A 57,550-nucleotide genomic window follows, 5' to 3' on the forward strand; every position below is an offset into this window, starting at 1 on the left:
CTCGAATCCAGATACCCACTCGACGGTGGCCAGTGCGTTATCCAGCGCCACGCGCAACTGTTCGGCGATCGGCGCGAACTCCGACCGCGTTGGCACAGAATAGAACCCACCCAGGCGCACATTGATCGGGTGGATGGCCCGTCCGCCGACGAACTCCATCAGCTGATTTCCGGCCTTCTTCAACGCCAGACCACGCTCGACGACCGCGGCATGGTCGCGTGCCATACCCACGATGTCGGAGTAGCCAAGGAAGTCGGGCGCGTGCAGCAAGTAGATGTGCAGAGCGTGGCTGTTGATCCACTCGCCGCAATACAGCAGTCGCCGGAGCGCCACGATATCCTCGTCCACCTCAACGCCACATGCGTCTTCAATCGCGTTACATGCACTGACTTGATAGGCCACCGGGCAAATTCCACAGACCCGGGCAGTCAGGTCGGGCGGCTCGGTGTAGGCGCGCCCGCGCAGAAACGCCTCGAAAAAACGCGGCGGTTCGTAGATATTGAGCTGGACGCTCTCGAGCTCTCCGTTCTTGAGCGTGATGTCCAGTGCGCCTTCACCTTCCACCCGTGTCAGCGCGTCGACCCTGAGCTTGCGGGCAGATGGTGTCATTCCTTTGTCCGCTCGGCAGCGAATGTGGTGACGTTGAATGTGGAGAAAACCCGGTCGACGTCGCCGTCCGACATCCCGTCGCGGCGCAGCAACGGGATCAACGTCGCGGTCCTCGGCGCCGCGGACGGGCCGAAACAGCCGTAGCAGCCACGACGATGCTTGGGGCACAGCGCTCCGCAGCCGGCATGGGTGACTGGACCGAGACACGGGGTACCGTCAGCGACGATTACACATGTCACGCCGCGCAATTTGCACTCGGTACATACCGTCTTGGCCGGCAGCCGTGGCTTGCGTCCGATCAACAGCGCCGCGAGCGTATCGAGCAACTGTCCGCGGTCGATCGGGCAGCCCGGGAGCTGGTAGTCCACCTCGACGTGCGCCGACGCCGGAGTCGAGGTTGCCAGTGTGTCGATGTACTCGGGTTTGGCATACACGACCGAGGTGAACTCGGCGATGTCGCCAAAGTTACGCAGCGCCTGCACTCCCCCGGCGGTCGCGCACGCGCCGATGGTGACCAGTAGCTTCGATTGGTCCCGGATCTCGCGGATGCGTTGCTCATCGTGCCGGGTGGTGATCGAACCCTCAACGAGCGACAGGTCGTACGGGCCGCCGACCATCGCACTGGAAGCCTCGGCGAAGTGGGCGATCTCCACTTGGTCAGCGAGAGTGAGGAGCTCGTCTTCGCAGTCGAGCAGGGTTAGCTGACATCCATCGCAGGAGGCGAACTTCCATACGGCCAAACTGGTTCGGGTCATCTAGAGTTCCTTCACCGCCATCAGGGGGCCGGCTATGTCGTAGCCGACGACAGGGCCATCGCGGCACAGCAGTAGCGGACCGAGCTGACAATGGCCGCACCACCCGACGCCGCATTGCATGTTGCGCTCCAGGGAAACGCGAATATTCTGGGCCGCAAGGCCTTTCGCTACCAGGGCCTCAGCTCCGAAGCGGAGCATCGGCTCCGGCCCGCATAGAAATGCCGTGGTGCGATCGACATTTAGCTCCAACCGGCTCAGCGGCGCGGTAACCAATCCAACCTCGCCCTTCCAGCCGGCCGTCGGCGCATCAACGACGACATGCAATTCGATCTGCGGTTCTTTGGTCCATGTTTCGAGTTGAGCCGCGAAGACGAAGTCAGCTCGGGACCGTGCGCCCACGATCAGCGTCACGTTGCCGTAGCGCGAGCGCTCCGCCAGCGCCCCGAGCACGGCGGGACGCAGTGGGCACAACCCCACACCGCCGGCGACCATGACCAGATCTCGCCCAGCGGCCTCGGCCAATCCCCACGACGTGCCGAAGGGACCCCGTATCCCGATGACCGTGCCCGGCTGGGCATCGTGCAAGGCGCGACTGACCGCACCGACCGCGCGGATGGTGTGGGTGATCGACCCGTCGGTGACCGTGGGGTCGCCGCTGATCGAAATCGCGGCTTCACCTATACCGAACGCGTACAGCATCATGAATTCGCCCGGTTGCGGCGTGCGCAGGGTTTCGTCGAGTGGGTCCAGGCACAACGTCGCCGAGTCCGGGCTCTCCACAACCCGGCTACGCACTCGATACGGCACCGGCTCCATCGGCGAATGGGTCGACGGCACTGGCGCAGCACCGGTCATCCCGTCAATCATCGCCGTCCGTTCCGGCCATTTTGTTCATCTCTGCGGTGATGTCGATGCCAGTAGGACACCAGGCGATGCATCGCCCGCAGCCGACACAACCGGACGTGCCGAATTGGTCATGCCAGGTGCCCAATTTGTGAGTCAGCCAATGCCGGTAGCGCGACGCACCGGACTGACGAACGCTGCCCCCACCGTGGACGAAGGTGAAATCGAACTCGAAACACGACGCCCACTCCCGCCAGCGCTCCGCATGCTCACCGGTGAGATCGCTCACGTCCTCGGTGCTGGTGCAAAAGCATGTCGGACACACCATCGTGCAATTGCCGCAAGTCAAGCAGCGGCTTGCCACTTCGTCCCACTGTGGCGACTCGCGGGATTGAATCAGCAGGTTCCGCAGATCCGTGTCCGGCATCTGCCGGCCCATCCGACGGGATGCTGATTCGACATCAGCTCGCGCGCAATCGATTTCCGCTTTATCGGCTAGCCGATGTGGCACCTGCGCGAGCACGTCGGCACCCTTCTGGCTACCGATGTCGACAAGGTACGACGAAGTGGCGCCGTCCAGGCGCTCCGTGAGCGCGAGGTCATAGCCGGGCCCGACGGCGGGACCGGTGCCCATCGATGCGCAGAAGCACAGCCCGCCCGGTTCCGTGCAGTTCACCGCGACGACAAAGGTCTGGCGCAGACGCCCGACAAACGAGTTGTCCGGATGCTCGGCGCGGCCCAGCACCCCATCGAGGGTGCCAATCGCAGCCAGATCGCAGCCACGTACTCCGAGGAATGCGTATCGGGGAACCTCAGCATCGGGTTGGGCGTCGCTTGCCCTGTCCCGAGTGCCGGCCCACAGTCGTTGCCGTGGTGGGTGAAGGAACTGTTTCCAGGACTGCGGCCCGGCCGAATGCCCGAATGCCGCGTCGTCGTCGCGGCGGCGCACCCGATAGTGCCCCGGGCTCACGTCGACCCCCCAGCCGCGTGGCAGATCGTTCGCCGATTCCAGTTCTGCCAGGACGATCGCGTCGTCCCGCAACACCGGACCGATCACCCGGTAACCCTGTTCGATCAGCACCGCGACAAGACGCTGCAGTGCGGCCGCGTCGAATAGGGCAACCTGGGAGCCTTCGCCGGTCATCGACATATCATCCGTCCCGTCAGGTGCGCTGTATAGGGTCGTTTGTCGTCAGGGAATCGTCCGGCCGCCGTCTTCCCGCAAGCAACTGATCTCATGGTCCCACTGAGCGTTGCGGGCCCGATAGACCCGCGAGCGCACGCTCACCACGAGCGATGTCACCCCGATTCCCATGACAAGCAATGTCGCCATGGCAGCGGCAAACGCGTCTCCCACTGCTTGCCACGCCAGGGCGGGCCGGGCTACCGGATCACCATTCGCGTCGACCCAGATTTCCGTGCGATCACCCACCTTGATCGCGTGGACGAGTTCAAGTGCACCAGTGCGCCCGCCGTCTGCGACAGGCCACTTCGCTTGCACGACAGTGATACCCGAGTCGTCGGCGGCAGTTTCGGTAACCGTTGCCAGCACCGCGTGACGCTCGTGCGCCTCTTGGACGTAGAGCCGATCACGGATGCCATAGGTCACACCGCCGGCCACACCGGCGAACGGAATCGCCAGCAAAGACAGGGTGAATGCGACCAACATGACCAACGCTTCGATGCGATCGGCGGGCCGAAGCAAGGGATTGCGCCCGAAGATGCGTGCGATCCACCAGTAGCGCGGGTCCAGCGTGAAGGTCTCCATCACAGCGCCCCCGCGCCAGAGCATTTCGGTCCGCGACTATTCGCCGATGTTTTGTTCGGGGCCGGACATCCACTCGACGAAATCGGCAAGTTCGCGCCGGGGTGTCGACGGCAATGGGTCTGCGTTGACCGGCGCCCAACCCACGCGTAGCAGCATCTGCGGATAGTTAGTGCTGCCGAAGATTTCGGAGCGCACTGCGTCGCGTGTTTCAGGGATCTCGAGCGGTTCGGTGACCGGGCAACACGCTAAGCCCACCGACGTGGCTGTCAGAAGAACGGCGCTGGTGGCCTCGCCGGCGCGCAGCTGGGCCAGCCGGTCGTCGGCACGCGTCCCCAGCGCAAGAACCACAGCCTTATCTTCGGCAGGTGATGAACCGGGTGGCTCGGCAAGCACGGGACCGGCGAAGAACCGACCCGGTATCGTCGCCGCACGGTCGGATTTTGGTGTGTTGCGGGCCGGAACGCCGGCTACCGAGCCGTACCGGCCACTCCATTCGGTGAGCTCGGCAAGATAATCATGGTTCATGTGGTCCCATACGGATTGCGCCACAATCTTGTGCAGCTTGTCGGTGTCTTCGACTTGGCAAAGCGTCACGCCGAGGCGCGCCGACCGCGCCGCCATCAGCGCAATATCGCCCACCGGTACCGGCCAGGCGCTGTAGTGACGTCGGTCGGTTCGCCGCCGCGGTATCGCCGCGGCGAGTGCTACATCTGAGGTGTCAGCCGAGCATGGTGAAAGTTCCATTGCGGCAAGGTGGTTCGGATCTGCGGGGTTAGGCAGGCGGGACACTTTCGCGTGCCAGCCGACCGCCGCGAAAGCTGCGACACAGTGATTCAGCGCCGCGCCGCAACTCAAGATCAAATCGCGCCCATCCGGATCGGTATTGGGTAGTTGCCGGTCCGCGTCGCAGTAGAGATGCACGCTCTGATCGCCTACCAGCCATCGCCAGGGTTGGGAGTTGTGGACGGAGGGGGCTCGAGACGCCAGGGCCAGGACGGTGCGGATTGTGCCCGCATCGGGGAAGCGCGCGTTCATGGCAGTTCGTCCCTTCCTAGAAATTCTGATGTCAACGATCCCGGGTTTACCGCTGTCACACGAGGGGACGACGACCTCAGTCCCCAGGGACTTTGGGCCACGCCCCCGCGTGCAAGACACGCCGTACTCGCTGGAGCGCTAGGCGGCGGCCGCAAGGGTCACTTCGACGGACAACCGGTCGCCGACGGCGTAAGCCGCGGCCCAGTCGCCGACGCACGCCGCTCGTGCGAGGTCGTCAGCCAACGGACTGTAGGCGCCCAGCTCGCCGAGCCACGTCCTGACTAGGGATGCGATCTCGTTGCCATGCACGTGAACTGTGCGGCCACCGTGCAAACGATCGGTAACGCAGTACATGGCCTCGACCCGCGTCGCGTGCCTTGTGAACCTCATCGCAGCCTCCTCGAACGGCCTTGAGACCAATCCGACCATCTGACCGAATCGGCCAGTAGAGGCGAACGCAATCGGTCCGGCAGTGCTTCGGTCGCATTTCTGGCCACCCCGAAGTCCCGGCCCCAGAGGTCTTTCGTCACCGGACTGGTGAGGTACAAGGGCCTCAGATGACCGCAATCATCGGCTGCAGATCTCGGATCGCTTTACCGGACAACGTGTTTCGGGGCATCGGCCTCGTCTTCGGCTAGAACGAAGTAGTTCTCTTCTTCTTGCACGAAGTGCAGCCGCAGAAGGGCGTACAGGCCGTAGAGGCACGCCAGCAAGTCATCGACTTGATCCGGCTGAATCGCCCCTTCCGCTTGCGCCAGCGCGAGGTGCGTCGCAATGCGGTCCGAAAGCCTCCGGATCTCGGCATGCGTCCGGCTCATTGTCGCGGTGGCTTCGCTGCCTAACGGATGGGCCAGCGCCGGGTAAAGCTGAGTTTCCTCGGCCAGTTCATGGGGCAGAATCCGATCGACCAGTACGGCATGTGCCGCAGTCAGCGATTCCAACGCCTTCGCATCGGGCCCTGCAGCAAGCCGATCCGCGCTGTCGCGCAGCAGTCCGATGGTGTCGCGGAGTTCGTCGTGTTCGGCGGAGAAGCGTTGCAGCATCTGCTCGGTGCCGGCGGCCAACGGCACCTCCGTGGCCGCGTTGCCTCGCAAAGCGCGCAACGCATTGAGAATGACTGCGACGTCAATGCCTTCTTGCAGCAGAGCTCCCGCGGCCGGCGGCAACCAACCCAGTGCGGCAATTACCATCGCAATCACCGACAAGGTCATGCCGACGACAGCGCTTTGCACGGCGATGCGCCGAGACCACCGGGCAATGTCCATCGCATCGGCGAGTCGATCGATGCGATCGGTGGTCAACACCACATCGGCTGCTTCAGAAGAGGCAGTGGCGCCGCGGGCACCCATCGCTACACCGACGGTGGCCGCGGCTAACGCGGGGGCGTCATTGACTCCGTCGCCCACCATTATCGTGGGCGCCCGCTCACTTTCGGCGCGCACCGCGGCGTACTTGTCGGCCGGCGTCTGTTCGGCGAAAACCTCGTCCAGTCCTAAAACAGCGGCTATTTCGCGGGTGGGCTCGAATCGGTCGCCAGTAAGCATGATCAACCGATTCAGGCCCGCCTCGCGCAACCGCCGCACGGTGCGCGGCGCCTCTCGGCGCAGCGGATCTCGCAAAAACACGGCACCCACCGCCTGATTTTCGGTGCAGACCCACGCGATGGCTGACGTGTCGAGGCTTGCGCGATTGAGCACCTTTCGTGTCCAGGCGTCGGTCACCAAGTCGGTCGGCAATTTACCGACCGTAACCCGACGTCCGTCGACGGTGGCGGTGACGCCGCTGCCCGGCTCTTCGAGCACATCGGTGGGTAGCGACAGCTCCAGGCCACGGCGGAGCGCTTCGGTGACGATGGCCTCCGCCATGACGTGCGGAGAGAACTGGTCCACCGAAGCGGCCAGCCGCAGTATCGATGTCGTGTCGCAGCCAGGAGCAGCTACCACGTCTCCCACCGTCGGTTGTCCCACGGTCAGGGTTCCGGTCTTGTCCATCACCAAAGTTTCTGCGCGGCCGAGGTTTTCCAGGACCCCGCCGCCGCGGATGACCACGCCTGCACGAGACGCCCGCGACAAACCGGAGACGATCGCCACCGGTGCGGCCAGCAGCAACGGACATGGTGTCGCGACGACCAGCACCGCCACGGCGCGCACCGCTGACCCACTCGCTACCCATGCCGCCGCGCCGAGGAACAGCGCCAGCGGTAGAAACCATGTCGCGTAGCGGTCGGCCAACCGCACAATCGGCGCGTTTTCCGCGCCTGCCTGCTGTGCTAAACGAACAATGCCCGCGTAGGTGCTGTCGTCAGCCGTTGCGGTCGCACGCAGTTCGAAAGGGCTGCCTGCGTTGATCACACCGCTGCGGATGGGTTCGCCGAGGTGGCGTTCGACTTGCACCGATTCGCCGGTAAGGACCGACTCGTCGAGCACCGCCACCGCGTCGGCAACCCGACCGTCCACCGGCACCACCTCACCGGGACCGACCACCAGCACATCGCCGACAGCAACGTCATTCAATGCGATCACGCTGACCCGCGATCCGACCCGTCGCCGCGCGAATCGTGGGGCGCGCTCGAGCAGGGCACGCAAATCGTGTGCCGCGCGGCGTTCAGCTGCCGAGTCCAGCGCCCGGCCACTCGCCATCATCACCGCGATCAACGCACCGGCTAGGTACTCGCCGACCAGGAGGGTGCCAACCAGCGACAACACCGCAATGATGTCGACGCCGCCGCGCTTCCGGCGCAATGCCGACACCACCCAAACCAATGCCGGCGCAATGGCAATTGCCGTACCGGCGATCCAGCAGCCGTCGGCTACGTCCCGCCAACTTGCCAGCCAGGCAATCCCCCCGGCCGCCAAGGCGCCCAGCGTGAGTACCGCCAAGACTGGTTCGACCAACGAGCGCGCCCGAGAGAACAGCCGGCCACGCGTAGCGCCAACCATGACAAATCCCTTCGGCCGCGCACACTTTCGGGCTCAAGTCGATCAGTCACGAATCTTGCTGGCAAGTGCCGTAATGCCCGTCAACCGCGGGCCTTTGGACCCGTCGCAGCGTGCTACTCGCGCTTGCTCATTTCTGCTGGCTCATCCGGGCTCGCGGCCGCCGGGCCGCGCGCCGCCAACACGCCGGCGATCGAGGTGGACGCGATGGTCAGCAAAGCGCCGAACATCAGCGCCGACGCTTCGCCCGCGGCGAGCAGGTGTTCCGCGGTCCCGATCGTGGCCGCGGCCACGGGGACACCGAGCTGCCCGGCCGAGAACACCGCAAAGGTCAGCGGCTGGCCTAGCAGCCTGCCCACACAATGCGCCAGCACGGCGCCCAGCCCCAGGCCCGCACCCAACAGGATCAATTTCGGGTGCGCACCCAGTTCGCGTACGCGCAGCGAAGCGCCCAGCCAGATGAAGAACAACGGACCGAAGAATCCCTCGGTGATGCCGAAAAGCTGCCTTGCCAGCCGTCGCGGTTCTCCGACCGCCGCGATGACCAAACCCAACGCAAAGCCGGCCAGCATGATCGACACGTGGGTGCGCAGCGCCACCGCCGCCAGCACGAACAGGATGAACAGGTTGGTCCGCAGTTCCAGCGCGAATTTGTGTTTCTCGGAATAGTCGTGCATACGTTGGCGCCAGCCCCGGCGATCGGCCGCCAGCAGAACCCCAAACAGCACCACGGCACATGCCGCGATCGCCAGGACGCCCAGCGCTGCCATCGGCGCCCTGCGGAGGTCGATTACCAAGGGCAACAGCACGATACATGCGGTATCAGCGATCGCGATCTGCGCAGTAAGCGAGAGCACCGGCGGCCCCTGCAGGCGCAGCGAATCGATCACCGGCAATGCCAATGCCGCTGAGGAAGACGTCATCAGCACCGCGTACAGCGCCGCGTGACCGGTGCCGAACTGCCATGCCAACGCGACACCGAGAGCGACCGCGACGAATCCGCAGAGCACGGCTCGCGCCAGCGCCCGCGGCACCGCCGAGCGCACCTCACGACTGCGCACCGGAACATGCGTACCGACAACGAACATCACCAGCGCGAAGCCGATGTTCGCGAACAGCTGGAACGTCGAGTTCGACTCGTCGAGGACCCCGAAACCGGTCTTGCCCAAAACCAATCCCGCGGCCAGCTCGCCGATGATCAGCGGAATCCGCAGGTGCGGCAGTGACGCCAGCACCGGGCCGGCGAAGCCCACCGCGGCCAGCAGCGCCAGCGTGTCGAAGCCGAACCCCGACATCTCAGTAGCCCCTCGGTGGCGGAATCAGCCGACCACCTCGAAGATCGCCGCGGCAGAGGTGACGGCCTTGTCCGCATTTCCTTCGTCGTGCAGCAGCATGCGCACCCCGATACGACCGGGGCCACCGGCGTGCGCGGTGCCCTCCACCCGGAACGGCCCGACCTTCCCACGGGACATGAACATGACGTGCCAGCTAACGACCTGTACCTTCGGAGTTCCGGCAAGATCGGCCGCAAGGTCGGTCGCCGCGGTCTCCAGCACGACGTGCTGGGGTCCGATGTGCAACGCTGCGTCCGGCGAAGCGAGTTCGGCACTGAGCGCGGGCAGCACCCAGTAACCGTCGTCGCGCTTGGCAGCGCCGAAGGCAGCCCACAGCGGCGGCAGGTCGGGCGAATCCTCGATCACCAGCTCCGTGCCCGAAACATTCATCCTGTCAAGGCCTTCCGGCGGAATACCGATGATCGCACCCTGCCCCTCGTTGAAGGCGATCACCCGGTCCGGGTTGTCGGCGTCGACGATCTTGCACCGCCCGTAACCCATGGTCCGGCCCTGATGAACGATGCCGGACCCGATGATCTCGACCCGGGCGACGTCGTAGCCGGGGTCGATGATCTGCACAGAGGCGATGACCGGGTTGGGCACCGCGACCATGTCGGTCTGGCACCCCTCGGGCGACGAAATCGCCAGCGGCGCAACCATGATTCCCCCTGCCGCGTTGCGCATGTCCCGGCGGATCACGACGGTGTCGTCGACGTCGCCGATGTCCATGGACGAGTGCCTGCGTCCGATGTAGCGGTAACTGAGCAGACCTGTCCAGCGGCGGTACAGCTCATCTCGATACGCGTCGGCGTCGTCGGCCAACTCTCTGATGTCTCGCAGTTGGTCACTCAATTTCGGCCACCTTTCTCCGACGGGCGTTTCAGGACAGTCTGTTTCGCCGCACTTGGTTGAACGGCACGCCGCGGTCGGCGGCGTACTCACGGGGGAAGTTCAACACCCGCTCGCCGATCACGTTGCGCGCCATTTCGGTGGTACCGCCGCCGATGCTGGCGATCTGACGGCCCAGGTATCGGATGCCGATATCAAGCAGGTGTGCCTCGTCGTCGACGACGGCCGACGTACCCGCGACGGCAATCGCGGTGTCGGTTTCGACGTCGTGGGTCGCAGCCATCGATAATCGGATGATCGATCCCGCGGTCGGCGGCAGGGCCCCACTGGCCACCGCGTGGAAGACGTGCTCGCTGAGCTGACGCGCAACCGTGCGGTGGACCAGGGCTCGCCCGACCATCTCCCCGACGCGTTCGCTGTCCTGCTGGTTCGTCTTCTCGACCAGTGACAGCAGGTCGATCGAAACATCTTCGGCCTCAGAGATTCCGGGCCCGCTGGTGTACTCCGAGCCGTCGCCCATGCTGCGACGCTCATGGTAGAGCTGGCGCGAGGCGACCTCCCATCCTTTGCCCGGTTCGCCGACGACGGCGTCATCTCCCACCTCGACGTCGTCGAAGAACTCTTCGCAGAACTCGATGGAACCGTTGATCTGCTGGATGCGGTTGATCGTTATTCCGGGGTGCCGCAGCGGCACCAGGAACATCGTCAACCCCTCGTGTTTCGGTGCGTCCCAATCGGTCCGAGCCAGGCACAGTCCGTAGTCCGCCGCGAACGCCCAGGTGCTCCACGTCTTGGCGCCGTTGATGATCCACCGCCCGTCCCGGCGGTCGGCGCGGGTGATGACGCCCGCGAGGTCCGAACCCCCACTTGGTTCGGACAGCAGCTGTACCAGCACTTCATCGCCGCGCAGCGCCGCCTGGATGTGGGTACGTTTCTGCTCCTCGCTACCCATGTCGAGGATGGTTGCGCAGCAGATGGCGAAGGATGGCACGTTGAGGAGCAACGGCGTTTCATAGTTGAGCGCCTCGGCATCGAAGGCCTTTTTGTACTCGTAGCCCAGTCCGAGCCCGCCGTACTCCCGCGGAAAACAGATCCCGGCGAATCCCCCGTCATACAGCGTCTTTTGCAGTTCCCGGGCCCGCCTCCAGGACACCAACTCATCGCGCTCAAGCAGCGCGGCCTTGTCGCGATCGAACGGTGGCATGTTGGCGGCCAACCAGGCCCTGGCGCGGCTGCGAAACTCCGCTACGGTTTCAGCGGTCTCGGCAGTCACCAGCGGTGCCGAATTAGTCTGTGCGTCATCGCCGATGACCTCCCGACGCCATTGTCATATCCGAACGTTGAGCTTGTGCTGGGCGACTGTACAGCTCCGGCTAATGACTGTACACATCGACGGATCAGCTCCGTCACACAGGATCGAGTGTGCGTTGACGGCTTCGAGTGTGCGACCACGGCGGGAAATCGCCGAAATTTGCGCCCTATGCGCACACTCGAAGGGTTCTCCGTGTTACGAACTATCCCGGGAGCGAACCACAAGGGCTGCTATGTTTAGGGAATCCGCGTTATTTTAACCGGCAATCGGAGGATCGGCGCATGAGTGCTGCCGCAACGGGTTTCGACGTCACGCGGTTTCGCGATTGGTTAGCCGAAGCGACGGGCGAGGCCGCCGAGGTGTCGGTGAGCCCCATTCGAGGGGGCGGCAGCTGCGAGATGTTCCGCGTCGACCGGCTGGGGCAGGCCTGGGTGGTGCGCCGCGCCCCACTGGCGGCCGTTTCCGACACCGCTCATCAAGTCATCCGCGAGGCGCGGATCATGGAGACGCTGGGCTCGGCCGGAATACCGGTGCCCACCGTACTGGCTCGCAGCGACGACCCCGCCATCCTGGGCGCCCCGTTCTTCGTGATGTCGTACGTCGACGGCGGCGTGATCCGTCGCGACGGACTCCCCGAAGCGCTACTTGGGGATCCGTCGTCACACGGTGTGATCGGCGAGCAGCTGATCGACACCCTGGTTGCGCTGCACTCGATCGACTGGACGGGCACCGCGCTGGCCGAACTGTCGCACCCGCAGGGCTTCCTGCCACGTCAGGTCGATCGATGGCTGACTCAACTGGCGAGCTACCGGGCCCGCGATCTAGATGGCGTGGACGAGCTCGCCGGCTGGCTACGCCACAATCTGCCCGCCGACGGCGATCTCACCGTCATGCACGGGGATTACAAGCTGGACAACGTCATCTGGTCACCGGCGCCGCCGCCCCGGATCGCCTGCGTCGTCGATTTCGAGATGACGACGGTGGGCGATCCCCTGATCGACCTGGCATGGGCGATGATCTTCTGGCCCGAGCCCGGAAACCCCATCGCGCTCGGGTCGCCTGACGCACCGCACGGCATCGACCGCGATCACTGCCAGGCACCGGGTCAACTGATCGCGCGCTACGCCAAGGCCACCGGCCGCGATCTGTCACAATTCGACTGGTATCAGGTGTTCAGCGCGTGGAAGCTGGCGATCGTCTTGGAGGCGTCCTACGCCAAGTTTCTGCGCGGCGAGTCCCGCAACCCGATCCACGAGTTCTTCGGACCGGTCATCGACGAACTACTCGCCCGCGCAAGGAGGTTCGCGCAATGATCGATCAACTGTTCGACGTGGCGGGTCGGGTTGTTCTCGTCACCGGCGGCAGCCGCGGACTGGGCGCAGCAATGAGCATCGGGCTTGCCGAGCGCGGCGCACGAGTGGTGATCGCGAGCCGAAAGCTTGCCTCATGCGAGGCACTGGCCGCCGAGATCACCGAATCGGGCGGGCAGGCCCATCCGCTGGCCTGCCATGTCGGCGATTGGGAATCGTTGCCCGGCGTCGTCGAGGCCGCCGTCTCCCGATGGGGCCGGCTGGACGGGCTGGTCAACAACGCCGGGATGAGCCCGCTTGCCACCTCACTGCTGGACACCTCAGAGGTGTTGTTCGACAAGGTGATCGGCGTCAACCTGAAAGGCCCGACCCGATTGACGGCGCTGGCGGCCACGGCGATGGCCCCGACCGGCGGTGGGTCGATCATCAACATCAGTTCGCTGGCTTCGGTGAAACCCACGCCCGTCACCACGGTCTACGCGGCGGCCAAAGCCGGCCTGAACGCGTTGACCACCGCCTCGGCCATCGAATACGCCGGGGCCGGCGTGCGTGTCAACGGGATCATCTGCGGCACCTTCGATACCGACGCGGCGTCGGGCTTCGTCCGCAACCCCGACCTGCTGCCGGAGCTGGTGCGCCGCATCGCGCTCGGACGGGTTGGCCGACCCGACGAGATCGTCGGAGCCATCGTCTATCTGCTCTCCGACGCGTCGAGTTACACCACCGGGTCACTCATGACCATTGACGGCGGCGTCTCCGGCTGATCAGCGGGCCCGCCGCCGTCGGGTCGGTTTGGCATCGACGCCGCCCGCCTCGGCCCGCACCCCGGAGATCACCCATTCGACCAACCGAGGGAAATTCTGCTCGATCTTGGCCGTCTCCGATTCGGACCGGCCCGGTTCACGCAGCCCGCGCACCTCGACAATGGTGTGGTTGATCGTCATGTGCGCCAGCCCGCGGCAGCACTCGGTGGCCAGCGGTCGTGGAATCCCTTCCTGCAGAGTGGCTTTGAGCAGAGCGTTGACATAATCGGTGACGGCGCTACGGTCATCGATGGTCATCAGCTCGGTCAGAAACGGGTGGGCGCGAAGGGCATTATTCAACGCCTGGCACCAGTGCAGCGCCGTCGACTCCCAGGTGTCGTATTCCTTGAAGTCGAGTTTCAGCTGCGCAAAGTGGCGGGCCACCAGCGCCCTGATCAATGCTTCCCGATTGCCGACCTGTTGATACAGCGTCCGCGGTGAGATCTTCAGTGCGGCCGATAGTCGACGGACGCTCAGAGCCTCAATACCTTCGGAATCCAGCAGGTCCAGAGCGTGCGTGAGGATATCGTCGGCCGGGATCAGCGGCTTGGCCATCGCTGCATCCTACTAGCCCGAGGTTGCCAATCCCCCTGGCAAAGCGCCGTCGCGGCGGATACCTTCGATTAGGTAGTCGATGTGTATGGCAAACAGCTCGTCGACTTCCCCGGGAGTCACGCCGGCCGGGTCGCTGCCGGCCAGTCGGCCTCGCCGGCGCGTCGAGTTCGCGCTCGGCGGATGATCCATTGCTACGAAACCCACGGTCGCATAGGTCAACAGCCGACAAGCACGCACCGACATATCGGTCGACATGCCGTCACGGCGCATGCTTTTCAGCAGTGGTCGTGAGGCTTTGAGATACGCCGAACGCTTGACCTGCAAGAAAAGCCGGCTGTCGGCGGCATCGGTCAATCGCGCGCGAAGTTGGCGGGTCCAGCGGCGCGCATAGTCCGGCCAGGTTTCGTCGCGTTCCAATGCGGGCGCGAGATCGTCGAGCACGTGCTCGGCGACCGCGTCGATCAGCGCGTCCTTGTTACCGATTCGGGAGTAGACGGGTGGCGGCGTCACGCCCAGGCGGCTGGCCACGCTGCGCATGCTGATCGCGTCCAGGCCGCCTTCACGCATGATTTCCACTGCGGCAGCGACGATCTGGTCCGCATCGAGTTCCAGCTCGCTGGGCATTGCTCCCCTCCTCACGACGTCACGGGATGATCAGGGCGATTTTGCCGACGTGCTCGCCGGCCCGCATCACTGCGAGCGCCTCATCGAGCTGCTCCCAGTCGAGGACGTGGCTGATTTGCGGCTTGATACCGGCCTTGGACACCACGTCGCACATCTCACGGTGCGCGCGCACACTGCCCACCGTGATTCCGATGACGCGCAGGTTGTTCAGCATCACCTCGGCCACCGCGATGGAGGTCATGTCGAATCCGCTGAGCACACCGATCACCGCGATCGTGCCGCCCATGGCCGCCGCATGCAGCGAATGCGGCAGTGTCGCGGGCCCACCGAGATCGACGACCAGCTTGGCACCACGCCCGTCGGTCAGTCGCTTGACCTCGGTCTCCCAATCCGCAGTGGTTCGGTAGTTGACGAGATGCGTTGCCCCCAAATCCGATCCGACCTTGAGTTTATCGTCGGAAGAAGAGGTCAAGATCACGGTCGCGCCCCGCGTCCGGGCGAGTTGCACGGCGAACAGCGACACCCCGCCGGTTCCCTGGGTGACCACGACGTCGCCCTCGCCGATGTTGGCTTCCACCAACGCACTCCACGCCGTCACGCCCGCGCAGGGGATCGTCGCGGCTTCGACATCGCTGAGGTGCGCAGGCGTGCGGACCAGCCCGGCGACACCGGCGACGCGGTATTGCTGCAGCCACCCGTCACAGGTGTCGCCGGGCACCTCACGCTTGGCTTCCGGGTTGGGCGGCCCGTCGAGCCACCCTGGGTGAAACGCCCCCATGACGCGATCGCCCAACCGCAGCTCGTCGACGCCCGGGCCAATCGCCACCACTTCCCCGGCGCCATCGGTCATCGGCACCCGCGGCCACGGCCCCGGCAACAGGCCCATCAGGTTGACGTTGTCGTGGAAGTTCAGACTCGAGGCGTTGACCTTGACCAGTACCTGCCCAGGGCCGGGCTCGTCCACCGGCCTTTCGATGGTCTGGACGGGCTCGCCGGGCCCGGTCATGACGATGGCCCGCTGACGGTCCGGAATGCTCATGCGATACCTGCCTCTTGACGGAGGGCCTGCCATTTGTGTTCCGCCGCCGGGCGCCGCGACGGAAGGTGATCGGTCGGCCAACCCTGCACCGGCCGGTACTTCTTGAGCACATGCCGGGCCAGCACCGACTTGTGCAGTTCATCGGGCCCGTCGCCGATCGATCCGAATCGCGTCATCCGATACCAGGATTCGACGGGCAGGTCCCCGGAGTAGCCCAATGCACCACACACCTGGATGGTGCGGTCGAGCACGGCCAGCACCACCTTCGATACGTGCGCCTTGATCATCCCCAGTTCGGCGCGGACCTCTCCCGCACCCAAGCGGTCCATTTTCCAGGCGGTTTGGAACGTCAGCAACCGAGCTGCCTGAATCTCTGTGTGCGACAGCGCGATATAGTCCTGCACCATCTGATGCTCGCCCAGCAGCCGACCGTGTGAACGGCGCGAGACCGCGCGCTCACCCATGATGTCCAGGGCCCGCTGCGCCTGCCCCAGCCAGCGCATCGAGTGATGGATGCGTCCCCCGCCGAGACGCTGTTGCGCCAGCACGAAACCGCCGCCGCGCGGGCCGACCAGGTGGTCCGCGGGCACGCGACAGTCAGTGAACACGACCTCCGCGTGGTTGCCCCGCCGGCCGAACTCCGGGTCGGGATGGGCCATGGTCGGGATGTCGCGGACGATGTTCAACCCCGGAGTTCCGGCCGGAACGACGAATATCGAAGCGTGCCGATGCGGCCGACCGGCCGGGTCGGTCTCAGCGACCACCAAGATGATGTCGGCGCAGGACGCGTTGGTGGTAAACCACTTGTGGCCGTTGATGATCCAGTCCTCGCCATCGAGCACTGCGGTGGTGTCGATGACCGTCGGATCGGCGCCGGCCAGGAATGGTTCGGTCAGCGCGAACGCGCTGGATATCTCCCCGTTGAGGTTGGGATATAGCCAGCGCTGCTTCTGTGCGTCGGTCGCGCCGTGCGCGAGCAGCTCCATATTGCCGCTGTCGGGCGCCTGGACCCCGAAGAGCTCCATCGACACCATGCACCGGCCGATGATCTCCGACATCAGCGCAAGCTTGAGCTGGCCCAGTCCCGCGCCGCCGAGGCTGGGATCGAGAAACAGGCCCCATAAACCCTGCGCCTTGACCTTGGCCTGCAAATGGCGCTTGACCAGCTGCCACTCGTCGGCCGGGATCTCGGAAAGGATGGGTTCTAGCGGAATGACCTCGGAGTCGATGAAATCGCGCATCCACGAAAGCTTTTCAGCGAAATCCGGATCCGTCTCGAAATCCCAGGCCATCGCTTTCCTCACCGTCGCGCGGCATCGCGCGACATCGGCACTTCCTTACACTGAAATTACAGTGTAATCATGATGTTATGCGTCAGCGCAACACTCCGGCCCCGACGAATGCTCAGGAGCTGAATTGCCCTGTCGCATGGGCAACGTCGAGATACTCCCACACCCGAACGATCACGCCGTCCTGCGCCTGTACCCACACGCTGTATTCGTTCTGGTACGGCTGCCCGCCGGCGAACAATGCTGTTGCCGACATCGTGAAGCGCGCGGCACCCATGTCGTTGTCACAGAGCATGTGATGCACCGTCGTCCGCACGTCGGCGTACAGCTGGCCGAAAATGATGCGCATGCCGGCACGGATCGCGTCGCGTCCCACGGTCGGGCTGCCGAGCACGCCGACAGTCGGGGTGATCCACCACTGCGCCTTGGGCGCTAGCAATTCGGTGACACGCTCGGCATCACCGAATGCGGCCACTAGCGCCGTAAGCAACTCACGCGTCGACGCCTCTGTCATACCGGCCCTCCCAGGCACCGCAACGGGGTCTTAAAATAACACCGATTTCACCAGGGCCAGCGGCGTCGGGCAACTGTGATGACCCCGTGTCCGGTGTTCGGTCGGCGGGAAGTAATCTGCCGTGAGCATGACGCCCACCCACCCTTTCGACAGGGCCCTCCAGCTCGATGCCCTCGATGCCTGCACCAGGCGCGGCCGGACTCATCCGGAGTGGGCCAACATGATCGGCCCGTTCGGCGGCATCACCACCGCCGTCCTGCTGCGTGCCATCGAGACTCACCCCGACCGCATCGGTGAGCCGCTGGCACTGACCATCAACTTCGCCGGCCCCGTCGCCGACGGAGGATTCGACATCTCCCTTCGGGCCGCGCGCACCAACCGCAGCACTCAGCATTGGGTCCTCGAACTCAGTCAGGACGGTGACGTCAAAACCACCGCGACCTCGGTGTTCGGCGCCCGCCGCGACAGCTGGGCCGACACCGAAGCCCGTCTGCCGAGCGCGCCTCCCCCCGAACAACTCACCTCTGGCGGTCCGGAAGGCGTCGTCACTTGGGCCCGTCTCTACGACATGCGCTTCGCCGACGGGGCGTTTCCCGGCCCCGACGCCCAGCCCAGCTCGACATCGGAGACCATGCTGTGGGTGCGCGACTGCGAACAGCGACCAGTCGACTACCCGGCGCTGGCCGCCCTGTGTGACGTGTTCTACCCGCGGGTGTTTCAGCGCCTCGGCGGTGTCGTGCCGGTCGGGACGATCTCGATGACGACCTACTTCCATGCCGATCAAAGGCAGCTTGACGCCCTCGGCGGCGACTACGTCCTGGCGTGCGCCCACGCCAACCGCTTCTCCGACGGCTACTTCGACCAGAGCGCACAGGTGTGGAGCCGCGACGGCATCCTGCTGGCCACCACGCATCAGATCGTCTACTTCAAGGCCTGATCGGCCCCGCCGGTGTCAGGCTTGCGCGTGAATGTCAGGCTGAGCGTGTCTTTTCCGAAACTCCGGTGCACCAGAATCGAGCCGCAATGACCGAGCGCGCGAGCGACGTGATCGCTGACGACAACGCCGCCACGCTGCTGGCGATCGAGTCCATCAAGCAGCTCAAGGCCCGCTACTGCCGCTACCTGGACACCAAGGACTGGGCCGCGTGGCGCTCGATCTTCACCGACGACTTCGTCAGCGATACCTCGGAGGCCGGCGGCAAGGTCATCGTCGGCGCTGACGGCTTCGTGGCGTTCACCCGCAAGGGCATCGGACGTCCGGCGCAGGCCACCGCACATCAAGTGCATGCGCCCGAGATCGAGCTGACGTCGGCGACCACGGCGCGCGGCATCTGGGCGCTGCAAGATGTCGTGCGGTTCGGCCCCGGGCTGAGCCTGGTGGGCTACGGCCACTACCAAGAGACCTACGAAAACATGGCCGGGCAATGGCTTATCAAGAGCTCCAAGCTGACTCGACTGCGCGAAGACCTTGTTACGCCCTTCTTCTCGCTTTACATCTCCAACCGGATCCGCAATGTGGCCGCCAAGCTCGCGGCTCGGCACCTGACGCAATAGGAGACCCCATGACTGTCGACACCATTCTGGTCACCGGCGCGTTCGGACAGATCGGCAAGCGCTGCGCCCAGATCCTGCTCGAGCGAGGCCGAACCGTCATCGCCACCGATCTGCGCAATGAGAAAACCGTTGCGGCAGAACAGGAATTGTCGGCCGGCGCCCCGCCTGAGGCACTGATTCCCGCCTATGTCGATCTCACGGATGCCGATGCGGTGCGCGAGCTGATCGCGACACACCAGCCAGGAGCAATCGTTCACCTGGCGGCACTCCTCTCACCACTGTCGTACCGAAACCCCACATTGGCCAGAAAGGTCAATGTCGGCGGTACCGAAAATCTCCTGGCGGGAGCAGCGGGACTACCTCGCCCACCGCTGTTCCTGATGGCATCCAGCGCCGCCGTTTACGGATCGCGTAACCCCTACCGCTTACCGGAGCGGATCACCCCGGAGACTCCCGTGAATCCCATCGACCAATACGGCCAGGATAAAGTGCTGGCGGAGGCCGCAATCCGTGCCAGCGGTCTGCCGTACGCGTTCCTCCGACTCGGCGGGGTCATGTCGCCGGACGCCCACTCGAGCATCAATGGTGACTACCTGCTGATCATGCGCTCACTACCAAACGACAACCGCATGCATGCGGTGGACGCGCGCGATGTGGCGCTGGCATTTGCCAACGGTGTCGATCGCGAAGCCACCATTGCCGGCAAGGCGCTGCTCATCGGCGGAAACGAATCGTACGTGGCACTGCAGAGCGACTTCGAGGGCGACCTGATGACCGCCGTCGGCCTGGGTCGCCTCGGCCCGTCGACGGGCCTGCCCGGTGACCCCGACGACGACCGCGGTTGGAGTTTCACCGGCTGGTACGACACCACCGAATCGCAAGCTCTGCTTGACTTCCAAGAGCACGACTGGTCCGAAACCATGGCCTGGATTGCCGAGACTCAGGGGAATCTGCGCCTGGTGTTGCGCGTGCTCGGTCCGTTACTGCGGCCGCTCTTACTAACCGCGCTGAAGCTACAGCGCCGCGCGGAGGGACGAGGACCCTACGCCGACCCATGGACGCTGGTCGAAAAGAAATACGGCCCCGCAGCGCTAGCGCACGCCGATCAGGAAGCGGACTAGCGCTCGACATCTAGGTCGTCGATGCCCTTGGTGGAACTGTTGCGGCACAACATGACTCGTACGTCGGAACCCGAGGCGACAAGGCCCGCCCCGCTTGGACACTGGCCGGGCCGGTCCCCGCTCGTCTCAGCGGGCGTTTGCCTGGACCTGCTGGATGCGTTCCTCACACGGGAGGACCGGACCGTCGTCGAGGGGCTCGTCGATGCCCAGCTCGGACAGCCCGACCTGGGTCAACATCGAGGTGCCGTACGCGGCGAGCATGAGTTTTTGATCGTCGCTGTGACCAGCGTCGACCAGCATCGCGCCGATCAGGCAGATGACCGCCATCTTGTAGGCGTTGAACGCCCGGTACCAGGAGCGGTTGTGCAGCGCGATCCCGCTGGCCTCTTGGTAGTGCTCGAGGAGGGCCTCGATGTCCAGCGCGCCAGGGTGACTGGCAATGCCGACGGGCTGCATCCAGAGGAGCTCAAGCCAGCCGATGTCGGTGAGCGGGTCCCCGACCGTGGTCATCTCCCAGTCGAAGACCGCGCTGACCTCACCGCCGGTGAACGCGAAGTTGCCTGGCTTCGCATCCCCGTGCACCAGAGTGATTTTTGGGCACGGCGCAGGTGCGCTGTCGCGTAGCGCCGCGAGGAGTCGCTCCAGCGCGGGTAGTGAATCCCGCTTGACCCGGTCCATTTCGGTCGCCCAATGGTCGAGTTCGCGGTGCAGGTGGTTGCTGCCGTCGTCGAGCCCGCCGAGCCCGGTCTGCTGCACGTCGACGGAATGAATTGCCGCGAGTTGTTCGGCCAGGCTTTGACACATCCGCACCACAGTCTCGCCTGCCACGGCAGGCGCTTCCATTTCATAGACGTCACCGCCGACCCGCTCCATCACGAAGAACGGCCGTCCCAGGACATCGCCGCTGTCCTCAAGCCAGAGCGCCTCCGGAACGCGGACCGCGCTGTCCTGCAACGCCCGCAGGATCGTGAACTGGCGCGCGAGGTCGTAGGGTTCCAGCAATGCGGGTGATTTGGGACGCAGCCGCAGCACGACATCGCGACGGGTGTCTCCGGTTACGACCGTGAGCACCATCATCTCGGCGGAATGTCCGAAATTCACCCGGTCAAGACCCTCGACCCGGACATCGTCGGCATCGGGCAATCGGGTGCGCAGCCAGGCGGTCAAGCGCTCGGTCACCTCGGTGTTCAGCGTCATTGGCGTACTCCATCGTCGGGCAGCCGTTCGACCGGGGTCTTGTCCTGGGTGAAGGCCGACATGTCCATGGCTGCCCAGTTCGGGTAGCGGGCGTAGCCCTGGCCGCCCATCAGCAACTCGAAGATGCCCCAACCGGTGTCGCCGTCGAGTTCAAAGCGCATCAACTGATCCAGCGCCATCGATTTATCCTCTGCCTCGGCCAGTTGCGCGGAATCATTGCTGTCCCAGCCGAAGTGGATGAAGTACGCGCCTTCGCCCAGATCCTGATACTGGCAGTGCCCCATCGGCAGTCCGTAGTAGGCGTTGACGTCCTGGTGAACAGTGTCGGCGGTGACCCGGTAGGTCTTGCCGTCCTCGTCGGTGAACACAAGCACCGCGCGGGCGGGCCGTTTGTTGTCGCCGTCGAATTCGACATCATGGTCGATTTTCACGAAACGCTTCGACAGCGTGCCGTCACTGTGGGTGATCCCGCCGTCTACGTAATTGACCGTGCCGTCCGACGATTCGATGACCCACGCTTCGATCGCGCGGTCTTCGAAACCGGCGTCGAGCCATAACCAGAAATCGATCTTGTCGGAGACGCGCACACCGAAGGTGCGATCCCGGCCACCGTGGAATCCGTCGACGCTGATTCGCTCGCCATCGATCTGTACCCAACCGGTCCACCGGCCCGGCTCTTTCATGTGATACATGTCGGCCAGCATTCGACCGTCCTTGTCGCGCACCTTCATGGGTAACAGCTCCCACATCGGGGCGGTCGGCTCGTAATAGAGCTCCCACGCGATGCCGGAATCGTTGGGCTCCACGTCAAGACGCCACTTCTTCAGGGGTTCGACGCAAGTCCAGCTCATCGGCCCGGCGGTCAGTTCGCCGCGATCGGAACCGTTGATCGGGCGGCCCGAGAGCAGGTCCCAATGCCGCCCGTCGGCTCTGCTGACCTTGACGTATCCCAACCCGGTGCCGGTGTTCGGGTTGTTGCCGTAGCCGCTGGCCAGCAGCAGGGTGCCGTCCGGCGAGGCGGCGAAAAAGTAGCAGCGGTCCGACCATGTCGGATCAGGATCGTGCACTTGATCGAATGTCGTTGGCAGCTGATGGGTGAATGACTCGTCGGCGGCGCTGTAACCCATGAATGCCTTTCTTCCGAGATAGCGAAATCTATTGCCATCAAATGCTTTCGGAGGTCACACAACATTGATGAAAAAATTTCTTGCCAAAGCTGGCTCATCAGATACTCAATGGCACAACGCATCCCCTAATATCGCTGCATGGAGCCGAGCCGGTGGTGGGGCGACGACCGCGCGATCCTCGACGACGAGGAGGCGCGCAGGCGTCTCCTGGATGCCGCGGGCCGCTGCATCGTTCGTCGAGGCAACGCCCAGATCCGGATGGCCGAAGTGGCCGACGAGGCCGGGGTATCCCGCTCGACGGTGTACCGGTACTTCCCCAATCGCGACGAGGTGCTGCTGGGCCTGATGCTGGCGCGGGTCGACTCGGCGCTGGGTGAGCTGGTCGGCGCGCTGGGTCACCCCGACGACCCGGCGCGCTCGTTGCCCGAGATGGTCCTGGCGCGGGTGGAGTCGGTGGCGGGCAACGCATTGAACGAGGCGTTGTTCGCCGCCGAGAGCACCGCGGTGCCCGCGGCTCTGCAACTCGGGTCGGAGCCGATGGTCGAACTGCTGTTGGTGCACTACGGGCCACTGCTGCAACGCTGGAAAGAGGCGGGCAAGCTCTACGCCGATCTCGATCCTCGCTCGATCGTCCAGTGGCTGAACACCACGACGTTGTTCCTGCTGGCGCCGGCGTGGCGGCACCGGCACGTGGCTGACAAACGCGAATTCGTCGATCAGTTCTTGGTGCGGGCCCTGGTGCCACAGGTCAGACATTAGTCTCGCTTTGTCTGATGTCCAGACATTGAGCTATTTTTGTCTTGGCGACTCATTTCGCGCCCGCCTTCTTCGTGGGTCCGCTACCGGCGCGCCAGGATGGATAGTGATGACTAACCCCGTTGAACAGGCCCTTTCCGTGGTCGGGCTGGCGGCTCATCTCGGCAGGGGAATCGGCCGGGTGACCACCGACGCCATCGTCGGAAGCCGGGCGGGGCTACCCCGCACAGTCGGCGATCTCAACACCAGGGCGCTCTCGAGCGTCATGGGTCGCGACGTCAGGTCGATCCGCGTCCTTGCCAGCGATGCGGGAACCTCGTCGCGGGCACGGCTGGTGCTGACCGGGGACGACGTGCCGGAGTCGGTATTCGTCAAGATCGCGGCGCAGACCGCAGCCACCCGGTTGATGGGTGAGCTGGGCCGGCTGGGCAATACCGAGGTGCGCTTCTACAGCCACCTCGCTCACGAACTGCCGGGAGTCCCGCTCGCCTACGGGGCCGCGTTCGACACATGGACCGGTCGGTACCTGCTGGTCCTGGAAGACCTTCCCGAGTCGTGCGTATTTCCCGACACCTTGCACCCGCTCTCCACCGACCAGGCCGGTCTCATCGTCGAGCTACTGGCGACCGTGCACGGAACCTTCTGGGACCGCATGCGCCAAACCGGACGCGGCCAGCTGGACTGGCTCTACACGCCGTCGGGTGACGTCACTTCCCTGCTGACCGGCTCGCTGATGGCGACCTCGATGAAGCGCCTGGCCGAGCGGACCTCGATACCGGTGGAGAACGGCCGATTCATCGCCGAGAACTACCGCGCCGTCGCCGCGGTGATCGACACTCCCCCGCATACGGTCATGCACGGCGATGCCCACCCGGGCAACATGTACTTCCGCGATGGCGAGGCAGGACTGCTGGATTGGCAGGCCGTGCGACGCGGACATCCTTCCCGCGAACTGGCCTACACCCTGATCACCAGCTTGACACCGGAAGACCGCCGGACCGCACAGCGCGAGCTGCTCGACGTCTATCGCCAGGCGCTTGCCGCGGCCGGTGGACCCGACCTGGACCGCGAAGACCTGTGGCTGCGCTACCGGCAAGGCGCGCTCTACGCGTACGTCGCGCCGCTGATCACCGCGGGAATGGGCGGAATGCAGGTCGAAGGCATCGCCATGGAAGGCTTGCGACGCGGTGTCGCCGCCCTTGATGACCTGGAAACCGTTGCTGCGCTGAAGGGTTCGTTGTAAGCAACGGTCAACGGTCGATCCATCCCATTTGCGCTTCGGCGTGATGACCCCCGACGGCCGGGGTGAGTGCGTCGAGCCGGGCCAGCTGCTCGGGCGTGAGCTCGACGCCGTCGGCACCGACGTTTTCCTCAAGGCGCGCAACCTTTTTGGTCCCCGGTATGGGCACGATGTCGGGCCCCTTGGCCAGCAGCCAGGCCAGTGCGACCTGAGCCGGGGTGGCACCAGCGTCGGCGCTGATCTCACGCAGCTCGTCCGCGCTGTTGAGGTTGTGCTGGAAGTTCTCGTCGAAGAAGCGCGGATTGGTCTTGCGATAGTCGCTGTCGGGAAGCTCGGTGGTGGATCGGATTGCGCCGGTGAGGAACCCACGGCCCAGCGGCGAATACGGCACGAACCCGATTCCCAGTTCGCGCAGGACCGCCAATATCCCGTCCTCAGGGTCGCGGGTCCACAGCGAGTATTCCGATTGCACGGCGGCGATGGGATGTACCGCCTGAGCGCGGCGAATGGTGTTCACGCCGACTTCGGAAAGACCGATATGCCGAATCTTGCCGGCAGCGATCAGCTCTGCCAACGCTCCGATTGTGTCCTCGATCGGGGTGCCCCGATCGAGGCGGTGTTGGTAGTAGAGGTCAATGTGGTCGGTTGCCAGCCTCTTCAGCGAGCCGTCGACCGCGACGCGGATGCTGGCGGGGCTGCTGTCGAGGCCATCACGTCCGGTATGCGAGATCAGGCCGAACTTGGTGGCCAGCACCACCTGATCTCGCCGGCCCCGCAGGGCTCGGGCGAGGAGTTCTTCGTTGACGTAGGGGCCATACACCTCGGCGGTGTCGATCAGCGTGACGCCGAGATCGATGGCTCGGTGAACGGTGCGGATGGACTCGGCGTCGTCGAAGCCGCCAATGGAGTAGGCGGCGGACATGCCCATCGCACCCAAGCCGATACGGCCGACCTGCAGGTCGGCGAGGCGAGCCTGTTTCATGGCAGATCTCCTGTTCTCACATGCGTTTTGCGATTGTCCGGTCAGCAGACTTCAAGAATCGAGAGCACTTGGACTAGAGGACCAACGACCCTGGTGGCATCCTGCGCTCGTGTTCCACGATTTGACCTTAGATTGGAGGTTGATCATGCCGGACGCGTTGGTAGACACCGACGTACTCAGGGACGCGGTGCAGTTGGCATGCCGGGCCCCGTCGCTGCACAACAGCCAGCCCTGGCAATGGGTCGCCACCGGCTCGCGGTTGTCCCTCTACATCGATGACAGCCGGACTCTGCCCTCTACCGACAAGTCGGGGCGCGAGGCCCTCATCAGTTGCGGTGCCGTGCTCGACCATCTGCGTGTCGCGTTGGAAGCGGTTGGGTGGGCAAGCCACGTCGACCGATTTCCCAACCCGAAAGATTCCGATCATCTCGCATCACTCGATCTCAGCCCGCTGAGCGTTGTGACCGATGACCATCGCCGACGGGCCGACGCGATCCTGGACCGCCGCACCGATCGGCTCCCCTTCGCCCCACCGAGAAACTGGGAATCCTTCGAACCGGTGCTGCGCAACGCCGCCGGTGCCGCGACAATTCACCTCGATGTGATACCCGACGAGCTGCGCCCACAACTGGCGAGGGCATCGCGCCTCACCGAGTCGCTGCGGCTCTACGATACTTCGTATCATACCGAATTAGACTGGTGGACTGGTCATTTCGAGAGCTCCGATGGAATTCCGCGCAGTTCACTGTTGTCGGCAGCCGAGAGTGATCGGGTCGACATCGGACGAAGCTTTCCGGTGAGCCGGCACGACGAGCGGCCCACCAGCTTTGGAAGAGACCAATCGACGGTGCTGGTTCTGTCGACCGACGGTGATACCCCCGATGACGCCTTGCGGTGTGGCGAAGCCTTGTCCTCGGTGCTGTTGGAGTGCACGGTGGCCGGGATGGCGACGTGCACACTGACCCAACTCACCGAACTATGGTCCAGCCGCGATCTCATCGGCACTCTGACCGGACGGGCGGCCATGCCGCAACTTCTGATCCGCGTCGGCGAGTCCCTGGTACCGGACGAGGTGCCCGCCATGACACCGCGGCGGCCACTCAGCGAAGTTCTCACATTTAACCCCGCTACACCTGGTTGAGCGATAAGCCTCAGAGGGTGGATGCCACCAGGCCCGTCAGATCGGCGAGGCGGTTCGAGTAACCCCACTCGTTGTCGTACCAGCCGACGATCTTCACCAGGTTGCCAGTCACTTTGGTGAGCCCGGCGTCAAAGATGCACGACGATGGGTCGGTCACGATGTCGGAGGAGACGATCGGATCCTCGGTGTAAGTGAGGAAGCCCTTCAGCTCACCACCGGCGGCTGCTGCGAACGCGGCGTTGACCGCCTCGGCGGTGCACGGCTCGCGGACGATGGCGGTGAGATCAGTCGCTGAACCGGTGGGCACCGGCACCCGCAGTGCGTACCCGTCGAGCCGGCCCTCGAGCTGGGGCAGCACCACGCTGATCGCGCGGGCGGCCCCGGTGGACGTCGGCACGACGTTGATCGCCGCGGCGCGGGCCCGGCGAAGGTCCCGATGCGGCCCGTCCTGGAGATTTTGGTCCGGCGTGTACGCGTGAACGGTGGTCATGAGTCCGCGCTCGATTCCGAACACCTCGTCGAGCACCTTCGCCATCGGCGCCAGGCAGTTCGTAGTACACGAGGCGTTGGAGACCACGGTCTGCGTCCCGTCGTAGTCGCGGTGGTTGACACCCATCACGACGGTGAGGTCTGCACCCTTCGACGTCGCCGACACCACCACCTTCTTCGCGCCGCCGTGCAGGTGGCCGCGGGCCTGCTCTGCCGCGGTGAACCGACCGGTCGACTCGATCACGACATCCACGCCGAGATCTCCCCACGGCAGCGCCGCCGGCCCGTCGGCGATGGACCACGCCTTGATTCGCCGCTCTCCGACCACAAGCTCGTCGCCGTCGACCGACACGTCGTGCGGTAAGCGTCCGAGCACGGAGTCGTATTTGAGCAGATGCGCCAGAGTCTTGTTGTCCGTGAGGTCGTTCAACGCGACGATCTCGATGTCGCTGGTGCCCGCGGCGCGTTGTATATCCACCGCGCGGAAGAAGTTTCGGCCGACTCGCCCAAAGCCATTCACACCCACCCGGATCGCCATGGTGATCTCCTTTTGGTTCTTTGGTCTGCGGCGCAGCATCTGTTGCACGCCACCACAAGTCTGACCGCACGTAGGGCTGAGCAGCAGAGGCCAAAGTCCCCGCATTCGCGGAGTTCAGGTCAGCGAAAGCTTGCGGCCAAACGGGCGACACCCTGCGTTTCCCCAAGCGTCGGCTGAACCAACGGGCTTGGGGACCAATGCCCCTAGGGCCCTCGTCGGGATCTCCGTAACCTCAGGCTGGACAACGGAGTCGACGCAGCCTCCGACTGGCGAGTACCACGCGCAGCACCGTCGCGACCGCTGGGAAGTTCACGGTATTCCGCCCTCAATCGCTACCGTCGCCGGACATCAGAGCACTCGAATACATTTGGAGCGCAGGTGCCAGATACGCAGACCGACGTTACAACCGCGAGCCGGCTTTTGAGCCAGTTGCGCGACGACGTGGACGATCTCTTGGCGCGATTAGCCGCTGCTGAATCACTGTGGTCCCGTTGGCTGGCGGGCGTAGCGTCCCAGAATCAATCGAGCGCTCGAAACATGCTGCACTATTGGGCTATTCGCCAATGTGACCTCCGCGACCTGCAGACCCGGCTCGCTGCCTTCGGGCTGTCCTCGCTAGGTCGAAGCGAGCCTCATGTCGAGGCCACCCTATGCCTCGTGAGGTCGGCGATCTGTGCCATGCTCGGTGACGCCTGGGAACAGCCCGCTGTGACCGGCGCCAACGTCGAGTACGGTCCCGAACTGCTCCGCCACCGAACGAAGCAGCTGCTTGGCCCTGAGCCTGTCGATCGCGCGACCCGCATCATGGTCACACTCCCCTCCTCCGCTGCAACCGATCCGCACTTGGTTCGCGGGTTGATTGAACGCGGCGTCAACGTTGCGCGCATCAACTGCGCGCACGACGATCCTCAGGCGTGGCGCTCCATGGCACGAAACGTCCGGCAAGCGGCCGAAGCGACCGGCCGAGCTTGCTCGATCGCGATGGACCTTGCCGGCCCAAAGCTACGGACTGGACCGCTTGAACCCGGGCCGCGCTGCGTAAAACTCCAGCCACGCAGGAACGCGCTTGGGCAGGAGACCGCCCCGGCGCGGGCATGGTTGACGGCGGCGGAAGATCCGATCGACCCACCTGAAGCCGGCATGGTGTCGCTGCCCGTGGCCAAGCAATGGCTCAGCCGCCGCCACGACGACGACGTTCTGCTCCTGCACGACACCCGGGGCGCAAAGCGCCGGCTGGCGCTGAAAGCCGTTGCTCAGAAATCAGGTGCCCCAGGCGGATTCGTCGTCGTTGCCGACAAGACCACCTATCTCGCCACTGGAACGGAGCTGCGCGTCCACGGCGTCAAGGATGCGACATACCTCGGAGAACTTCCGCAAACCGAACAGAGCCTTGTACTGCATCGCGGAGACATCCTCGATTTGACCAGCGATTGTTCGCCTGCACCCCTGGCCGCCGATTTTGTTCCGCGCATTGGTTGCACGTTGCCCGAGATCTTCGACCATGCACACATTGGGGACAAGGTGCATTTTGATGACGGCCGGATCGGCGGCGAGATAGTCAGCGTGGGTCCCGGCGTCCTGAGGTTACGGATCGACCACGCGGCAGACGCGGGGTCGCGCCTCCGCGCCGGCAAGGGAGTGAACGTACCCGACACCAACCTCCCGATCGCCGCCCTGACCGAGAAGGACTTGTCTGATCTGTCGACGGTGGTCGAGGTGGCCGATCTCGTCGAGATGTCGTTCGTGAGAGATTCTTCCGATGTCGAACGGTTGCTCGACGCGTTGAGCCGCCTCGGCGGCGACTCATTGGGAATCGTGCTCAAGATCGAGACCCGGCAAGCATTCGAACATCTCCCCCAACTGCTGCTTACCGCGATGCGGCATCCGCGCGTTGGGGTGATGATCGCGCGGGGGGATCTTGCCGTCGAGTGCGGATATGAGCGCCTGGCCGAGTTGCAGGAAGAGATTCTTTGGCTGTGCGAGGCCGCGCACCTGCCCGTGATCTGGGCAACCCAAGTGCTCGAACAACTAACCAAGACAGGGAATCCCGCGCGCGCAGAGATTAGCGATGCGGCAATGAGCGAACGGGCCGAATGCGCGATGCTCAACAAGGGGCCGTATATCAACGACGCGGTCGTCGTCCTCGACAGCATCCTTCGTCGAATGACCGACCACCACTACAAGAAAAACGCACTGCTGGGATCCCTGCACTCCTGGCAACCCGGCTCACATCGCGACTAGCGGTGACGAACGGCGGCCGCGCCGCGCCGAACGACACGCTGTTTGCAAAGCGACTTACGACCTCGCTTGAGGGGCCGTAATGCCCTGGTCGGGGCGCTATCAGGAGAGTACTGTCCGGCAGATTGGGAGTATTTGAGCGCCCGGATCAGACGGAGACAATATCGCTAAAGGAGTACGCAGATGTCAAACAGCGTAACGGTCCACAACACCCGGGCCCCCCGGCAGCACGCGCAGGACGCCGAACTATTAAAGGAGTCAGGTGTACACAAGCTCGTCGTCACAGACCGCGACGGCAACTGCTTAGCGTTCGTATTGGCTTGGGACAGCTTCGACTACGACGCTGAGACCGACACCTATGTGTGCATTGCCGATAGTGATGGCAGAGAACTCATGACCGTGTACACCGCCGGAGAAATCAGGTCAGCACCTGGTGCGAACACGTATGTCGTCACCGCGCCGGACGGGTCCAGCGGCTCCAGGGCATTGCACGCCCTGTGAGCTATCGGACGCCCGGCAAGCGTCACCTTGAATGCGGCGTGTCGCCTCTGTTGTGAGATCGCTGCTATGCGCACAGGCAGGGCCGGTAGATCCCGACCGCCACCGTTAAATCGGCAGCCGGGTTCGGCGTGCTGGGCGAAAGAACGGTAAGTGTCGACCCGCCGCGCTCAATCAGTTGGGGGATTCTCCCGTCTTTGACGTTATGATAGACCGTTCGTACGGTTAGCCGAAGGGTTGAAGATGCCCCGATCGCCTGGTAGACGTGGCGAAATCCTCGACGCGTTTGTCCGCTATGTCGCCGAACGCGGCTACGACAGAACGAATATGGGCGACATCGCCGACGAGCTCGGCATGTCCAAGGGAACCATCGTTCATCATTTCGGAACCAAAGCGCAGATGTTGCGAGAGCTTGAGGAAGCCCACCTGACCCTTCAGCTCGATGTGATGCGGATGGTATGGGATCGACTGGCCGCCCCGCACGAACGCATCGCCGCACTCATTTACGCCGCCGCGCTGCTACAGGTGATCGCGCGCGACGCGACGGTGGCGAGCCAGCGCGAGGTGGTTCAGTTGTCCGATGACCCGGCGATGCAGCAAGTGCGTAAGTTGCGCGATCAGTTGCAAGCACTCGCGATTGACGAGATCGACAACGGGATCCAGAGCGGTGTGTTCCGAAACGTGGACATCGAACTGGCGGCACTGCAGTTGTGGGGATCGTTGCAGTGGATGTGGGTATGGTTCGATCCCGCCGAATCCCGGACACCCGAACAAATCGGCGCCGCTTTCGTCGATGTGTTTCTCGGCGGACTGTTACTCGACCGCTTGGGGCTGAGCAAGTGGGCGAACCCCTCCACGAACGTCGTCTCGGTGGTGCGCGAATGCCTGGCCGAGGTAACGGGTGCGACACATTGACCGCGTAGAACCAGAATGCTCTGCGCGAGAAGCTAATTAGCTGTAGCCGATTCAGCCTCAAGCACTGTACGTCTGCTCGGCCATCTGTTTGGCGCGGCACCGTGTTCGGGGCGGGGTTGAACCCCCGCCGGCTAGCCGAGGAAGCGCAAAACGTCCCGTAACGGCCCACAGATGTTGGCGGCGCGAGAAGTTCGGGCCCGTGAAACTTGTGTGCATGTTTATTGACTGACCGTACGGTCTAATGCCATAGTTGCTGCGTGGCGCAAACGCGGAGGACGTGGAGCCGGAGGGCGGGAACCGAGACTCCGGAACGTGGTACGAAGCGGTCGGAAATCGCCGTTGCTCACGCAAGGCTTGAAATACCCTCTAGCGAAGCGCTTTTCGCGGCACCGTTACGTTGCGAGCGCTCATGACGACATCGAACGTGATTGGCGGCAGAGTACTCGACAGGATTAGGCCCGGGGCCGAAGTGGCCGGCGGGTTCTTCCGAATGTGTGTGCTGACGGGTAAAGCCCTGCGGCAGCCGTTCGAATGGCGCGAGTTCATCTGGACTGGCTGGTTCCTCATGCGGGTCTCGCTGCTGCCCACCATCGCGGTGTCCATCCCGGAAACCGTGCTGCTCATCTTCACGCTCAACCTGCTGCTGGCCGAGATCGGCGCCGCCGACGTCTCGGGTGCTGGTGCCGCGATCGGCGCGGTCACCCAGCTCGGCCCGATCGTGACGGTGCTGGTTGTTGCCGGCGCCGGGGGCACCGCTATCTGCGCCGACCTCGGCGCCCGCACCATCCGCGAGGAAATCGATGCGCTCGAGGTCCTCGGCATTGACCCGATCCACCGGCTGGTGGTGCCGCGCGTGGTCGCCTCAACCATCGTCGCCGTGCTGCTCAACGGCCTCGTGGTCGCCGTCGGCCTGGGGGGCGGCTACCTGTTCAGCGTCTACCTGCAGAACGTTTCGAGCGGTGCCTACCTCTCGACGTTGACTGCGCTCACCGGCCTGCCCGAGGTGGTGATCGCGTTTATCAAAGCCGCGACGTTCGGGCTGATTGCCGGCCTGGTCGGCTGTTATCGCGGGCTGATCGTCCGCGGCGGTTCCAAAGGCCTGGGCACTGCGGTCAACGAGACGGTGGTGCTGTGTTTCATCGCGCTGTTCGCGATCAACGCGGCGCTGACCACCATCGGTGTCCGGTTCGGAACGGGGCGCTGACGTGGCGACGGCTGCCGCACGGCATGTCCGCTTCGGGCGGGTGACCGCCACCCTCGGTCGATACGGGGAGGCCCCGGTCCGGCTAATGGTCGAGATCGGACAAATGGTCTGGTTCGCCCTGAACGCAATCGGGCAGATCCCCTACGCCCTGCACAACTACCGCAAAGAGCTGCTGCGGATGGTCGCCCAGATGGGGATGGGCACCGGCGCGATGGCCGTGGTCGGTGGCACCGCCGCCATCGTCGGCTTCATCACCCTGTCCGCGGGCTCGCTGGTCGCCATCCAGGGCTACGCGACGCTGGGCAACATCGGTGTCGAGGCATTCACCGGATTCTTGGCCGCGCTGGTCAACGTGCGGTTCGTGGCACCGGTGGCCGCCGGTCAGGCGCTGGCCGCAACGGTCGGCGCCGGCGCCACCGCCGAACTGGGCGCCATGCGCATCAGCGAGGAGATCGACGCCCTGGAAGTGATGGGTATGAGGTCGATCGCCTTTCTGGCGTCAACCCGAGTGGTGGCGGGTCTCGTCGTCATCATCCCGCTCTACGGGTTCGCGATGACCATGGCCTTCCTGTCCCAGCAGGTCACCACGGTTTTGTTCTACGGGCAGTCCATCGGCACGTACAACCACTATTTCCACACCTTCCTGCGCCTCACCGACGTGGGCTGGTCGTTCGCCGAGGTGATCCTGGTTGCGCTGGTCGTGATGACCACCCATTGCTACTACGGCTACACCGCCACCGGCGGGCCGGTCGGCGTCGGTGAAGCGGTCGGCCGGTCGATGCGACTGTCGTTGATCACGATCGTCCTGGTGGTCGTACTGACCGCGATGGCGGTCTACGGCAAAAGCCCGAACTTCAACCTCACCGTGTAGCGGCCATGACGAACCCGGCGAAAGAGAACCCGCTACGTATCCCGCCGTACAAGACCGCGGCTGCGGTGTTCTTGGTGGTCGCTACCGCGGTATTAGCGCTCGTCTGGTTGCAGTTTCGGGGCGAGCTCACGCCGAAAACGACCTTGACGATGTTGGCTCCCCGGGCCGGTTTGGTGATGGATCCGGGATCCAAGGTCACCTACAACGGCGCGGAAATCGGCCGGGTTTCCAGCATTTCCGAGACCCAGCGGGATGGAGTACCGGCGGCCAAGTTCGTCTTGGAAGTGAATCCGCGTTACGTCAAGCTGATTCCGGCCAACGTGGACGCCAAGATCAAGGCCACCACGGTGTTCGGCAACAAGTATGTGGCCCTGACCTCGCCCAAAAGCCCTACACCGCAACGCATCACACCGCAGCAAGTGATCGATGCGAGGTCCGTGACGACCGAGTTCAACACGTTGTTCGAGACGCTTAACTCGATCACGGAGAAGGTGGATCCGGTCAAGGTGAACCTGACGCTGGCCGCGGCCGCCCAGGCATTGACCGGGTTGGGCGACAAGTTCGGGCAGTCGATAGTCAACGGCAACGCCATCCTCGACGACATCAATCCGCAAATGCCGCAGATCCGGCATGACATTCAACGGCTTGCGGCGCTGGCCGACACCTACGGCAACGCCGCACCGGATCTGTTCGACGCCCTCAACAACTCCGTGATCACGGCGCGCACGCTGCACCGCCAGGAAGCCGACCTGGACGGCGCTTTGTTGGCCGCGGCCGGATTGGGCAACACCGGCGAAGACATATTCCGGCGGGGTGGGCCCTACTTCCAGCGTGGGGTCGCCGATCTGGTGCCCACCGCGCAGCTGCTCGACACCTACAGCCCGGAGATCTTCTGCACCATCCGCAACTACTCCGACGAAGAACCCCATGCCTACGAGACGACGGGCGGCGGCAACGGCTACGCGCTGCACACCATGACCGAGCTGACGTCAGGGCTGGGAGCGTTACTGACGTTGCCGGGGCTGGCCGGCGTGGCGCTTTCGGGAGGCCTGCTCGGGCTGGCCGGAGTGGTAGGCGGGGCGCCGAATCCCTATGTGTACCCGGACAATCTGCCGCGGGTGAACGCTCGCGGCGGCCCCGGGGGTGCGCCGGGTTGCTGGCAGGCCATCACCCATGATCTATGGCCGGCACCGTCTCTGGTGGTGGACACCGGCGCCAGTCTCGCGCCGTACAACCACCTCGACACCGGTTCCCCGTACGCGATCGAGTACGTGTGGGGCCGCCAAGTCGGGGACAACACGATCAACCCATGAAAATCACCGGCTCCGCTATCAAGCTCGGCATCGTCTCGTTGGTGCTGCTGCTGATCACCGTGTCGATCGTCGTGGTGTTCGGTCAGATGCGCTTCAACAGCACCAACAGCTATTCCGCTGAGTTCAGCAATGCCACCGGGCTCAAAGACGGCCAGTTCGTCCGCGCCTCCGGAGTGGAGGTCGGCAAGGTCAAAAAGGTGCAGCTGATCGAAGGCGGCACTCGGGTACGGGTGGACTTCGATGTCGACCGCTCGATACCGCTCTATCAGTCGACGACTGCGCAGATCCGCTATCTCGACCTGTTCGCCGACCGCTACCTGGAGCTCAAACGCGCCGAGGGCGAGGGCGCTGACCGGGTCCTGCCGCCGGGTGGATTCATCCCGCTGTCTCGAACGTCACCGGCGCTGGATCTCGACGCCCTGATCGGTGGTTTCAAGCCGCTGTTCCGGGCGCTCGATCCGGAAAAGGTCAACACCATCGCGTCGGCGATCATCACCGTGTTTCAGGGTCAGGGCGGCACGATCAACGACATCCTCGACCAGACCGCGCGACTGACAGCGCACATTGCCGAACGCGACCAGGCGATCGGCGAGGTGGTCAAGAACCTGAACATCGTGCTGGACACCACGGTTCGGCATCGCAAGGAGTTCGACCAGACCGTCGACAACTTCGAGAAATTGATCACCGGACTGACGAATCACGCCGATCCGCTGGCCGCCGGCACCGCGAACATCAGCAACGCCGCCGGGACGGTGGCCGACCTGTTGGCTGAGAACCGCGCTCTGCTGCACAAGGAGATCAACTACCTGCAGGCTCTGCAGCAGCCGCTCCTCGACCAACGCGATCAGCTCAGCGATCTGATCCACAAGACGCCAACCGCGCTCAACCTGATCGGACGCAGCATCGGCCTCTACGGAGACTGGGTGAACTTCTACCTCTGCGACCTCACGATCAAGTGGAACGGGTTACAGGCCGGCGGCCCGGTCCGCACGGTCAGGATCTGGCAGCAGCCCACGGGTAGGTGCACGCCGCAATGAGAACACTGACGGAATTCAACCGCGGCCGTGCCGGGCTGATGGGCGCCGGCGTGCTGGTGCTCGTCGTCGCCGTCGGCCAGAGCTTCACCAGTGTCCCGATGCTGTTCGCGAGTCCGAGCTATTACGGGCAGTTCACCGACACCGGTCAACTGAACAAGAACGACAAGGTGCGCATCACCGGTGTGAATGTCGGCACGGTGCAGGGGCTCGACATCGACGGCGACCACGTCGTGATCAAGTTCTCCATCGGCGCCAACACCATCGGCACCGAGAGCCGGCTCGCGATCAAGACCGACACCATCCTGGGTAAGAAGGTGCTCGAGATCGAGCCGCGGGGAAACCAGAGGTTGCGGCCCGGGGGTGTGTTGCCGCTGGGCCAAAGCACCACTCCCTATCAGCTCTACGACGCGGTCTTCGATGTCAACAAGGCCGCCGCGGGCTGGGACATCGACAGCGTCAAGCAATCGCTGAATGTGTTGTCGCAGACCATCGATCAGACCTACCCGCACCTGAGCCCCGCCCTCGACGGTCTGGCCAAGTTCTCCGACACCATCGGCAAGCGCGACGAACAGGTCAAACACCTGCTCGCTCAGGCCAACCAGGTAGCCAGCGTGCTCGGTGACCGCAGCGAACAAATCAACCGGCTGCTGGTCAACGCCAAGACGCTGCTGGCCGCGTTCAACCAACGCGGACGGGCCATCGACGCCCTGCTGCAGAACATTTCCGCCCTCTCGGCACAGGTGCAGGGATTCATCAACGACAACCCGAACCTGAATCCCGTGCTCGAGCAGTTGCACGCCCTCAGCGACGTGCTGGTGGCACGTAAGGACGACCTTGCTCAAACCCTCACGTATGTAAGCCAATTCGCCGCATCGCTAGGCGAATCCGTCGCGTCCGGGCCGTTCTTCAAGATAGTCCTGTCCAATCTGCTGCCGTACTGGGTCTTGCAGCCATTTGTCGACGCCGCCTTCAAGAAGCGTGGGATCGACCCGGAGGACTTCTGGCGCAGTGCCGGCCTGCCCGCGTTCCGCTGGCCCGACCCCAACGGCACCCGGTTCCCCAACGGCGCGCCGCCGCCCGCGCCCCCGGTGTCAGAAGGCACCCCGGATCATCCGGGGCCGGCCGTCCCGCCCGGAACGGCGTGTTCGTACGTGCCGGGACCCGGCGCCCTGCCGCGGCCGTGGAACCCGTTGCCGTGCGCGGGAGTAGACGTCGGACCGTTCGGCGGCAGTTTCCCGGCACCGATCGACGTGCAGACGTCGCCGCCGAACCCGAACGGGCTGCCACCAACACCGGGAATCCCGATCGCCGGGCGGCCAGGCGAGCCGCCTCCGGACGTCCCGGGCACACCGGTGCCGCTGCCGCCCAACGCGCCGCCGGGGGCACGCACCGAGAACCTGCAACCAGCCGGCCCCATCCCGCCACCGTCGGCGTTCGCGCCAGGGCTGCCGCCGGGGCCACCCGCGTCCCCGGGATCCGGGCAGCAGCTCCCGGCACCGTTCATCAACCCCGGCGGCACGGGTGGTAGTGGCATCACAGGAGGTAGTCAGAATTGAGCAGCATCTTCGCTATCCGCCGCTTGCCGCTCCGGAAGGTCATCGGAGCGCTGGTGCTGGTGCTGGCCATCATCGCCGGGTTCGTCGGCTGGCGGCTCTACGAAAAGTTGACCACCAACACTGTGACCGCTTATCTCCCAGCGGCGAACGCGCTCTACTCCGGGGACAAAGTCCAGATCATGGGCGTTCGCGTCGGTTCAGTCGACAAGATCGAGCCGGCCGGCGGGAAGATGAAGGTGACGTTTCACTACGACAACAAATACAAGGTGCCCGCCAACGCGTCCGCGGTAGTCGTGAACCCGACCCTGGTGGCGTCGCGGAGCATTCAGTTGGAGCCACCCTACAAAGGTGGCCCGGTGATGGGTGACAACGCGGTCATCCCCATCGAGCGCACGCAAGTGCCGACGGAGTTCGACCAACTGCGCGAGAGCGTCGCCAACACCATCAACAAACTCGGCCCGACGCCCGAGCAGCCCAAGGGCCCCTTCGGTGACCTCGTCGTGGCTTTCGCCGACGGATTGGCCGGCAAGGGCAAACAGATCAACACCACGCTGAACAGCCTGTCGCAGGCGCTCACCGCGCTCAACCAGGGCCGTGGCGACTTCTTCGCGGTGGTGCACAGCCTGGCGATGTTCGTCAACGCCCTGCACAAAGACGACCAGCAGTTCGTTGCGTTGAATCGCAACCTGGCCCAATTCACCGACAGGTTGACCGGGTCTGGCGGGGACCTCGCCAATGCGATACAGCAGTTCGACAGCCTGCTCACCACACTGCGCCCGTTCCTGGCCAAGAACCGCGGGGTGCTCGCGCACGACATCGACAACCTCGCCAACCTGACCACCACGCTGGTCCAACCCGAACCGCTGAACGGTTTGGAGACCGCCCTGCATGTCCTGCCGACGCTGGAGACGAACCTCAGCCAGATTTACCACCCGACGCACGGCGCCGTCATGTCCATCCCGGCAATCCCGAACTTCGCGAACCCAATGCAGTTCATGTGCAGCATGATTCAGGCCGGCAGCCGGCTGGGCTATCAAGAATCCGCCGAACTGTGTGCGCAGTACCTGGCGCCAATTCTGGATGCGATCAAGTTCAACTACTTGCCGTTCGGGCTGAACCTGTTCAGCACCGCCGAGGCGCTGCCCAAGGAAGTCGCCTACTCCGAGCCCCGGCTGCAGCCGCCGAACGGGTACAAGGACACCACGGTTCCCGGGGTCTGGGTGCCTGATACCCCGTTGTCGCACCGCAACACCCAGCCCGGCTGGGTCGTCGCGCCGGGCATGCAGGGCACCCAGGTGGGGCCGATCACGGCGGGCCTGCTGACCCCCGAATCGCTGGCCGAACTGATGGGCGGCCCGGACATCGCACCTCCGCCGTCGGGACTGCAGACGCCGCCGGGACCGCCGAATGCGTACGACGAGAACCCGATAGTGCCGGTCATCGGGCAGAACCCGCCGCAGGTGCCGATCCCGCCACCACCACCGGCACCGGGTGTGGTCCCGGGACCGGTTGCACCGACGCCCGCGCCCGCTCAGGCGGCCGCATCGACGGGACCCGGATCGTGATACACACGCTAACCAAGCAGTGTTCAACCGCGTTGCGCGCGTTGGGTTCTCGCACTCGGCACCGGGCCTGGCAGGGGCTGGCACTGCTGGGGGCTGCCGCAGCGCTGACGTCGTGCGCGAACTGGCGCGGAATCGCGAATGTGCCGATGCCCGGTGGCCCGGGCAGCGGGCCCGGCTCCTACACCGTCTACGTGCAGATGCCCGACACGCTGGCCCTGAACGACAACAGCCGAGTGCGGGTGGCCGATGTCTTTGTCGGCACGGTGCGCGCGATCGAACTGAAGAACTGGGTCGCCACGCTGACGCTACGTGTGGACAAGAGCGTCAAGTTACCCAAGAACGCCACGGCCAAAATCGGGCAGACAAGCCTCCTGGGTTCTCAGCACGTGGAGCTGACCTCGCCGCCCGACCCGTCGCCGGAGTTGCTGAGGGACGGCGACACCATCCCGCTGAAGAATTCGTCCGCCTACCCGACGACGGAGCAGACGCTGGCCAGTCTCGCCCTGATCTTGCGCGGCGGCGGCATCCCGAACCTCGAAGTGCTGCAGAACGAGGCCTACAACATCCTTAACGGGCGCGCCGACCAGATCCACGCCTTCCTCGGCAAGCTCGACACCTTCACCGCCCGACTCGACGAGCAACGCGAGGACATCACCCGAGCGATCGATTCCACCAACCGACTGTTGGAGTACGTGAGCTCGCGCTCGGACGTCTTGGAGCGGGTCCTCACCGAATTCCCGCCGCTGATCAAACATTTCGCTGAAAAGCAGAACCTCTTGATCGACGCGATTGACGCGACCGGACGGCTCAGCCAGGTTGCCGACCAATACCTGTCCGCCTCGCGAAGCGACCTGCACCAGGACCTGCTGTCGCTGCAGTGCCCGTTGCGGGAACTCGGCCGGGCCTCGCCGTATCTGATCCGCGCGCTCAAGCTGATCGCCGTCCGGCCATTCGACATCGACTCAGTGCCGAAGGCGTTCCGCGGCGACTACTTCAACCTGTCGCTCACGCTCGACCTGACCCTCAGCTCTGTCGACAACGCTGTCCTCACCGGGACCGGATTCTCCGGATCGCTGCGCGCGCTCGAGCAATCGTGGGGCCGCGACCCCGAAACGATGATCCCCGACGTCCGATACACGCCGAACCCTAACGACGCGCCGGGCGGCCCGTTGGTCGAAAGGGCGGATAGGCAATGCTGACCCGCTTCATCTGGCGCCAGCTGATCCTCTTCAGCATTCTGAGTGTGATCACGGCGATCGCCTTGGGGTGGTACTACCTGCAGATTCCCACTGCAGCAGGGATTGGCCAGTACACGCTGACGGCGGACCTGCCCGCGTCGGGCGGTCTGTACAAAACGGCCAACGTGACTTATCGCGGTCAAACCATCGGCACGATCACCGGCGTCGAACCGACCGAGACCGGCGTGCGAGTGACCATGAGTATCGCCGACAGCTACAAGATCCCGATTGACGCGTCGGCGAACGTGCATTCGGTGTCGGCGGTCGGTGAGCAGTATCTGGACCTGGTGTCGGCAGGCAATCCGGACCAACACTTTTCGCCGGGGCAGACCATCACCAAGGGCACCGTGCCCACCGAGATCGGGCCGGCGCTGGATGCGGCCAACCGCGGGCTAGCCGCGCTACCTAAGGACAAGATCGCGTCGCTGCTTGACGAAACAGCCCAAGCGGTCGGCGGTTTGGGCCCCGCCCTGCAACGCCTGGTCGATGCGACGCAGGCGATCGCCGGCGACTTCAAGACCAACATCCAAGACGTCGACGCCATCATCCAAAACTCCGGGCCGATCATCGACAGCCAGGTCGATTCGAGTGATTCGATCCGGCGCTGGTCGCACAACCTGGACATCCTGGCCGCGCAGAGCGCGGAAAACGATCAGCACGTGCAAAGCATTTTGACCCAGGCCGCGCCGACCGCCGATCAGGTCAACGCGGTGTTCGGCGACGTCCGCGAGTCGCTGCCGCAGACACTGGCGAATCTCGAGATCGTGCTCGACATGCTCAAGCGGTATCACAAGGGCGTCGAGCAACTGCTGGTGGCCTATCCGCAGGGCGCATCGGAAGGCCAGACGGTAACGACACCCTTCCCGGGCTATGCCGCGCTCGGCACCTCGCTGACAATCAACCAGCCCCCGCCGTGCCTGACCGGCTTTCTCCCGGCAACTCAGTGGCGGTCTCCGGCGGACACCAGCCTGGCGCCCATGCCGTCCGGAACATATTGCAAGATCCCGCAAGACACTCCGGCCAACGCCGTGCGGGGGGCACGCAACATTCCGTGTGTCGATGTCCCGGGTAAACGCGCCGCGACACCGCGGGAATGCCGCGACCCCAAACCCTACGTTCCGGCGGGCACCAATCCCTGGTACGGCGACCCGAACCAGATCCTGACCTGTCCCGCTCCCGGAGCGCGCTGCGACCAGCCGGTGAAGCCCGGTCAGGTGATACCCGCGCCATCGATCAACAACGGCATGAATCCGGCACCCTCGGACCGAGTCGCGGGGACGCCACCGCCGACCAGTGACCCCTTGACCCGGCCCGGGTCGGGGACCGTGCAGTGCAACGGGCAGCAGCCAAATCCCTGCGTGTATACCCCCAGCGGGCCTCCCCCGGCGGTTTACACCCCACAGAGCGGTGAACTGGTGGGGCCCGACGGCGTCAGGTACTCGGTCGAAAATTCGAGCAAAACAGGAGACGACGGATGGAAGGACATGCTGGCGCCTGTTGGCTGAGTCCCACCGACGTCGCGAATTAGTCGACTCAATTCGCCTCGATTGTCCGTCGCACATTCAATTCTGCTGATTTACAGTGCTTTTCGCATCGCTGCTGGCCTGTCGGGCTGTGCGAACGCTGTCCCCTCGTCGCGTCGGTTCTCGGAACCATTGACACTGACCGCACGTACAGTCATATACTGCAGGATGGGCGGCGCCGCCAGAACCACCCTGAGTGCCCTGGATCGGGGCGCCCGCGACTCCCCGCGCACAGCCGGTCAACATCCCGCGGCCAGCCGGTGAACACAGAGATCGGAGCGAAATGCCGGAAGTGATTGGCCTAGGCCAACTCCGGAGCAACGCGTGTACGTATCTCGAGCGGGTTGCCGCCGGGGAGACGCTCGATGTCGTCCGTCGCGGCAAGTTGGTGGCACGGATCGTGTCAGCCGGTGACTGGAGGGTGGCTCCGATCCCGGCCCGATCTGTCAAAGCCGTGTCACCGGACGCTGCTGGGTGGGTCGGGCTTGACGAACTGCGAACGCGGGCCGGACGGTGCTTCGATCGGGTTGCGGCCGGGGAGACGATCTATGTCGTCCGTGGCGGCAAGTTACTGGCGCGGATCGTGTCGGCCGATGACTCGAGGATGACTCCGATCCCGGCGGACGCTGGTCGGCAAATCGAGCTCGACGAACTGCGAAAGCGTGCGGGGCGCTGCTTCGATCGGGTTGCGGCAGGGCAGACGATTGAGGTCATCCGTGGTGGCAAGCTGGTTGCTCGTATCGTGTCAGCCGGGGAACGAGGCCCGAACCGATCGGTGACGCTCCCCGTATCAGTGTCGTCATTGTGACGGCCGACGGCCTCGACACCGCAGCAGGCCCGGCATCCGACGGTAGCTGAGTTAAGCGCGACGAACGGCCCGCGGACCCGGGACTTCCGTCCCTATCACCGGCATCCCTGAACTGGTCGGATTCAAGTGTGGCTCACTACACCCCCGACAGAGCAGAACTGATGGCAATGAAGGCACCGACGCGGCCGGGAACGACAATCGTGACGCTGACGATGAATCCGGCGCTCGACATCACCACGCACACCGATCGGGTAATTCCCACCGATAAAGTGCGATGCGGGCTGCCCCGTTACGATCCCGGCGGCGGCGGAATCAACGTCGCGGCAATCGCCCATGTGCTCGGCGCATCGGTATCGGCCATCTTTCCGGCGGGCGGCCATGCCGGCGACAAGGTGACCGATCTTGTCGCCGACTCAGGGGTGCCGGTGCAGCGGATCACCGTGGCTCACTCGACCAGGGAAAGCTTCACGATCGACGAGAACACGACCGGGCAGCAGTACCGGTTCGTGCTGCCAGGTCCGTCGCTCACCGATGCCGAGCAGACCGAGTGCCTCGACAAACTCAGCGCCGCAGCGGCATCCGCGGACTTCGTCGTGGCCAGCGGCAGTCTGCCGCCCAGTGTGCCTCCCGACTTTTATCAGCGGGTCGCCGACATCTGTCGCGAGCGCGGTGCGCTGTTGATTCTCGACACCTCCGGGGCTGGATTGCGGCATATCTCTTCCGGCGTCTTTCTGCTCAAGCCGAGCGTGCGAGAACTACGCGAATGTTTCGGACGAGCACTCATCACCGAGTCAGAGCAGCTCGCCGCGGCGCACGAACTTGTCGACCGCGGCTGCGCTCAGTACGTCGTCGTGTCACTCGGGTCCAAGGGCGCTCTGCTTGCCACGCCGACTGGCAGCCAACGCTATTCGCCGGTAACGGTGCCTTCCGGCAGCGGCGTGGGCGCCGGCGACGCCATGACCGCCGGCATCACCGTGGGCCTTAGTCGCGGCTGGCAACTTGACAAGGCGGTGCGGCTGGGCATCGCAGCCGGTGCAGCCATGCTGCTGACTCCCGGCACCGCGCACTGCGCCCGTGAAGATGTCGAGAGGTTCTTCGAGATCGCCGCCGACCCTATAGATGTCGACGGCGACCAATGGTTGTCCGCTCGACCAAGGACATCACCATGACGCTGCCGGTCACCGTCGACCCGCGCTACCACGACGCCGTGATCTTCAACCTCAACACGGTGTTGAGCGACACCGAGGGTGTTCCGTTGTTCGAGTCGACGATCAAGCTGGTGCAAAAGTTGCTCGACGCCGGCGTCGCCACGGCGGTCTACGCGTCGCGCCCGGACGGTCAACAGCTCTTGAAATCCGCAGGGATTGATGACCTTTTCGGTGCCTGTGTCGATGGCATCCCAAGTGCGGTCCTCGTTGACGCCACCCGCCGACTGGGCGTGCGCCCGGGCCGGTCTGTCGTCGTCGACTGTGCCGGTGCCGGGGTGGCGGCAGCCCACAACGGCGGTTTCGCACTCGTCATCGGTGTCGACCGCGCCGGGCTTGCCGGCGAACTACTGTGCTGCGGCGCCGACGTCGTGGTTGCGGAACTCGAGGACGTCGCTGTTCGCACGGGTGACAGGCAAATATCGAACCTCCCCGATGCGGTGACGTCATACGGTCAGATCATCGGTGTTCTGGGCGCCCGAGAGCCAGTGTTGTTTCTCGACTACGACGGAACCTTGTCCCCCATCGTTGCCGATCCCAACGCCGCCGCCCTTGTGGACGGAGCGGCCGAGGCGCTGGAAGGCCTTGCGGCGCAATGCCCCGTGGCCATACTGAGCGGCCGTGACCTCGCCGATATCCGCAGCCGGGTGCACATACCGGGTATCTGGTACGCGGGCAGCCACGGCTTTGAGCTGACGGAACCGGACGGCACCTATCACCGAAACGAAGGGGCCGCGGCCGCCGTCGCGGCCATCGAGCGTGCAGCGGCCGAGTTGGGCGAGTGTTTGGCGGAGATTCCCGGGGTGCGCGTGGAGCACAAACGCTTCGCCGTCGCGGTTCACTACCGCGAAGTCGCGCCAGAGCACGTCAGCGAGATCGTCTCCGCCGCACACAAACTCGGACAACGAGATGGTCTACGACTGACAAACGGGCGCATGCTGGTCGAGCTGCGGCCTGATATCGACTGGGACAAAGGGACCACGCTGGCCTGGATCCGTGATCGTATCGACCCTACTGGTTCCCTGCTGCCCATCTACATCGGCGACGACCTCACTGACGAAGACGCGTTCGATGCAATCCAATTCGACGGCATGGGGATCGTGGTGCGGCACGAGGAGGATGGCGACCGAAAAACGGCTGCCCGTTTCGCTCTGCAGAGTCCCGCTGAGGTGCGGGAATTCATTCAGCGTGGATCGAATTGGCTTGCAATTAAGCGTGAGCAGTCCTCCGCAGCATGGGATTTCACCTATGGTGGGTACGACCCGCAGAACGAGAAGCTTCGTGAGTCGTTGTGCACGGTTGGAAATGGCTACTTCGCCACCCGGGGCGCGGCGCCCGAATCCAAGGCCGACCAAGTGCACTATCCGGGCACCTATGCCGCCGGAATCTACAACCGTCTCGTCGACGACGTATCGGGCACCGAAATCGACAACGAGAGTCTGGTCAACCTGCCCAACTGGCTTGCGCTGACCTTCCGCGTCGACGGCGGCAGCTGGTTCGACATCGACGCGGTCAGGGTGCTGTCCTACCGACAGACCCTCAACCTGCGCGGCGCGATACTGACCAGGGAGGTGCGCTTTTGCGACGACGCCGGACGCACCAGTTCGCTGACCCAGCAACGATTCGCCGCGATGCACCTGCCGCACGTCGGCGCCCTTCAGACGACGATCGTCGCCGAGGATTGGTCAGGGACCATCGAGATTCGCTCGACGCTGGACGGCAATGTCACGAACTCGCTCGTGGAGCGGTATCGGGATTTGGCCAACGATCATCTTGGGTTGGTGGAAAAGCGGGAGATCAATGACCACTCTGTGCTGCTGACAGTTCAGACGACCCAGTCGCGCATTCCCATTGCCATGGCGGCGCGAAGCGTCGTGTGGCGGGACGGGACTCCCGTCCCGGCTACCTACCACCTTGTCGACCAGGCAGCCGAAATCGGTCACGACATCGCCGTCAAGGTGTCGGTCGGTGACGAGTTGACCGTGGAGAAGATCGTGACCGTGTTCACCGGGCGCGATGCCGCGACGTCCGAACCCGCTGTCGATGCCCAACGCTGGCTGAGCCGACTCGGCCGGTTCGCCGAGTTGCGCGACGGGCACCTGAATGCCTGGGTACATCTGTGGGAGCGCCTGTCCATCGAGTTCGAAGACTTCACCGACGAATCGCGCATCTTACGACTGCATCTCCTGCATCTGCTGCAGACGGTCTCCCCCAACAGTTGCGATCTCGATGTCGGGATACCGGCCCGCGGACTGAACGGTGAGGCATATCGCGGGCACATCTTCTGGGACGAGCTGTTCATCTTCCCGGTACTCAACTTGCGGCTGCCGATGATCACCCGGTCGCTGCTGGGATACCGCTATCGGCGCCTGCCCGAGGCACGTGACGCCGCCCAGGCGGCAGGCTACTCCGGTGCGATGTTCCCGTGGCAATCCGGCAGCGATGGACGCGAGGAAAGCCAACGTCTGCACCTCAATCCACGCAGCGGCCGGTGGAACCCCGACGGGAGCGCTCGTGCGCACCACATCGGAATCGCCGTCGCCTACAGCGCATGGAAGTTCTATCAAGTCACCGGAGATCTCGCCTACTTGATCGACTATGGCGCGGAGCTGCTGGCCGAGATCGCACGCTTCTGGGTAAGTAGGGCCAGCTACGACCAGGAACGCGAACGCTACAGCATCCGGGGCGTCATCGGGCCCGATGAATTCCACTCGGGCTACCCAGACGCGCCATACGACGGAATCGACAACAACGCTTACACCAACGTGATGGCTGTATGGGTGATCATGCGCGCCCTCGACGCGCTGAAACTGCTACCGCTGCCGAACCGACTCGATCTACTCGAGACGCTCGGACTGCACAGGGACGAACTGGCGCACTGGGAAGAAGTAAGTCGACGGATGTGCGTCCCGTTTCACGACGGCCTCATCAGCCAGTTCGAGGGGTACGGCGAGTTGGAGGAACTGGATTGGGACCGTTACCGGCGGCAGTACGGGAATATCCAACGCCTCGACCGCATCCTCGAGGCGGAAAACGACGACGTGAACCGATACAAGGCATCCAAGCAGGCCGACATCCTCATGCTGCTTTACCTGATGTCGGCAACGGAGTTGTGTGAGCTATTGGAGCGACTTGGCTATCGCTTTATGCCCGACAAGGTCCCAGAAATGGTTGACTACTACCTGGCCCGCACGTCGCACGGGTCGACGCTCAGCGGTGTGGTGCACACCTGGGTGCTCGCCCGGGCCAACCGCCATCGTGCCATGGAGTTCTTCCAACAGGCACTGAACTCCGACGTCTCAGACATCCAGGGCGGCACCACGTCCGAAGGCATCCACCTGGCGGCCATGGCCGGCAGCGTCGACCTCTTGCAGCGGTGCTTCACCGGGATGGAAACCCGGTCCAACCGCATCATCCTCTCGCCGTACTGGCCGGAAGAACTTGGCGTGCTGGCATTCCCGATCCACTACCGCGGTCTGCACCTGCACCTGCGGGTCAGCGGAAAGGGCGTGATGATCAGTGTGGATCCACGCGACGCTGCCGGAGTCGAAGTGGAATGTCGTGGTCGAGTCGTTCAACTGATGCCTGGGACCACGGTCCGATTTCCCGGCTGATCTTTGCCGGTACGATCGCTATTCGTGCAACGGCAAGGGGCGGAGACAGCACCGATGTGGTCATCATGCCCCGCCGTGGTGGACGGCGACGCCTACCCGTGATCGTTCATGCGGCTGGAACCAGAAGCTGGCTGACGCGCAATGTGTGGGTGTTATCGGCTGTTTCGTTCCTCCAAGACACCGCCAGCGAATTGCTGTATCCGCTGTTACCGATCTACCTGACCGCAGTTCTTGGTGCGCCACCCGCCGTTGTGGGCGCCGTCGAAGGCGCGGCCGAAGGGGCGGCGTCGCTGACAAAACTGGCGGCTGGACCGCTCGGGGATAGATTTGCCCGGCGTCCGCTTATCGCGGCGGGCTACGGCATGGCCGCGCTCGGCAAGGTAATTGTTGCGGTCGCCGGTGCGTGGCCCGGTGTCCTCGCCGGACGCCTGGTCGATCGAGTCGGCAAGGGTATCCGCGGCGCGCCTCGCGATGCACTGCTCGTCGACGGAATCGACGAAGGCAGCCGCGGCCGCGTGTTCGGGTTTCACCGCGCGATGGACACGCTCGGCGCGGTTGTCGGTCCGCTGATCGGACTTGCCGGATACGAGCTACTCGACCATCAGATTGTGCCGTTGCTCTACATCGCGATCGTCCCGGCCGTCCTGAGTGTGGCCCTGGTCGCGATGGTGCGGGAACGTCCCCGGCCGGTTGAGCGTGCGCAGCGACCACGGGTGGCGACGAGCCTGCGTGAACTGCCGGGCCGGTATTGGCGGGTGATCGGTCTGCTGGCAGCCTTCGGCGTCGTCAACTTCCCTGATGCCCTAATCCTGTTGCGTCTCAAAGAGATCGGATTCTCGGTGGCCGAAGTGATACTGGCCTACGTGGGATACAACATGGTATACGCGCTGGGCAGTTACCCGGCCGGATCACTCGCTGATCGCATCCCGAAACCTATGGTATTCGGGGTGGGCTTAGCCTTTTTCGCGGCCGGCTACATCGGGCTCGGACTCACCACCGACAAAGTCGCGGCGTGGCTCATCCTCGGGCTGTACGGGCTGTTCACCGCCTGCACTGACGGCGTCGGAAAGGCCTGGATCTCCGGACTCGTTCCCGCCGAGTTGCAGTCCAGCGCACAAGGCATATTTCAGGGTGCGGCGGGCTTCGCGGTTTTGGCGGCAGGCCTGTGGGCCGGCCTGTTATGGGGAGCGAGAGGCCAACTGCCACTACTGGTCTCAGGAATCGCCGGTGGCTTCTTTGCGGCCATCCTTCTCGTTCTCTCGATCGGCGCGTGGATCCGCACCAAATCCAGCTCTGCATCGTCGAATTGACGCTCACGGGCGCCGGCACCCGAGTCATCGACAGCCAGCGCCGAGCCATGGTGGTTCGTCTGCACCCACGCCGTCACGCTGGGGATATCGCATTGGAGATACCGGCCGGCGTTTCGAGTTCGGTCCCAGGACGGGTCGTTGATCCACCCGTTCGGGTGACCTTCGGCCCTGGCACCGTGCGTGCCGCTGTGCGAGGTTGGCATTTGTGGCGCTATCGATCGTTTCGGGCCGACTGCTTGACGCGCTATGAGAGGACAGGTCATGAGCACATCAGAGTACGTCCGCTTTTTTGAGGAGTTCGGCATCGACGATGTGCCGCTCGTCGGCGGAAAAAACGCGTCGCTGGGCGAGATGTTCCAGAAGCTGTCCGGGCAGGGCGTCCGCGTCCCACACGGATTCGCCATCACCGCCCAGGCTTATCGCCACATGTTGGACAAAGCCGGCGCCTGGGACCGTCTGCATGCCGAGCTCGACGACATCGACCCCGCCGACGTCGCCGCGCTGGCGCGTAAAGGCAAGCGCGCCCGTGAGATCGTCTACGGCGCCGGGCTTCCCGACGATCTGGCCGCCGAGATCCTGGATGGCTACCGAAAGCTTCAGCAGGAGTACGGCGAGGAGGTGAGTCTCGCTGTGCGGAGCTCGGCGACCGCCGAGGACCTGCCGACGGCGAGCTTTGCCGGCCAACAGGATTCGTATCTCAACATCAAAGGCGAAGAGAGTCTGCTCGATACGTGCCGCCGGTGTTTCGCCAGTTTGTTCACTGATCGCGCCATTCATTACCGAATCGATCAGGGTTTCGACCACTTCAAGGTCTCGCTGTCGATCGGCGTGATGAAGATGGTGCGCTCCGATATCTCTTCGTCGGGCGTGATGTTCTCCATCGACACCGAGTCGGGCTTTCGCGACGCCGTCTTCGTGACCGGCGCCTACGGACTTGGCGAGAATGTGGTTCAGGGCGCCGTCGACCCGGACGAGTTCTACGTCCACAAGCCGACCTACCTCGCCGGCCATCGCGCCGTGTTGCGCCGCCTCATCGGCGACAAGGCCGTGAAAATGATCCTCGTCGAAGGCGAGACGAAGAACACCACGCGAAACGTCCCCACACCCAAGGCCGATCGCGCCCGGTTCTGTCTCACCGACGACGACGTCTTGGAGCTGGCCGGCTACGCGTGCACCATCGAGGCGCACTACGGGCGGCCGATGGACATGGAGTGGGCGAAGGACGGTCTGGACGGAAAGCTCTACATCGTCCAGGCTCGCCCGGAAACGGTGGCCTCCCAGCACAGCGCGACGGCGCTGGAGTCCTATGTGCTCGAAGGCCGCGGCGAAGTACTCACCGAGGGGCGCTCGGTCGGCGAGAAGATCGCCTCGGGTGCGGTCAAACGGATCGAGAAGCTCACTCAGCTGGACGAATTCAAGCCCGGTCAGGTACTCGTCGCCGACACCACAACGCCGGACTGGGAGCCGGTCATGAAGACCGCCGCAGCGATCGTCACCAATCGCGGCGGTCGCACTTGCCACGCGTCGATCATCGCTCGCGAACTCGGCATTCCCGCCGTGGTCGGCACCGGCGACGCGACCACGTGCGTGCCCGACGGAGCCGTCGTGACGGTGTCGTGCGCGGAGGGCGACACGGGCCGCGTGTACCGGGGTGAGATCGGCTTCCATGTCGACCGAACCGAGGTGGCGGATCTGGCGCGGCCGCGAACCCAGATCATGCTCAACCTCGGGAACCCCGACCTCGCCTTCAAGACCTCGTTCCTGCCGAACGACGGAGTGGGACTCGCTCGGATGGAGTTCATCATCAGCGAGTACATCCGGGTTCACCCGCTAGCCCTTTTGCACCCCGATAAGGTCGACGACGCCGAGGCGCGTCGGACGATCGAGCGGCTCACGCAGGGCTATCCCGATGGGAGCGCCTTCTTCGTGGAACGCCTTTCCGAAGGGATCGGCACGATTGCCGCCGCCTTCTGGCCGAAGCCCGTTGTGGTGCGGATGTCGGATTTCAAGACCAACGAGTACGCGAGCCTGATCGGCGGAGCAGCCTTCGAGCCGTCGGAGAGCAACCCGATGATCGGCTTCCGCGGTGCCTCGCGCTACGCGCATCCCGCCTACGCCGAGGGTTTCGCGCTCGAGTGCCGCGCGATGCGACGTGTGCGCGACGAGATGGGGCTGACGAACGTGATTCTGATGCTCCCGTTCGTGCGTCGAATCGCCGAGGCGGACCTCGTCCTGCGGACAATGGCCGACCTCGGTCTGCGCCGGGGCGAAAACGGGCTCAAGGTGTACGCGATGTGCGAGATCCCGAACAACGTGATCCTGATCGATGAATTCGCCAAGCGTTTCGACGGTTTCTCCATCGGCTCCAACGACCTGACTCAGCTCACCCTCGGTGTCGATCGTGACAGCGAGATCGTGGCCTTCGACTACGACGAGCGTGACGAGGGCGTCAAGGAGATGATTCGCCTGGCCGTTGAGGGCTGCCGCCGCAACGGAATCCACTCGGGGCTGTGTGGACAAGCGCCTTCGGACTACCCGGACATGGCCGAGTTCTTGGTCCGGATCGGCATCGAGTCGATGAGTCTGAACCCCGACACGGTGATCAAGACCACCCGTCAGGTCCTTCAAGTGGAACAGCAGCTCGTGCCGGCTCAATGAGCAGCGATCTCACTCCGCTCCCGGACTTGCTGCACGGGCACTCCCGGGCCGGGCCGGTGCGCGAGCGTCGACCCGTCTACGTTGATTTGCTGCCGCCGTGCAATGCCGGTTGCCCCGCCGGGGAGAACATCCAGGCCTGGCTCGCCCATGCAACCGCCGGCCGGCACGAGGAGGCCTGGCGACAGCTCGTTGCGGACAACCCATTCGCCGCGATCCACGGACGCGTGTGCTATCACCCCTGTGAAACCGTCTGCAACCGTGCCCATCTCGACAGCTCGGTATCGATCCATTCGGTGGAGCGGTTCCTCGGTGACCTTGCTTGGAAGCGCGGCTGGACATTCGACCCGCCGCCTATCCGTACCGGCAAGCGCGTCCTGGTTGTCGGCGCGGGGCCAAGCGGACTGTCCGCCGCCTACCACCTGGCACGTCTCGGCCACGAGGTCGAAATTCGGGACGCGGGTGCGGTGCCCGGCGGCATGATGCGGTACGGCATTCCGAGCTACCGGCTGCCCCGTGACGTGCTGGATGTCGAGCTGAACCGAATCGCGGCCATGGGCGTCCGGTTGACCAGCGATCATCGGGTCGATGACCTGGCGGCCGAGCGGGAAGATGGCGGGTTTGATGCGGTATTCGTCGCGGTCGGTGCGCATCTGGCCAAACGCGTCGACATCCCCGCCCGCGACGCGGGCACGATGGTGGACGCGGTGTCTTTTCTGCGCGACGTCGCCTCCGGCGAAAAGCCGGCGATCGGGCGCCACGTGGCCGTCTACGGCGGCGGCAACACTGCGATGGACGCCGCCCGCGTGGCCCGGCGCCTCGGCGCCGAGGACGCGGTCATCGTCTACCGCCGCACTCGCGAGCAGATGCCCGCCCACGAGGAGGAAGCCGTCGACGCCGAACGCGAGGGCGTGCGCATCAACTGGCTACGGACGATCAGCGCCTTCGACGGTCCCGAATTGCGGGTCGAGGTAATGGAACTCGACGATTCGGGCTACCCACAACCGACCGGACGCTTTGAGACGCTGGCCGCCGACACCCTGATCATGGCGCTCGGCCAGGAGACGGAATCGGCGTTCATGCGGACGCTGCCGGGAGTTGAGTTCGACAGCGACGGCAGCGTGCGTGTCTCGGAAGCATTGATGACCGGCTGTCCGGGCGTCTTCGCCGGCGGCGACATGGTGCCCAGTGAGCGCACCGTCACAGTCGGTGTCGGGCATGGGAAAAAGGCCGCGCACCACATTGACGCCTGGTTGCGCAACGCGACGGGCGCACGCCCGGCCAAACACCCGACGGCGACGTTCGATTCGCTGCACCTTTGGTTTTTCGGTGACGCCGCGCGGCGTCAGCAGCCCGAACTCGAGCCGGACAAGCGCGTGGAGACTTTCGAGGAAGTCGTCGGCGGTTTGTCCGCCGACGAGGCGACTTTCGAGGCGGGGCGTTGCCTTTCGTGCGGCAACTGCTTCGAATGCGACGGCTGCCTCGGCGCCTGCCCGGAGGACGCGGTGATCAAACTCGGTGTCGGGCATCGCTACAAGTTCGACTACGACAAGTGCACCGGCTGCGCCGTCTGCTTCGACCAGTGCCCGGTGCATGCCATCGAGATGTTCCCGGAGCCGAAATGACCCGTGCCACGGTGGATGGCAACGAGGCCGCCGTTTCGGTCGCGTACCGACTCAACGAGGTGTGCTGCATCTACCCGATCACACCATCATCGCCGATGGCCGAGTTTGCCGACGAATGGTCCAGCGCGGGGCGGCCCAATGTATGGGGCACCGTGCCGACCGTGGTCGAAATGCAAAGCGAGGGTGGAGCGGCGGGAGCTCTGCACGGCGCTCTGCAGAGCGGGGCGTTGACCACGACCTTCACCTCGTCGCAGGGCCTGCTGTTGATGATCCCGAACATGTACAAGATCGCCGGCGAGCTGACGTCTGCCGTCATTAACGTGGCAGCCAGATCGATTGCAGCCCAGGGGTTGTCGATCTTTGGCGACCATTCGGACGTGATGGCCGTGCGGCAAACGGGATTCGCGCTGCTCGCATCGGCCTCCGTGCAGGAGGCACACGACCTGGCACTCGTCGCGCAGGCGGCCACACTCGCAACCCGGGTACCGTTCGTGCACTTCTTCGACGGCTTCCGAACGTCCCATGAACTCAACACGATTCAGACGCTCTCCGACGACGACCTGCGGGCACTGGTGCCCGAAGAGTTGATCTGGGCCCATCGCGGACGAGCGCTGTCCCCCGAGCGCCCATTCATTCGCGGCACCGCCCAGAATCCGGACGTCTACTTTCAGGCGCGTGAAACGGTGAACCCGTTCTACGCGCGGGTTCCCGGCGTGGTCGAGGACCTGATGGCCCGCCTTGGGGAGCGCACCGGCAGGAAGATGCAGATCGTCGACTACACCGGTCACCCGGAGGCGGAGCGCGTGCTGGTGCTGATGGGCTCGGGCGCAGAGACTGTGGTGCAGACCGTCGCCGCTCTCGTCGAGCGCGGCGAGCGGGTCGGGGTGGTCCAGGTGCGGCTGTACCGCCCGTTTCCCACCAGCGCGCTCCTCGAAGCGCTGCCGACGACGGTGCGCACGGTCGGCGTTCTGGACCGCACCAAGGAGCCCGGGTCGATCGGCGAACCGTTGTATCTGGACGTTGTCGCGGCACTCGCCGAGGCTTGTAGCGACGGGGAGCGACCCGTCATGCCGCGCGTGACGGGTGGACGATACGGACTGTCCTCCAAGGAATTCACACCCGCCATGGTCGCCGGGGTGTTCGCCGAACTCGCTCGCGAGCAACCGCGGCGCCGTTTCACCATCGGTATCGACGACGACGTCTCCGGTACCAGCGTCGACTACGACCCGTCGTTCGACATCGAGTCACCCGACACGTTCCGAGCGGTCTTCTTCGGGCTGGGTTCGGACGGTACGGTCAGCGCGAACAAGAACACGATCAAGATCCTCGGGTCCGAAGAAGGGCTGCACGCCCAAGGCTACTTCGTCTACGACTCGAAGAAGTCGGGTTCGCAGACCGAGTCGCATTTACGCTTCGGGCCGGATCCCATCCGCGCCCCTTACCTCGTGACTGCGGCCAATTTCGTTGGCTGCCATCAGTTCCGGTTTCTCGACAAAATGGATGTGCTGGGTCGGGCCGCCCCGGACGCGACGCTCCTGCTGAACTGTCGGCAGCCTGCTGCCAAGGTCTGGGACGCTCTGCCCCGGCTGGTTCAGAAACAGGTCCTGGCAAAGCGGATCACGCTCTACACCGTCGACGCCGACCGAATCGCACGGGCCGCCGGGCTCGCAGGCCGAATCAACATCGTTTTGCAGACATGCTTTTTCGCGATCTCGGACGTGCTGCCCCGCGAGCAGGCGATCGTCCGGATCAAGGAATCGGTGGAAAAGATGTACGGAAACCGCGGCGCCGACGTGCTGGCCAAAGAACTGGCCGCAGTGGACGGCGCGGTGGCCGGGTTACACCGGATCGAGATACCCGCCCTGGTCACCTCGACGCGCACACCGGCACCGACAGTGCCCGAGTCTGCTCCGGACTTCGTCCGCACCGTCACTGCGGAGATGATGGCCGGACGCGGAAACGCCCTGCCGGTCAGCGTACTTCCGGTGGACGGCAGTTACCCGAGCGGCACGACCGCATACGAGAAGCGCAACATCTCCGAGCTGGTTGCGGTCTGGGACGCCGATAGCTGCATCCAGTGCGGCAACTGCGGCTTCGTCTGCCCGCACAGCGTGATCCGCTCCAAGTTCTACGACCAGTCCCAGCTGGCCGGGGCACCAACACAGTTCGACTCCGCGCCCCTGAACGCCGTCGGCACCCCGAACGCCAGGTACTCGCTGCAGGTGTATGTCGAGGACTGCACCGGGTGCGGCCTGTGCGTCGAGGCCTGCCCGGTCGTCATTCCGGGCAGCGCCGTGACCAAGGCGATCAATCTCGGCCCCAGCGAACCGCGGGTGATCGCCGAGCGTGAGAACATCGCCTTCTTCGAGACACTGCCGACCAATGACCGCTCCCGGGTCGACTTCGGCACCGTGCGCGGCACCCAGTTTCTGCAGCCGCTGTTCGAGTTTTCCGGCGCCTGCGCGGGTTGCGGCGAGACGCCGTACCTCAAGCTGCTCTCACAGCTGTTCGGGGACCGGCTGATGATCGCCAACGCAACGGGCTGCTCGTCGATCTATGGCGGCAATCTGCCCACCACTCCCTGGACCACCGACGCGGACGGGCGGGGTCCCGCCTGGTCGAACTCACTGTTCGAGGACAACGCGGAGTTCGGGCTCGGTCTGCGGTTGGCCAGCGACGGACATGTCGCGCTGGCTCGGCGCCGCCTCGCCGAATTACGCGACGCCATCGGCACCGGACTCGTCGACGCCATACTGGCGGCGCCGCAGCTGCGGGAGTCGGAGTTGGCAGCCCAGCGTGAGCGGGTGGCCGAGCTCAAGAACCGCCTTGCGGACCTCGATCCCGCAGCGACTGCCGACTTGCGCAGCGTGGTGGACAGCCTGGTCCGGCGCAGCGTGTGGATCGTCGGCGGTGACGGCTGGGCGTACGACATCGGGTCGGGTGGGCTCGACCACGTGTTGGCCACCGGGCGCAACGTCAACGTGCTGGTGCTCGACACCGAGGTCTATTCCAACACCGGCGGTCAGATGTCCAAGTCGACCCCACTGGGCGCAGTCGCCAAGTTCGCCGCCGCCGGCAAGACGGTGCCGAAGAAAGATCTCGCGCTGCAAGCGATCGCGTACGGAAACGTCTACGTTGCCAAGGTCGCAATGGGTGCCGACCCGCAGCAGACCCTGCAGGCCTTCCGCGAGGCGGAGGCTTACGATGGGCCGTCGCTGGTGATCGGCTACAGCCAGTGCATTGCGCACGGCATCGATATGCGTCTCGGGATGGATCAGCAGTACCGTGCGGTCGCCAGCGGACACTGGCCCCTGATCCGTTACGACCCGGTACTTCGTGCGGCCGGGCACAATCCGTTCCTGCTCGACTCGCATCGACCGCGGATCCCGCTCGCCGACTACGCCTACCGAGAGCTTCGGTACCGCGCGCTGGCCAACGCCGAGCCGGTCGAAGCCGAACGGCTACTCGGGTTGGCAGAACAGGCGATCGAACAACGCTGGAATATCTACGAGGAGATGGCTTCCCGCGGTCCCGAACACTTTCACGCCGACGCCCGCAGGCCGCGCTGATGGAGTTGTCCACCCGGTATCTAGGCCTCACGCTGCGGAACCCGCTCGTCGCGGCGGCATCCCCGCTGTCGCAAACCGTCGACGGCGTCCGGCGCCTCGCCGACGCCGGCGTCGGCGCAGTGGTGCTCCATTCGCTGTTCGAAGAGCAACTGCGCCGCGAGGCTGAGCAGAACGCGCGGGTCGCCGAGGCGGGCACCGAGAGCTTCGCCGAGTCTTTGTCGTACTTCCCCCACGCCGCCGATGAGGACCACGGCCCACGCCGGTACTTGAGCCTGCTCGGACGCGCGGCCGCCGCAGTCTCAGTTCCGGTGATCGGCAGCCTCAACGGCATCACGCCCGGCAGTTGGGCCCGCTACGCCCGGTCAATGCAGGATTCCGGCGCGGCCGCAATCGAATTGAACATCTACTACCTGCCCGGCGATCCGCACATCCGCGGCCGCGATGTCGAACAGCGTCACCTCGACATCCTGGCGCGGGTCAAGGACACGGTGACAGTACCGGTGGCCGTGAAGCTCAGCCCGTACTTCAGCGCGACCGGCGAGATGGCACAGCGCCTGGACGAGGCCGGCGCGGATGGGCTGGTGCTGTTCAACCGATTCCTGCAACCCGATATTGACCCCGAGAGCCTCACGGTGCTGCGTACGGTGTCGTTGTCCACCCCGGCGGAGATTCGGCTGCCGCTGAGATGGATTGCGCTGCTGCACGGGCGAGTCGGCGCTTCGCTCGCCGCGACGACCGGCGTCGAGAGCGCCGCGGAGTTGATCAAGTACCTGCTGGCCGGGGCGGATGTGGTGATGACCGCATCAGCGTTGCTGCGTCACGGCCCGGAGCACGCCGCCGTACTGCTCGACGGGTTGCGCGAATGGATGGGGCGCAAGGGATATGCCACCGTCGAGGAACTACGTGGGCTACTCGCCCCCCGCGTTGGTACCGACCTGACCACACAGGAACGCTCGGACTACGTCAGCGCACTGAGCGAAGCCAACAGCACTGACTACGACCCCCATCTCGACGCCGGCTATCGAGGAATTGATCGCTGAGCCCAAGCAGGACTACATTTCCGGCCGGTTCGGCTGACTGATCTGA

General features: G+C 64.6%; 46 protein-coding genes (1 of these 46 only partly in view). 26 read left to right on the forward strand and 20 right to left on the reverse strand.

Annotation, left to right across the window (positions count from 1 at the left end):
* The 11 genes from ACZY0B_RS08380 to ACZY0B_RS08430 all read right to left on the reverse strand — a co-directional run.
* Positions 1-609, reverse strand: partial view of a Ni/Fe hydrogenase subunit alpha gene (locus ACZY0B_RS08380; RefSeq protein ID WP_463763611.1) — the beginning only. 684 nt of this gene lie to the left of the window's left edge; the window shows 609 of its 1,293 coding nt (coding positions 1-609); the start codon lies at positions 607-609; its stop codon lies off the left edge, out of view.
* Entirely contained in the window at positions 606-1,364 is a 759-nt protein-coding gene (locus ACZY0B_RS08385; RefSeq protein WP_463763612.1) for an NADH-quinone oxidoreductase subunit B family protein, read from the reverse strand. The genes ACZY0B_RS08380 and ACZY0B_RS08385 overlap by 4 nt, the downstream gene beginning before the upstream one ends.
* Complete coding sequence (locus ACZY0B_RS08390; RefSeq protein ID WP_463763613.1) at positions 1,365-2,219, reverse strand: FAD/NAD(P)-binding protein; 855 nt, start codon at positions 2,217-2,219, stop codon at positions 1,365-1,367. It abuts the gene before it with no gap.
* Between the two features lie 4 nt (positions 2,220-2,223).
* Entirely contained in the window at positions 2,224-3,351 is a 1,128-nt protein-coding gene (locus ACZY0B_RS08395; RefSeq protein WP_463763614.1) for a 4Fe-4S dicluster domain-containing protein, read from the reverse strand.
* A 48-nt stretch (positions 3,352-3,399) separates the two neighbouring features.
* Positions 3,400-3,975: an Rv1733c family protein gene (locus tag ACZY0B_RS08400; protein WP_463763616.1), complete on the reverse strand. Its 576-nt coding sequence runs from the start codon at positions 3,973-3,975 to the stop codon at positions 3,400-3,402.
* Positions 3,976-4,011: 36 nt separating this feature from the next.
* Entirely contained in the window at positions 4,012-5,010 is a 999-nt protein-coding gene (locus tag ACZY0B_RS08405) for an Acg family FMN-binding oxidoreductase (RefSeq protein WP_463763617.1), read from the reverse strand.
* Between the two features lie 138 nt (positions 5,011-5,148).
* On the reverse strand, positions 5,149-5,400 hold the full coding sequence (locus tag ACZY0B_RS08410) for a hypothetical protein (RefSeq protein ID WP_463763618.1): 252 nt from the start codon (positions 5,398-5,400) through the stop codon (positions 5,149-5,151).
* 203 nt (positions 5,401-5,603) lie between these two features.
* A complete protein-coding gene (locus ACZY0B_RS08415) occupies positions 5,604-7,949 on the reverse strand; it encodes a heavy metal translocating P-type ATPase (RefSeq protein WP_463763619.1) in 2,346 nt (781 codons plus the stop codon).
* Positions 7,950-8,062: 113 nt separating this feature from the next.
* Positions 8,063-9,241: a cation:proton antiporter gene (locus ACZY0B_RS08420; RefSeq protein WP_463763620.1), complete on the reverse strand. Its 1,179-nt coding sequence runs from the start codon at positions 9,239-9,241 to the stop codon at positions 8,063-8,065.
* A gap of 24 nt (positions 9,242-9,265) precedes the next feature.
* Positions 9,266-10,132, reverse strand: a complete 867-nt coding sequence (locus tag ACZY0B_RS08425) for a hypothetical protein (RefSeq protein ID WP_463763621.1) — start codon at positions 10,130-10,132, stop codon at positions 9,266-9,268.
* A 28-nt stretch (positions 10,133-10,160) separates the two neighbouring features.
* The gene (locus ACZY0B_RS08430) at positions 10,161-11,402 is read right to left on the reverse strand and encodes an acyl-CoA dehydrogenase family protein (protein ID WP_463763623.1); all 1,242 of its coding nucleotides are present in this window, start codon (positions 11,400-11,402) and stop codon (positions 10,161-10,163) included.
* Between the two features lie 320 nt (positions 11,403-11,722).
* On the opposite strand from ACZY0B_RS08430, the gene ACZY0B_RS08435 reads away from it, so the two are divergent.
* Positions 11,723-12,754, forward strand: a complete 1,032-nt coding sequence (locus tag ACZY0B_RS08435) for a phosphotransferase family protein (protein WP_463763624.1) — start codon at positions 11,723-11,725, stop codon at positions 12,752-12,754.
* Positions 12,751-13,515, forward strand: a complete 765-nt coding sequence (locus tag ACZY0B_RS08440; RefSeq protein ID WP_463763626.1) for an SDR family NAD(P)-dependent oxidoreductase — start codon at positions 12,751-12,753, stop codon at positions 13,513-13,515. Before ACZY0B_RS08435 ends, ACZY0B_RS08440 begins: the two co-directional genes overlap by 4 nt.
* Here ACZY0B_RS08440 and ACZY0B_RS08445 read toward each other — a convergent pair whose 3' ends face one another.
* The 5 genes from ACZY0B_RS08445 to ACZY0B_RS08465 all read right to left on the reverse strand — a co-directional run bounded on the left by ACZY0B_RS08445 (position 13,516) and on the right by ACZY0B_RS08465 (position 17,575).
* A complete protein-coding gene (locus tag ACZY0B_RS08445; protein WP_463763627.1) occupies positions 13,516-14,109 on the reverse strand; it encodes a TetR/AcrR family transcriptional regulator in 594 nt (197 codons plus the stop codon).
* A gap of 12 nt (positions 14,110-14,121) precedes the next feature.
* Entirely contained in the window at positions 14,122-14,733 is a 612-nt protein-coding gene (locus tag ACZY0B_RS08450; RefSeq protein WP_463763628.1) for a TetR/AcrR family transcriptional regulator, read from the reverse strand.
* Between the two features lie 19 nt (positions 14,734-14,752).
* Positions 14,753-15,772: a zinc-dependent alcohol dehydrogenase family protein gene (locus tag ACZY0B_RS08455; protein WP_463763630.1), complete on the reverse strand. Its 1,020-nt coding sequence runs from the start codon at positions 15,770-15,772 to the stop codon at positions 14,753-14,755.
* Complete coding sequence (locus tag ACZY0B_RS08460; RefSeq protein WP_463763631.1) at positions 15,769-17,064, reverse strand: acyl-CoA dehydrogenase family protein; 1,296 nt, start codon at positions 17,062-17,064, stop codon at positions 15,769-15,771. The genes ACZY0B_RS08455 and ACZY0B_RS08460 overlap by 4 nt, the downstream gene beginning before the upstream one ends.
* Positions 17,065-17,176: 112 nt before the next feature.
* On the reverse strand, positions 17,177-17,575 hold the full coding sequence (locus ACZY0B_RS08465) for a nuclear transport factor 2 family protein (RefSeq protein ID WP_463763632.1): 399 nt from the start codon (positions 17,573-17,575) through the stop codon (positions 17,177-17,179).
* Between the two features lie 127 nt (positions 17,576-17,702).
* Between ACZY0B_RS08465 and ACZY0B_RS08470 the strand changes: the two genes are divergently transcribed.
* From ACZY0B_RS08470 to ACZY0B_RS08480, 3 genes are all read left to right on the forward strand, one after another.
* A complete protein-coding gene (locus ACZY0B_RS08470) occupies positions 17,703-18,512 on the forward strand; it encodes an acyl-CoA thioesterase (RefSeq protein WP_463763633.1) in 810 nt (269 codons plus the stop codon).
* 86 nt (positions 18,513-18,598) lie between these two features.
* Positions 18,599-19,129: a nuclear transport factor 2 family protein gene (locus ACZY0B_RS08475; RefSeq protein ID WP_463763635.1), complete on the forward strand. Its 531-nt coding sequence runs from the start codon at positions 18,599-18,601 to the stop codon at positions 19,127-19,129.
* An 8-nt stretch (positions 19,130-19,137) separates the two neighbouring features.
* On the forward strand, positions 19,138-20,250 hold the full coding sequence (locus ACZY0B_RS08480) for an NAD-dependent epimerase/dehydratase family protein (protein ID WP_463763637.1): 1,113 nt from the start codon (positions 19,138-19,140) through the stop codon (positions 20,248-20,250).
* A gap of 126 nt (positions 20,251-20,376) precedes the next feature.
* Here the strand turns inward: ACZY0B_RS08480 and ACZY0B_RS08485 are convergent, their stop codons facing one another.
* Together ACZY0B_RS08485 and ACZY0B_RS08490 are read right to left on the reverse strand one after the other, a co-directional pair.
* A complete protein-coding gene (locus ACZY0B_RS08485) occupies positions 20,377-21,447 on the reverse strand; it encodes a phosphotransferase family protein (RefSeq protein WP_463763639.1) in 1,071 nt (356 codons plus the stop codon).
* The gene (locus ACZY0B_RS08490; protein ID WP_463763642.1) at positions 21,444-22,574 is read right to left on the reverse strand and encodes an Rv3169 family protein; all 1,131 of its coding nucleotides are present in this window, start codon (positions 22,572-22,574) and stop codon (positions 21,444-21,446) included. The genes ACZY0B_RS08485 and ACZY0B_RS08490 overlap by 4 nt, the downstream gene beginning before the upstream one ends.
* Positions 22,575-22,712: 138 nt before the next feature.
* Between ACZY0B_RS08490 and ACZY0B_RS08495 the strand changes: the two genes are divergently transcribed.
* Together ACZY0B_RS08495 and ACZY0B_RS08500 are read left to right on the forward strand one after the other, a co-directional pair.
* The gene (locus ACZY0B_RS08495) at positions 22,713-23,333 is read left to right on the forward strand and encodes a TetR/AcrR family transcriptional regulator (protein WP_463763643.1); all 621 of its coding nucleotides are present in this window, start codon (positions 22,713-22,715) and stop codon (positions 23,331-23,333) included.
* Positions 23,334-23,439: 106 nt separating this feature from the next.
* On the forward strand, positions 23,440-24,573 hold the full coding sequence (locus tag ACZY0B_RS08500; RefSeq protein ID WP_463763644.1) for a phosphotransferase: 1,134 nt from the start codon (positions 23,440-23,442) through the stop codon (positions 24,571-24,573).
* Positions 24,574-24,580: 7 nt separating this feature from the next.
* Here ACZY0B_RS08500 and ACZY0B_RS08505 read toward each other — a convergent pair whose 3' ends face one another.
* Entirely contained in the window at positions 24,581-25,552 is a 972-nt protein-coding gene (locus ACZY0B_RS08505; protein ID WP_463763645.1) for an aldo/keto reductase, read from the reverse strand.
* 145 nt (positions 25,553-25,697) lie between these two features.
* Here ACZY0B_RS08505 and ACZY0B_RS08510 point away from each other — a divergent pair, with 145 nt between their 5' ends.
* Complete coding sequence (locus ACZY0B_RS08510) at positions 25,698-26,693, forward strand: Acg family FMN-binding oxidoreductase (protein ID WP_463763646.1); 996 nt, start codon at positions 25,698-25,700, stop codon at positions 26,691-26,693.
* Between the two features lie 10 nt (positions 26,694-26,703).
* Here the strand turns inward: ACZY0B_RS08510 and gap are convergent, their stop codons facing one another.
* The gene (gene gap / locus ACZY0B_RS08515) at positions 26,704-27,720 is read right to left on the reverse strand and encodes a type I glyceraldehyde-3-phosphate dehydrogenase (protein WP_463763647.1); all 1,017 of its coding nucleotides are present in this window, start codon (positions 27,718-27,720) and stop codon (positions 26,704-26,706) included.
* A gap of 378 nt (positions 27,721-28,098) precedes the next feature.
* Here gap and ACZY0B_RS08520 point away from each other — a divergent pair, with 378 nt between their 5' ends.
* The 18 genes from ACZY0B_RS08520 (at position 28,099) to ACZY0B_RS08605 (ending at position 57,504) form a co-directional block, all read left to right on the forward strand.
* Positions 28,099-29,961 (forward strand): pyruvate kinase, encoded by a 1,863-nt coding sequence (locus ACZY0B_RS08520; protein ID WP_463763648.1) that lies wholly within the window; start codon positions 28,099-28,101, stop codon positions 29,959-29,961.
* Positions 29,962-30,141: 180 nt separating this feature from the next.
* Positions 30,142-30,459, forward strand: a complete 318-nt coding sequence (locus ACZY0B_RS08525) for a hypothetical protein (RefSeq protein WP_463763649.1) — start codon at positions 30,142-30,144, stop codon at positions 30,457-30,459.
* 240 nt (positions 30,460-30,699) lie between these two features.
* Positions 30,700-31,371 carry a TetR/AcrR family transcriptional regulator gene (locus tag ACZY0B_RS08530; protein WP_463763650.1) on the forward strand — a complete coding sequence of 224 codons (672 nt, stop codon included), beginning with the start codon at positions 30,700-30,702 and terminating at the stop codon, positions 31,369-31,371.
* Between the two features lie 409 nt (positions 31,372-31,780).
* Positions 31,781-32,575 carry an MlaE family ABC transporter permease gene (locus tag ACZY0B_RS08535; protein WP_463763652.1) on the forward strand — a complete coding sequence of 265 codons (795 nt, stop codon included), beginning with the start codon at positions 31,781-31,783 and terminating at the stop codon, positions 32,573-32,575.
* Position 32,576: 1 nt separating this feature from the next.
* Positions 32,577-33,446, forward strand: a complete 870-nt coding sequence (locus ACZY0B_RS08540) for an ABC transporter permease (protein WP_463763653.1) — start codon at positions 32,577-32,579, stop codon at positions 33,444-33,446.
* A 5-nt stretch (positions 33,447-33,451) separates the two neighbouring features.
* Positions 33,452-34,759: an MCE family protein gene (locus ACZY0B_RS08545; protein WP_463763654.1), complete on the forward strand. Its 1,308-nt coding sequence runs from the start codon at positions 33,452-33,454 to the stop codon at positions 34,757-34,759.
* A complete protein-coding gene (locus ACZY0B_RS08550; protein WP_463763656.1) occupies positions 34,756-35,796 on the forward strand; it encodes a virulence factor Mce family protein in 1,041 nt (346 codons plus the stop codon). Before ACZY0B_RS08545 ends, ACZY0B_RS08550 begins: the two co-directional genes overlap by 4 nt.
* A complete protein-coding gene (locus ACZY0B_RS08555) occupies positions 35,793-37,352 on the forward strand; it encodes a virulence factor Mce family protein (RefSeq protein WP_463763657.1) in 1,560 nt (519 codons plus the stop codon). The genes ACZY0B_RS08550 and ACZY0B_RS08555 overlap by 4 nt, the downstream gene beginning before the upstream one ends.
* Positions 37,349-38,917 (forward strand): virulence factor Mce family protein, encoded by a 1,569-nt coding sequence (locus ACZY0B_RS08560; protein WP_463763658.1) that lies wholly within the window; start codon positions 37,349-37,351, stop codon positions 38,915-38,917. Before ACZY0B_RS08555 ends, ACZY0B_RS08560 begins: the two co-directional genes overlap by 4 nt.
* A gap of 32 nt (positions 38,918-38,949) precedes the next feature.
* Entirely contained in the window at positions 38,950-40,116 is a 1,167-nt protein-coding gene (locus tag ACZY0B_RS08565; RefSeq protein WP_463763735.1) for a virulence factor Mce family protein, read from the forward strand.
* Complete coding sequence (locus ACZY0B_RS08570; protein WP_463763659.1) at positions 40,110-41,660, forward strand: MCE family protein; 1,551 nt, start codon at positions 40,110-40,112, stop codon at positions 41,658-41,660. Before ACZY0B_RS08565 ends, ACZY0B_RS08570 begins: the two co-directional genes overlap by 7 nt.
* Positions 41,661-42,653: 993 nt before the next feature.
* Positions 42,654-43,655, forward strand: coding sequence for a 1-phosphofructokinase family hexose kinase (locus ACZY0B_RS08575; RefSeq protein WP_463763736.1), 1,002 nt, complete (start codon positions 42,654-42,656; stop codon positions 43,653-43,655).
* Positions 43,652-47,305 carry a trehalose-phosphatase gene (gene otsB / locus ACZY0B_RS08580; RefSeq protein WP_463763660.1) on the forward strand — a complete coding sequence of 1,218 codons (3,654 nt, stop codon included), beginning with the start codon at positions 43,652-43,654 and terminating at the stop codon, positions 47,303-47,305. The genes ACZY0B_RS08575 and otsB overlap by 4 nt, the downstream gene beginning before the upstream one ends.
* Before the next feature lie 65 nt (positions 47,306-47,370).
* On the forward strand, positions 47,371-48,615 hold the full coding sequence (locus tag ACZY0B_RS08585) for an MFS transporter (RefSeq protein ID WP_463763661.1): 1,245 nt from the start codon (positions 47,371-47,373) through the stop codon (positions 48,613-48,615).
* 261 nt (positions 48,616-48,876) lie between these two features.
* Positions 48,877-51,273 carry a phosphoenolpyruvate synthase gene (gene ppsA, locus ACZY0B_RS08590; protein WP_463763662.1) on the forward strand — a complete coding sequence of 799 codons (2,397 nt, stop codon included), beginning with the start codon at positions 48,877-48,879 and terminating at the stop codon, positions 51,271-51,273.
* Complete coding sequence (locus tag ACZY0B_RS08595; RefSeq protein ID WP_463763663.1) at positions 51,270-52,895, forward strand: NAD(P)-binding protein; 1,626 nt, start codon at positions 51,270-51,272, stop codon at positions 52,893-52,895. Before ppsA ends, ACZY0B_RS08595 begins: the two co-directional genes overlap by 4 nt.
* Positions 52,892-56,464: a pyruvate:ferredoxin (flavodoxin) oxidoreductase gene (gene nifJ, locus ACZY0B_RS08600; RefSeq protein ID WP_463763664.1), complete on the forward strand. Its 3,573-nt coding sequence runs from the start codon at positions 52,892-52,894 to the stop codon at positions 56,462-56,464. Before ACZY0B_RS08595 ends, nifJ begins: the two co-directional genes overlap by 4 nt.
* Positions 56,464-57,504 (forward strand): dihydroorotate dehydrogenase-like protein, encoded by a 1,041-nt coding sequence (locus ACZY0B_RS08605; protein WP_463763665.1) that lies wholly within the window; start codon positions 56,464-56,466, stop codon positions 57,502-57,504. Before nifJ ends, ACZY0B_RS08605 begins: the two co-directional genes overlap by 1 nt.
* The last annotated feature ends 46 nt before the right edge of the window (positions 57,505-57,550 follow it).

It is taken from the genome of Mycobacterium sp. IDUB_19, assembly GCF_055419445.1.

Excerpts from the sequence above, each read along its gene's own strand:
- ACZY0B_RS08385 (WP_463763612.1), bottom strand. The coding sequence starts at position 1,364 with ATGACCCGAACCAGTTTGGCCGTATGGAAGTTCGCCTCCTGCGATGGA.
- ACZY0B_RS08390 (WP_463763613.1), bottom strand. The coding sequence starts at position 2,219 with ATGACCGGTGCTGCGCCAGTGCCGTCGACCCATTCGCCGATGGAGCCG.
- ACZY0B_RS08395 (WP_463763614.1), bottom strand. The coding sequence starts at position 3,351 with ATGACCGGCGAAGGCTCCCAGGTTGCCCTATTCGACGCGGCCGCACTG.
- ACZY0B_RS08400 (WP_463763616.1), bottom strand. The coding sequence starts at position 3,975 with ATGGAGACCTTCACGCTGGACCCGCGCTACTGGTGGATCGCACGCATC.
- ACZY0B_RS08405 (WP_463763617.1), bottom strand. The coding sequence starts at position 5,010 with ATGAACGCGCGCTTCCCCGATGCGGGCACAATCCGCACCGTCCTGGCC.
- ACZY0B_RS08410 (WP_463763618.1), bottom strand. The coding sequence starts at position 5,400 with ATGAGGTTCACAAGGCACGCGACGCGGGTCGAGGCCATGTACTGCGTT.
- ACZY0B_RS08415 (WP_463763619.1), bottom strand. The coding sequence starts at position 7,949 with ATGGTTGGCGCTACGCGTGGCCGGCTGTTCTCTCGGGCGCGCTCGTTG.
- ACZY0B_RS08420 (WP_463763620.1), bottom strand. The coding sequence starts at position 9,241 with ATGTCGGGGTTCGGCTTCGACACGCTGGCGCTGCTGGCCGCGGTGGGC.
- ACZY0B_RS08435 (WP_463763624.1), top strand. The coding sequence starts at position 11,723 with ATGAGTGCTGCCGCAACGGGTTTCGACGTCACGCGGTTTCGCGATTGG.
- ACZY0B_RS08440 (WP_463763626.1), top strand. The coding sequence starts at position 12,751 with ATGATCGATCAACTGTTCGACGTGGCGGGTCGGGTTGTTCTCGTCACC.
- ACZY0B_RS08445 (WP_463763627.1), bottom strand. The coding sequence starts at position 14,109 with ATGGCCAAGCCGCTGATCCCGGCCGACGATATCCTCACGCACGCTCTG.
- ACZY0B_RS08450 (WP_463763628.1), bottom strand. The coding sequence starts at position 14,733 with ATGCCCAGCGAGCTGGAACTCGATGCGGACCAGATCGTCGCTGCCGCA.
- ACZY0B_RS08455 (WP_463763630.1), bottom strand. The coding sequence starts at position 15,772 with ATGAGCATTCCGGACCGTCAGCGGGCCATCGTCATGACCGGGCCCGGC.
- ACZY0B_RS08460 (WP_463763631.1), bottom strand. The coding sequence starts at position 17,064 with ATGGCCTGGGATTTCGAGACGGATCCGGATTTCGCTGAAAAGCTTTCG.
- ACZY0B_RS08465 (WP_463763632.1), bottom strand. The coding sequence starts at position 17,575 with ATGACAGAGGCGTCGACGCGTGAGTTGCTTACGGCGCTAGTGGCCGCA.
- ACZY0B_RS08470 (WP_463763633.1), top strand. The coding sequence starts at position 17,703 with ATGACGCCCACCCACCCTTTCGACAGGGCCCTCCAGCTCGATGCCCTC.
- ACZY0B_RS08475 (WP_463763635.1), top strand. The coding sequence starts at position 18,599 with ATGACCGAGCGCGCGAGCGACGTGATCGCTGACGACAACGCCGCCACG.
- ACZY0B_RS08480 (WP_463763637.1), top strand. The coding sequence starts at position 19,138 with ATGACTGTCGACACCATTCTGGTCACCGGCGCGTTCGGACAGATCGGC.
- ACZY0B_RS08485 (WP_463763639.1), bottom strand. The coding sequence starts at position 21,447 with ATGACGCTGAACACCGAGGTGACCGAGCGCTTGACCGCCTGGCTGCGC.
- ACZY0B_RS08490 (WP_463763642.1), bottom strand. The coding sequence starts at position 22,574 with ATGGGTTACAGCGCCGCCGACGAGTCATTCACCCATCAGCTGCCAACG.
- ACZY0B_RS08495 (WP_463763643.1), top strand. The coding sequence starts at position 22,713 with ATGGAGCCGAGCCGGTGGTGGGGCGACGACCGCGCGATCCTCGACGAC.
- ACZY0B_RS08500 (WP_463763644.1), top strand. The coding sequence starts at position 23,440 with ATGACTAACCCCGTTGAACAGGCCCTTTCCGTGGTCGGGCTGGCGGCT.
- ACZY0B_RS08505 (WP_463763645.1), bottom strand. The coding sequence starts at position 25,552 with ATGAAACAGGCTCGCCTCGCCGACCTGCAGGTCGGCCGTATCGGCTTG.
- ACZY0B_RS08510 (WP_463763646.1), top strand. The coding sequence starts at position 25,698 with ATGCCGGACGCGTTGGTAGACACCGACGTACTCAGGGACGCGGTGCAG.
- gap (WP_463763647.1), bottom strand. The coding sequence starts at position 27,720 with ATGGCGATCCGGGTGGGTGTGAATGGCTTTGGGCGAGTCGGCCGAAAC.
- ACZY0B_RS08525 (WP_463763649.1), top strand. The coding sequence starts at position 30,142 with ATGTCAAACAGCGTAACGGTCCACAACACCCGGGCCCCCCGGCAGCAC.
- ACZY0B_RS08530 (WP_463763650.1), top strand. The coding sequence starts at position 30,700 with ATGCCCCGATCGCCTGGTAGACGTGGCGAAATCCTCGACGCGTTTGTC.
- ACZY0B_RS08535 (WP_463763652.1), top strand. The coding sequence starts at position 31,781 with ATGACGACATCGAACGTGATTGGCGGCAGAGTACTCGACAGGATTAGG.
- ACZY0B_RS08545 (WP_463763654.1), top strand. The coding sequence starts at position 33,452 with ATGACGAACCCGGCGAAAGAGAACCCGCTACGTATCCCGCCGTACAAG.
- ACZY0B_RS08550 (WP_463763656.1), top strand. The coding sequence starts at position 34,756 with ATGAAAATCACCGGCTCCGCTATCAAGCTCGGCATCGTCTCGTTGGTG.
- ACZY0B_RS08555 (WP_463763657.1), top strand. The coding sequence starts at position 35,793 with ATGAGAACACTGACGGAATTCAACCGCGGCCGTGCCGGGCTGATGGGC.
- ACZY0B_RS08570 (WP_463763659.1), top strand. The coding sequence starts at position 40,110 with ATGCTGACCCGCTTCATCTGGCGCCAGCTGATCCTCTTCAGCATTCTG.
- ACZY0B_RS08575 (WP_463763736.1), top strand. The coding sequence starts at position 42,654 with ATGAAGGCACCGACGCGGCCGGGAACGACAATCGTGACGCTGACGATG.
- otsB (WP_463763660.1), top strand. The coding sequence starts at position 43,652 with ATGACGCTGCCGGTCACCGTCGACCCGCGCTACCACGACGCCGTGATC.
- ACZY0B_RS08585 (WP_463763661.1), top strand. The coding sequence starts at position 47,371 with ATGCCCCGCCGTGGTGGACGGCGACGCCTACCCGTGATCGTTCATGCG.
- ppsA (WP_463763662.1), top strand. The coding sequence starts at position 48,877 with ATGAGCACATCAGAGTACGTCCGCTTTTTTGAGGAGTTCGGCATCGAC.
- ACZY0B_RS08595 (WP_463763663.1), top strand. The coding sequence starts at position 51,270 with ATGAGCAGCGATCTCACTCCGCTCCCGGACTTGCTGCACGGGCACTCC.
- nifJ (WP_463763664.1), top strand. The coding sequence starts at position 52,892 with ATGACCCGTGCCACGGTGGATGGCAACGAGGCCGCCGTTTCGGTCGCG.
- ACZY0B_RS08605 (WP_463763665.1), top strand. The coding sequence starts at position 56,464 with ATGGAGTTGTCCACCCGGTATCTAGGCCTCACGCTGCGGAACCCGCTC.